Origin of the sequence: Tenacibaculum aiptasiae (genome assembly GCF_008806755.1) — a bacterium.
In the GTDB taxonomy this organism is placed as follows: domain Bacteria; phylum Bacteroidota; class Bacteroidia; order Flavobacteriales; family Flavobacteriaceae; genus Polaribacter; species Polaribacter aiptasiae.
The window spans coordinates 1-57,671 of the sequence record NZ_WAAU01000037.1 but is presented as its reverse complement, the minus strand read 5'-3'; the positions used below and the strand labels follow the sequence as shown (position 1 = coordinate 57,671).

Annotated in this window: 44 protein-coding genes and 1 pseudogene (1 of these 45 running past the window's edge); 29 read left to right on the top strand and 16 right to left on the bottom strand. The window is 30.6% G+C overall.

The window, feature by feature from the left end:
• The 6 genes from F7018_RS17690 to F7018_RS17665 form a co-directional block, all read left to right on the top strand.
• Positions 1 to 564, top strand: the 3' portion of a protein-coding gene (locus F7018_RS17690; protein ID WP_150901436.1) for a hypothetical protein. The gene continues 888 nt to the left of window position 1, outside the view; 564 of the gene's 1,452 nt are visible here — the last part of the coding sequence; its start codon lies beyond the left edge, outside the window; the stop codon is at positions 562 to 564.
• A gap of 110 nt (positions 565 to 674) precedes the next feature.
• Complete coding sequence (cysS, locus tag F7018_RS17685; protein ID WP_150901435.1) at positions 675 to 2,156, top strand: cysteine--tRNA ligase; 1,482 nt, start codon at positions 675 to 677, stop codon at positions 2,154 to 2,156.
• A gap of 5 nt (positions 2,157 to 2,161) precedes the next feature.
• Positions 2,162 to 2,677, top strand: a complete 516-nt coding sequence (locus tag F7018_RS17680; protein ID WP_150901434.1) for a GNAT family N-acetyltransferase — start codon at positions 2,162 to 2,164, stop codon at positions 2,675 to 2,677.
• A gap of 1 nt (position 2,678) precedes the next feature.
• Positions 2,679 to 2,939 (top strand): membrane protein insertion efficiency factor YidD, encoded by a 261-nt coding sequence (gene yidD / locus F7018_RS17675; protein ID WP_150901433.1) that lies wholly within the window; start codon positions 2,679 to 2,681, stop codon positions 2,937 to 2,939.
• Positions 2,940 to 2,960: 21 nt separating this feature from the next.
• Complete coding sequence (lgt, locus tag F7018_RS17670; protein WP_150901432.1) at positions 2,961 to 3,800, top strand: prolipoprotein diacylglyceryl transferase; 840 nt, start codon at positions 2,961 to 2,963, stop codon at positions 3,798 to 3,800.
• 165 nt (positions 3,801 to 3,965) lie between these two features.
• A complete protein-coding gene (locus F7018_RS17665) occupies positions 3,966 to 5,477 on the top strand; it encodes a hypothetical protein (RefSeq protein ID WP_150901431.1) in 1,512 nt (503 codons plus the stop codon).
• Positions 5,478 to 5,519: 42 nt separating this feature from the next.
• Here F7018_RS17665 and F7018_RS17660 read toward each other — a convergent pair whose 3' ends face one another.
• Both F7018_RS17660 and fumC read right to left on the bottom strand, forming a co-directional pair.
• The gene (locus tag F7018_RS17660; protein ID WP_150901430.1) at positions 5,520 to 5,993 is read right to left on the bottom strand and encodes a nucleoside deaminase; all 474 of its coding nucleotides are present in this window, start codon (positions 5,991 to 5,993) and stop codon (positions 5,520 to 5,522) included.
• An 87-nt stretch (positions 5,994 to 6,080) separates the two neighbouring features.
• Positions 6,081 to 7,481, bottom strand: coding sequence for a class II fumarate hydratase (gene fumC / locus F7018_RS17655; RefSeq protein WP_150901429.1), 1,401 nt, complete (start codon positions 7,479 to 7,481; stop codon positions 6,081 to 6,083).
• Between the two features lie 146 nt (positions 7,482 to 7,627).
• On the opposite strand from fumC, the gene F7018_RS18590 reads away from it, so the two are divergent.
• A complete protein-coding gene (locus tag F7018_RS18590; RefSeq protein ID WP_167850394.1) occupies positions 7,628 to 7,801 on the top strand; it encodes a hypothetical protein in 174 nt (57 codons plus the stop codon).
• Positions 7,802 to 7,853: 52 nt separating this feature from the next.
• On the opposite strand, the gene F7018_RS17650 is transcribed toward F7018_RS18590, so the two are convergent.
• Positions 7,854 to 8,246, bottom strand: a complete 393-nt coding sequence (locus F7018_RS17650; RefSeq protein WP_150901428.1) for a hypothetical protein — start codon at positions 8,244 to 8,246, stop codon at positions 7,854 to 7,856.
• A gap of 109 nt (positions 8,247 to 8,355) precedes the next feature.
• Positions 8,356 to 10,794 carry a TonB-dependent receptor domain-containing protein gene (locus F7018_RS17645; RefSeq protein ID WP_150901427.1) on the bottom strand — a complete coding sequence of 813 codons (2,439 nt, stop codon included), beginning with the start codon at positions 10,792 to 10,794 and terminating at the stop codon, positions 8,356 to 8,358.
• Positions 10,795 to 11,025: 231 nt separating this feature from the next.
• Between F7018_RS17645 and F7018_RS17640 the strand changes: the two genes are divergently transcribed.
• From F7018_RS17640 to F7018_RS17630, 3 genes are all read left to right on the top strand, one after another.
• The gene (locus F7018_RS17640) at positions 11,026 to 11,316 is read left to right on the top strand and encodes a S1 RNA-binding domain-containing protein (protein ID WP_150901426.1); all 291 of its coding nucleotides are present in this window, start codon (positions 11,026 to 11,028) and stop codon (positions 11,314 to 11,316) included.
• 140 nt (positions 11,317 to 11,456) lie between these two features.
• A complete protein-coding gene (locus tag F7018_RS17635) occupies positions 11,457 to 11,963 on the top strand; it encodes a hypothetical protein (protein ID WP_150901425.1) in 507 nt (168 codons plus the stop codon).
• Positions 11,964 to 12,206: 243 nt separating this feature from the next.
• Positions 12,207 to 12,563: a hypothetical protein gene (locus F7018_RS17630; RefSeq protein WP_150901424.1), complete on the top strand. Its 357-nt coding sequence runs from the start codon at positions 12,207 to 12,209 to the stop codon at positions 12,561 to 12,563.
• Between the two features lie 319 nt (positions 12,564 to 12,882).
• On the opposite strand, the gene yidC is transcribed toward F7018_RS17630, so the two are convergent.
• The gene (yidC, locus tag F7018_RS17625; protein WP_150901423.1) at positions 12,883 to 14,757 is read right to left on the bottom strand and encodes a membrane protein insertase YidC; all 1,875 of its coding nucleotides are present in this window, start codon (positions 14,755 to 14,757) and stop codon (positions 12,883 to 12,885) included.
• A gap of 191 nt (positions 14,758 to 14,948) precedes the next feature.
• A complete protein-coding gene (locus tag F7018_RS17620) occupies positions 14,949 to 16,562 on the bottom strand; it encodes a CTP synthase (protein ID WP_150901422.1) in 1,614 nt (537 codons plus the stop codon).
• Between the two features lie 229 nt (positions 16,563 to 16,791).
• Here F7018_RS17620 and rpmH point away from each other — a divergent pair, with 229 nt between their 5' ends.
• The 13 genes from rpmH (at position 16,792) to F7018_RS17555 (ending at position 33,909) form a co-directional block, all read left to right on the top strand.
• Positions 16,792 to 16,953: a 50S ribosomal protein L34 gene (gene rpmH / locus F7018_RS17615; RefSeq protein WP_093871631.1), complete on the top strand. Its 162-nt coding sequence runs from the start codon at positions 16,792 to 16,794 to the stop codon at positions 16,951 to 16,953.
• 106 nt (positions 16,954 to 17,059) lie between these two features.
• Positions 17,060 to 19,912, top strand: coding sequence for a carbamoyl-phosphate synthase large subunit (carB, locus tag F7018_RS17610; protein ID WP_150901421.1), 2,853 nt, complete (start codon positions 17,060 to 17,062; stop codon positions 19,910 to 19,912).
• 173 nt (positions 19,913 to 20,085) lie between these two features.
• Positions 20,086 to 20,994, top strand: coding sequence for a LytTR family DNA-binding domain-containing protein (locus F7018_RS17605; protein ID WP_150901420.1), 909 nt, complete (start codon positions 20,086 to 20,088; stop codon positions 20,992 to 20,994).
• A 162-nt stretch (positions 20,995 to 21,156) separates the two neighbouring features.
• Positions 21,157 to 23,526 carry a TonB-dependent receptor gene (locus tag F7018_RS17600; protein ID WP_150901419.1) on the top strand — a complete coding sequence of 790 codons (2,370 nt, stop codon included), beginning with the start codon at positions 21,157 to 21,159 and terminating at the stop codon, positions 23,524 to 23,526.
• Between the two features lie 4 nt (positions 23,527 to 23,530).
• A complete protein-coding gene (locus F7018_RS17595; protein WP_150901418.1) occupies positions 23,531 to 24,358 on the top strand; it encodes a DUF4249 domain-containing protein in 828 nt (275 codons plus the stop codon).
• Positions 24,359 to 24,592: 234 nt separating this feature from the next.
• Entirely contained in the window at positions 24,593 to 25,414 is an 822-nt protein-coding gene (locus tag F7018_RS17590) for a DUF6268 family outer membrane beta-barrel protein (protein ID WP_317132401.1), read from the top strand.
• Between the two features lie 31 nt (positions 25,415 to 25,445).
• Positions 25,446 to 26,465, top strand: coding sequence for a sensor histidine kinase (locus F7018_RS17585; protein ID WP_150901416.1), 1,020 nt, complete (start codon positions 25,446 to 25,448; stop codon positions 26,463 to 26,465).
• A gap of 47 nt (positions 26,466 to 26,512) precedes the next feature.
• Entirely contained in the window at positions 26,513 to 27,214 is a 702-nt protein-coding gene (locus tag F7018_RS17580) for a LytR/AlgR family response regulator transcription factor (protein ID WP_150901415.1), read from the top strand.
• 102 nt (positions 27,215 to 27,316) lie between these two features.
• Positions 27,317 to 27,709, top strand: a complete 393-nt coding sequence (locus tag F7018_RS17575) for a hypothetical protein (RefSeq protein WP_150901414.1) — start codon at positions 27,317 to 27,319, stop codon at positions 27,707 to 27,709.
• 100 nt (positions 27,710 to 27,809) lie between these two features.
• Entirely contained in the window at positions 27,810 to 28,265 is a 456-nt protein-coding gene (locus F7018_RS17570; RefSeq protein ID WP_150901413.1) for a MarR family winged helix-turn-helix transcriptional regulator, read from the top strand.
• 10 nt (positions 28,266 to 28,275) lie between these two features.
• Entirely contained in the window at positions 28,276 to 29,406 is a 1,131-nt protein-coding gene (locus F7018_RS17565) for an efflux RND transporter periplasmic adaptor subunit (RefSeq protein WP_150901412.1), read from the top strand.
• A 3-nt stretch (positions 29,407 to 29,409) separates the two neighbouring features.
• A complete protein-coding gene (locus F7018_RS17560) occupies positions 29,410 to 32,571 on the top strand; it encodes an efflux RND transporter permease subunit (RefSeq protein WP_150901411.1) in 3,162 nt (1,053 codons plus the stop codon).
• 12 nt (positions 32,572 to 32,583) lie between these two features.
• Positions 32,584 to 33,909, top strand: coding sequence for a TolC family protein (locus F7018_RS17555; protein ID WP_150901410.1), 1,326 nt, complete (start codon positions 32,584 to 32,586; stop codon positions 33,907 to 33,909).
• Positions 33,910 to 33,956: 47 nt separating this feature from the next.
• Here the strand turns inward: F7018_RS17555 and F7018_RS17550 are convergent, their stop codons facing one another.
• Both F7018_RS17550 and F7018_RS17545 read right to left on the bottom strand, forming a co-directional pair.
• Positions 33,957 to 34,502, bottom strand: a complete 546-nt coding sequence (locus F7018_RS17550) for an acyl-CoA thioesterase (protein ID WP_150901409.1) — start codon at positions 34,500 to 34,502, stop codon at positions 33,957 to 33,959.
• The gene (locus F7018_RS17545) at positions 34,492 to 34,878 is read right to left on the bottom strand and encodes a 6-phosphogluconate dehydrogenase (RefSeq protein ID WP_150901408.1); all 387 of its coding nucleotides are present in this window, start codon (positions 34,876 to 34,878) and stop codon (positions 34,492 to 34,494) included. The genes F7018_RS17550 and F7018_RS17545 overlap by 11 nt, the downstream gene beginning before the upstream one ends.
• Positions 34,879 to 34,993: 115 nt before the next feature.
• Between F7018_RS17545 and F7018_RS17540 the strand changes: the two genes are divergently transcribed.
• Positions 34,994 to 36,169 carry a GlmU family protein gene (locus F7018_RS17540; protein ID WP_150901407.1) on the top strand — a complete coding sequence of 392 codons (1,176 nt, stop codon included), beginning with the start codon at positions 34,994 to 34,996 and terminating at the stop codon, positions 36,167 to 36,169.
• A gap of 34 nt (positions 36,170 to 36,203) precedes the next feature.
• Here F7018_RS17540 and F7018_RS17535 read toward each other — a convergent pair whose 3' ends face one another.
• The 6 genes from F7018_RS17535 to F7018_RS17510 form a co-directional block, all read right to left on the bottom strand.
• Positions 36,204 to 38,540 carry a TonB-dependent receptor plug domain-containing protein gene (locus tag F7018_RS17535; protein ID WP_175578774.1) on the bottom strand — a complete coding sequence of 779 codons (2,337 nt, stop codon included), beginning with the start codon at positions 38,538 to 38,540 and terminating at the stop codon, positions 36,204 to 36,206.
• Positions 38,541 to 38,578: 38 nt separating this feature from the next.
• Positions 38,579 to 39,505, bottom strand: a complete 927-nt coding sequence (locus F7018_RS17530; protein ID WP_150901405.1) for a FecR family protein — start codon at positions 39,503 to 39,505, stop codon at positions 38,579 to 38,581.
• Between the two features lie 70 nt (positions 39,506 to 39,575).
• Positions 39,576 to 40,094 (bottom strand): RNA polymerase sigma factor, encoded by a 519-nt coding sequence (locus F7018_RS17525; protein ID WP_150901404.1) that lies wholly within the window; start codon positions 40,092 to 40,094, stop codon positions 39,576 to 39,578.
• Positions 40,095 to 40,162: 68 nt separating this feature from the next.
• Entirely contained in the window at positions 40,163 to 41,908 is a 1,746-nt protein-coding gene (locus F7018_RS17520) for a M14 family metallopeptidase (protein ID WP_150901403.1), read from the bottom strand.
• Between the two features lie 4 nt (positions 41,909 to 41,912).
• Complete coding sequence (coaD, locus tag F7018_RS17515; protein WP_150901402.1) at positions 41,913 to 42,365, bottom strand: pantetheine-phosphate adenylyltransferase; 453 nt, start codon at positions 42,363 to 42,365, stop codon at positions 41,913 to 41,915.
• Between the two features lie 4 nt (positions 42,366 to 42,369).
• On the bottom strand, positions 42,370 to 43,347 hold the full coding sequence (locus F7018_RS17510; RefSeq protein WP_150901401.1) for a D-alanine--D-alanine ligase: 978 nt from the start codon (positions 43,345 to 43,347) through the stop codon (positions 42,370 to 42,372).
• A 153-nt stretch (positions 43,348 to 43,500) separates the two neighbouring features.
• Between F7018_RS17510 and F7018_RS17505 the strand changes: the two genes are divergently transcribed.
• Together F7018_RS17505 and F7018_RS17500 are read left to right on the top strand one after the other, a co-directional pair.
• Complete coding sequence (locus tag F7018_RS17505; RefSeq protein ID WP_150901400.1) at positions 43,501 to 44,082, top strand: PASTA domain-containing protein; 582 nt, start codon at positions 43,501 to 43,503, stop codon at positions 44,080 to 44,082.
• Between the two features lie 16 nt (positions 44,083 to 44,098).
• Complete coding sequence (locus tag F7018_RS17500) at positions 44,099 to 45,136, top strand: RluA family pseudouridine synthase (protein WP_150901399.1); 1,038 nt, start codon at positions 44,099 to 44,101, stop codon at positions 45,134 to 45,136.
• A 65-nt stretch (positions 45,137 to 45,201) separates the two neighbouring features.
• On the opposite strand, the gene cmk is transcribed toward F7018_RS17500, so the two are convergent.
• Together cmk and F7018_RS17490 are read right to left on the bottom strand one after the other, a co-directional pair.
• Complete coding sequence (cmk, locus tag F7018_RS17495) at positions 45,202 to 45,891, bottom strand: (d)CMP kinase (protein WP_150901398.1); 690 nt, start codon at positions 45,889 to 45,891, stop codon at positions 45,202 to 45,204.
• Between the two features lie 138 nt (positions 45,892 to 46,029).
• Positions 46,030 to 48,099 (bottom strand): leucine-rich repeat domain-containing protein, encoded by a 2,070-nt coding sequence (locus F7018_RS17490; RefSeq protein ID WP_150901397.1) that lies wholly within the window; start codon positions 48,097 to 48,099, stop codon positions 46,030 to 46,032.
• Positions 48,100 to 48,386: 287 nt separating this feature from the next.
• Between F7018_RS17490 and F7018_RS17485 the strand changes: the two genes are divergently transcribed.
• The 3 genes and pseudogenes from F7018_RS17485 to F7018_RS17475 all read left to right on the top strand — a co-directional run.
• A complete protein-coding gene (locus F7018_RS17485; protein WP_150901396.1) occupies positions 48,387 to 50,681 on the top strand; it encodes a T9SS type B sorting domain-containing protein in 2,295 nt (764 codons plus the stop codon).
• 11 nt (positions 50,682 to 50,692) lie between these two features.
• The gene (locus F7018_RS17480) at positions 50,693 to 52,522 is read left to right on the top strand and encodes a PorP/SprF family type IX secretion system membrane protein (RefSeq protein ID WP_175578773.1); all 1,830 of its coding nucleotides are present in this window, start codon (positions 50,693 to 50,695) and stop codon (positions 52,520 to 52,522) included.
• Between the two features lie 49 nt (positions 52,523 to 52,571).
• Positions 52,572 to 57,671: pseudogene (locus F7018_RS17475) on the top strand (hypothetical protein); the annotation flags it as partial.

Sequence of the window (57,671 nt, the reverse complement as noted above, 5' to 3'; positions counted from 1 at the left end):
GTGACTAAAAAGATCGTTATCAAAGTACCAAAGAATGCTACTTTCGATTTAAATACACGTCATTGTAAAGTCAAATTACCAAAAACGAAAGCTTCAGGAAAAGTAAGTTATGGTACTTTCAAGGCAGATGTATTAAATGGAGGAAAGTTAAATGTATCTTATTCTCCAGTAAATATAAATTCATTAAACGCCTGTACGTTGTTCTTAAATAATGTAACCGATGCTCATGTAGCATCGGTTGCTAATACAACTTTAGATACAAATTCATCTGGAGTAATAGTAGATAATATCTATGATAATGTAGAGTTGATTAACAAATTTGGAGAGTTAACAATCAAGAAAATACATCCTAATCATAACAATTTTAAAGTGTTTTTAAATTATTCAAGTGCTGGGATAAATATATTAGATATGCAAGGAGAACTAAAATTTGATGTTAGCGATAATATGAGAACTTTAGAAAATGGAGATTTAAAATTTAATGGTGATTTTATAATTACTTCAAAAAATAAAACTGTAGAAATTAAAGGGAAATACAGTCAACTAACCTTAAAAAAACAATAATTTATAGTAAAAATAATTACTTTAAATTTTTATAAAATTGCTAACAAATTCTTTTTCATTATTCTTCATAAAGTGACTATCTTTAGCATCTGTTAATAGTCACTATTTCTATGAAATTATACGAAGAAAATCAACTAAAAATATATAACTCTTTAACAAAATCTAAAGAGCTTTTTAAACCAGTAACCGAAGGACGTGTAGGAATGTATGTATGTGGTCCAACCGTATACAGCAATGTACATTTAGGAAATGTAAGAACATTTATGTCTTTTGACATGGTGTTTCGTTATCTGTTACATTTAGGGTTTAAAGTTCGCTACGTTCGTAATATTACCGATGCAGGTCATTTAGAAAGTGATGCAGATGTAGGAGAAGATAAAATTGCGAAAAAAGCACGTTTAGAAGAGATTGAACCTATGGAGGTCGTACAACGTTATACGGTAGACTTTCATAAGGTAACTGCACTTTATAACTTTTTACCTCCAAGCATAGAGCCAACAGCAACAGGTCATATCGTAGAGCAAATAGAAATGATTAAAGAAATCATGGATAAAGGATTAGCTTACGAAGTAAATGGATCTGTGTATTTTGATGTTTTAAAATATAATGAAACAAGTCATTATGGAATTTTATCAGGGAGAACTGTTGAAGATGCAATTCACAATACAAGAGCATTAGACGGGCAATCGGATAAGAAAAATCCACAAGACTTTGCACTTTGGAAAAAAGCAGATGAACGTCATATTATGAGATGGCCTTCTCCATGGAGCGATGGTTTTCCAGGTTGGCATTTAGAATGTTCAGTGATGAGTTCAAAATATTTGGGAGAGCAAATAGATATTCATGGTGGAGGAATGGATTTAAAATTTCCGCATCATGAGTGTGAAATTGCTCAATCACATGCATGTTCAGGAGTACAACCAGTTAATTATTGGATGCATGCAAATATGCTGTTGTTAAATAGTCAAAAAATGGCTAAGTCATCTGGGAATTATATTCTACCAGAAGCTATTTTAACAGGTGAGAATGATATTCTTCCTAAAGCTTTTAGTGCTGGGGTAGTAAGGTTCTTTATTATGCAAGCGCACTATAGAAGTATTTTAGATTTCTCTGGAGAAGCAATGTTAGCTTCAGAAAAAGGATTTAATAAGTTAATGGAAGCTATTAAGAACTTAAAAGGAATTAATGCAGATAAAGTAACTTCTGAGTTTGATGTAAAGGCATGGAAACAGAAATGTTATGATGCCATGAATGACGATTTTAATACTCCAATTTTAATTGCGCATTTATTTGATGCTGTTAAATTTATAAACTTATTAAAAGATAAAAAAGCAACTATTTCTTCTGATGATTTAGAAGAATTAAAAAATACATTAAATGCTTTTTGTTTTGATGTTTTAGGATTAGTTTCAGAAACAAATCAGCAGGATACCAAAACATTAGATGGTACTGTAGAATTATTAATTAAGTTACGTAAAGAGGCAAGAGAAAATAAAGATTGGGCATTATCTGACCAGATTCGTGATGAGTTATTGGCTTTAGGTGTTCAATTAAAAGACGGAAGAGAAGGAACAACTTTTACAATTAATTAAGAGTTATGGTTTTTCAAACTGAAAGACTAGTAGTTAAAAAAATTGAAGAAATTCATAGAGATGAGTTTGTAGAACTTTTAACTGCTGAAGAAATAATAAGCGCAATTCCTCAAGAAAAGCCTTCGGAAGAAAATATTGAAATGAAATTTCAAATAGCACTTTCTTTTGATGGAGATATAGAAGGATATGAGATTAGTCTTTTGGGAGTTTTTGAAAAAAATAAAAATGAATTAATAGGTTTAGCAGGTTTTCTTACAAATGATGAAGAGGAGAGAGAATTAGGATATCGTTTTAGAAAAGATTTTTGGGGTAAAGGTTATGCCACAGAAATTACTAAAGAAATGATTAATCATTCTTTTTTATCATTAAAGTTTGAAAAAATAACAGCAGATGTTTGGGTGGAAAATATTCCATCTAATAAAGTGTTGAATAAGTTTTTAAAACCAGTTAAGGAATTTTATAATGAAAAAGATAATTGTACGGATAGACGATATGAATTATTAAAAAAGGATTGGCAGTAAGTTGAAAAAGATTTTAACATATCCGTTTATAATGTTGGTTCGATTTTATCAGACTGCAATTTCACCATTTACACCAGCAACATGTAGATATTCTCCAACATGTTCAAGTTATACAATACAAGCTTTACAAAAGCATGGATTGTTTTATGGAGGTTGGTTGGCATTAAAAAGAATATTCAGTTGTCATCCATGGGGAGGAAGTGGTTATGATCCTGTTCCAGAAAAAAAGAAGAATAAAAGTTGTTGTTCTAATGAGCAATAAAGACAAATTAAAATTATATAAATGAATTTTTTATCAATAGTATGGGATTTAGATCCTGAAATCATAAAAATTGGAAGTTTAGGAATACGCTGGTATAGCCTAATGTTTGTAGCAGCATTTGTATTAGGACTTCGTTTTATGAAGAAAATTTACATTAATGATAATATTCCAGTAGAAAAATTGGACCCGTTATTTATGTATGTATTCGTTTCTATGTTAATAGGAATGCGTTTAGGAGATGTTTTCTTTTACAGTTGGGATTATTATCAAAATCATTTAATAGAAATAATTTTACCTATTAAAAAATTAGCAGATGGTTCATGGGAATTTACTGGATTTACTGGATTTGCTAGTCATGGAGCAGCAATAGGTATTCCAATTGCTATGTACTTTTACGCTAAGAAACATTTACATAAACCTTGGTTATTTATTTTAGATAGATTAGGAATTATGGTAGCTTTATCTGGTTTCTTTATTAGACTAGGAAACTTCTTTAATTCAGAAATTTATGGAAAGCCAACTGGAAGTAGCTATGGAGTTATTTTTAAAAGGGCAGGTGAAACAGTACCGTGTCACCCAACTCAATTATATGAAGCATTTAGTTATTTAGGACTGTTTTTTGCACTTTGGTACTTCTATTGGAAAACAGATAAAAAGAATCAGTCAGGTTTCTTATTTGGATTGTTCATGGTAGTTTTATGGTCGTTGAGGTTCTTTATAGAGTTTTTAAAGAAACCACAAGTAGAAGGAAGAGAAGACTGGGTATTGAATTCTTTAAATACAGGACAGGTATTAAGTATTCCACTAATACTGATAGGGTTTTGGTTAATGTTTAGAAAAACAACTAAAACAGAAGCATAAAATAAAATTAAAGCCAGTCAAAAATGACTGGCTTTTTCGTTAGATTATTTTCTAAATCCTAATATTTCTTTTTTCACAACGTAAAATTAGGGTTTCATGACATTTTTTTAAGACGCTGTGTCAAAATTCAATAATTTGTTAGTAATTAACAAAAACTAACCAATTATGAAATTACTATTAAAACAAAATTTAATAGCAGTACTCATTTTGAGTGCTATTATTTTTACTTCATGTAAAAAAGAAGAAAAAGAGTTAAAGAAAGAGAAGGACAAAATAGCTTATAACGAGAAGTCAAATGCGAGTTTGTGTATGAGCGATTGGTTTCCTCATGAACAAACACCTCCACCAGAAGAAGGAAAAGGAAGTCCTTTTGATGTATCTAGTACTACAAATAGAATTTTTCATCAATGGTCTTGGCAAAAGTTTTTATGGTTAACAAAACCAACTATTGAAGTAGATTTAATTCCTATAATAATCAGAGGAGAGCCAGATCCAATAGTCATTACTAAAAAATTACCTTTATTCTTAAATCCTCAAAGAATGCATCAGGTAACTTCACATTTAGATGATGTTCCATTACAAAATGGAGTTGCAGTGATGTTGAGTGATACTAAACAAGCTGGATCTTCAGGAATATTAAAAACTAATCCAGTATATAATAAAAAGAATAATAAAGCAGAAACGGTTTACTATTCAATTCATGTAAGTCCAATATTTAAAAAAGCTGCAACTAAGTTTAAAGATTCTATTTTAAACGGGACATTATCGAAAGATAATTTATCGTCTTTTCCAGTTGGTTCATTAGAATTAAAAGTTTCTTGGGTAGCTAAATCAGCGATTCCAGAAGATAAAATAGACGATTATTATACAACAGTAGCAGGAATTAGTGAAAACGGAGTAGATTATGTTAATACAGAAGTAGCGTTATTAGGAATGCATGTTGTAGGAGTTGTAGAAAATCATCCAGAGTTTATTTGGGCAACTTTTGAACATACAGATATGGCTCCAAATTATGACAGAGGAGAGGATAAAGCAAGTTCTTCAACAGAGAAATTGTTATTTGAGAAAGGAGAAACCTCTGGTATAGCAGGTATAACTTGGGATACATTAACAAAACAACCTGTTTTAAAAAGTAAGGCTTTTGATTTATTTCAATATGGAGTTCCAAGAGATAGTACGGGAGCATTTATGAAGAATACGAGTCAAGAAGAGCCTTTAAACTTTGAAAACATCAGAGATATTAATGCTTGTGTAAAAGGGCATTTAGAAAAAGAAAAAGGACCTTGGAAAAACTATTTTTACAATGGTTCTATTTGGATAGATACTGATGGATTTACGCCAGAACAACAAGCACAAATATTAGTTGGATTAAGAGGAGAAGTATCTAGTGCTTATCCTGGAGCTTTCGCTAGAGGATCGTTAAATTGTGCAAATGTTACTATGGAAACATTCACTCAAACTTTTCAGGATAAATTGTCGGAAGTTAATGTAGGGAATTTAGCGAATTGCTTTAGTTGTCATAATGCAGTGAGCTATACTAAAAATAGCTCGCCTATTTATATGAGTCATATTTTTGATGCTTATATAAAACGAGCAGAAGGAAAAACATTTAATGAGGTAGAAGCAATGAAAGCGAAACAAGAAGTAGAGGAGTTTATTAGATTTCAATTAGAATAGAAGCTAAAAAAAATCCCTTGTACATATTACAAGGGATTTTTTTTAATATTCTATTTTGTCTTGCTTTTCAGTCCATTTTTGGAATGGCTCTAAAGCAATGTCACGTCCAATTTGCTCAAAAGGAATACTTCTTTTTTCGTATGGTAATGGAATTTCTTTGTAAATAAATTCATCATCAAAACCAATATTAGCAGCATCTACTTGATTACTTCCGTAATATACTTTATCAGGTCTAGCCCAGTAAATAGCACCTAAACACATTGGGCAAGGCTCACAAGAAGTGTATACTATACATCCATCTAATTGGAAAGAACCTAAGTTTTTACAAGCATCTCTAATAGCCGTAACTTCTGCATGTGCAGTAGGATCATTAGTAGAAGTAACTTTGTTATTTCCACGTCCAACAATTTCACCATCTTTTACAACGATACAACCAAAAGGTCCACCTTCGTTATTTTGCATTCCACGTAAAGCTGCTTTTACAGCTTCACTCATATATTCTTCGTGTTTGTTCATCTTCATTATCTTTTAATATGGTTAATTCTTTTCGCTAAAAAAAGCCGCAAAAATTGCAGCTTTTAAGTTTTGTACAAAAATACAGTTTTATTTTAAACTTCCAGTCATGTCTTCTGGTTTTACCCATTCGTCATATTGCTCGGCAGTTACATACCCTAAATTAATAGCTTCTTCTTTTAAAGTAGTACCATTAGCATGTGCTGTATTTGCTATTTCAGCTGCTTTATAATATCCTATTTTAGTATTTAAAGCAGTAACTAACATTAATGAGTTGTTTACTAATTCAGTAATTCTTCCATGATTAGGCTCAATACCAGCAGCACAATTAACATCGAAAGACACACAAGCGTCTCCAATTAATTGAGCAGATTGTAATACGTTAGCAGCCATCATTGGTTTAAATACGTTTAACTCGTAGTGCCCTTGAGTACCACCAACAGTTACGGCAACATCGTTACCCATAACTTGTGCACATACCATAGTAATAGCTTCTGCTTGTGTTGGGTTTACTTTTCCAGGCATAATTGAAGAACCAGGCTCATTTGCTGGAATAATAATTTCTCCAATTCCTGATCTAGGTCCTGAAGCCATTAAACGAATATCATTAGCAATTTTATTTAATGAAACAGCTAATTGTTTTAAAGCTCCGTGAGTTTCAACTAAAGCATCATGTGCAGCTAAAGCTTCAAATTTATTTTCTGCAGTAACAAACGGTAATCCCGTAAATTCAGCAATATATTTTGCTACTAATACATCATATCCAGCAGGAGTATTTAACCCAGTTCCCACAGCTGTTCCTCCTAAAGCTAACTGAGATAAGTGTTCTAAAGAATTTCTTAAGGCTTTTAAACCAAAGTTTAATTGTGCAACGTAACCAGAAAATTCTTGTCCTAAAGTTAAAGGAGTAGCATCCATTAAGTGTGTACGACCAATTTTTACAACATCTTTAAAAGCTTCAGATTTTGCTTGTAAAGTATCGCGTAATTGTTCAACTCCTGGAATTGTAGTTTCTACAATTTTCTTATATGCAGCAATGTGCATTCCAGTAGGGAAGGTATCGTTAGATGATTGTGATTTATTTACATCATCATTTGGTTGAATAGTTTTTTCACCTTCACCAATTACTTTTCCTGCAATCTCGTGTGCTCTATTAGCAATAACTTCGTTACAGTTCATGTTTGATTGAGTACCCGAACCAGTTTGCCAAATGACTAAAGGAAACTGATCATCATGCTTACCTTCTAAAATTTCATCACAAACTTGCGCAATTAAATCACGTTTTTCTTCTGCTAAAACACCTAATTCAGCATTGGTATAAGCAGCAGCTTTTTTAAGATATGCAAATCCGTATACAACTTCTAAAGGCATAGATCCAGCAGGACCAATTTTAAAATTATTACGAGAACGTTCTGTTTGTGCTCCCCAATATTTATCAGCAGGAACCTCTACTTGTCCCATGGTATCTTTTTCGATTCTATATTTTGTCATTATAAAATGATTTAAAAGGCTTTAAATTAACGAAATCCAAAATTACAAATTCTTATAGTTTTTAGTAATGATTTTTATCAGATTTTATTGGATGAAAAGAAAAATAGTTTTAATTTTGTCGCGTAACAAATTATTAATAGGAACAAATGTTAGATTTTTCAGAATTTTCAGGATTAGTATTATTCATGTTTATTTTTACAACTGGATTTTGGTTGTTAATTTTCTTATTAACATTCGTAGTTCCTTACTGGATTGGTGGAACTATCTGGGAGAATTTAAAATTAAAGAGAGAAGCTAAGAAGGCTGCTGAAGGTAAGTAAGCTTTCTAAATACTATAAACAAAAAGGTTCGCATATTGCGAACCTTTTTGTTTTAAAATTGATTTCTTCTATTTCCGTTTCTTTTTCCTCTAGGTCGCTCTTTTCTCTTTTTCTTTAATTGTTCTTTCATTATTTTTCTGAATTCAATTATTTGTTCTTCATTTAAAAACTGACTTAGTTCCTTTTCTTGTTTTAAATTAAGCTCTCTAATTTGAATTCTTTTTTCTTCTTTAGGCATTTCTTGGTTGTGCAAAGCTCTTTTTTGTTGACTGTATTTTACTACAACCTCTTTAACCATTAAAAGTTGAATATTATCTAGTTTTAATTTCTCTTGAACTTTTTCGAGTTGTTGGTCAATTCTTTTTGTTAGGTTTTCTTGTTGTTGTGAAAAAACATTAGCAAGAACTAAGAAAACAAATAGGCCAGTTAAAATGATTTTCTTCATAAATAAATCTTTAGTTTTTAATTAGACCTTTGGAATAGCTATGGGTTTATTTAATGAATGATAAAGTGTTGTTAAAAAAAAAGAGGAAACTAATTGTTTCCTCTTTTTTTTATCCACCAAATTCTTCACCACCACCATCGAAATTTCTTTGTGGTCGTTCTCTTTTTTTCTTTTGATTGAATCTATATGTAAAACTCAATGATATTTGACGTTCTCTCCATTGAAAATCTCCTTCAGAAATAGTACTAGGGTTTTCTCTACTTCCAAAATACGTAGTGCTTTGACGTTTACGAGAATTGAATAAATCGCTTACATTTAAAACTAAAGAAGCTTTGTCTTTAAAAATGTCTTTACTAAAAGATAAATTGGTAACAAATACACCATCTCTATCGGTTTGTGCAGTAGCTCTTGGTCCACGATACATTATACGAGTTTGCCATTGAATTTTAGCAGGTAAAGTTATTCTCGAATTAAAACGTGTAAACCAACTACTTTCATTTACTTCATCTAAAATGGTTGTTACTTGTTGTCCGTTGGAAGCTGTATATACATATGTAAAAGCATCTGTGTTAAATTTAAAATAATTAAAAGAAGCAGAAAAGCGAGCCCATTTTGCTGGAGAGTAATTGGTAGTAAACTCAAAACCATAACGCTGCTCATCATTTAAATTTACTGGCTGCCTAACAAATACATTAGTACCATTTCTTACTTCTACAATAGATACAGGTCTAATTAAATCTGTTGAATTTTGATAGTAAATAGAAGCACCTAAATTAAACTTGCTAATTTTTGTATTATAACCTAAATCATAAGAACTGGTAAAGGTTGGAGTTAAATCTGGATTTCCTCTAAATATATTAGTAGGAGAACTTCTACTTTCAAAAGGGTTTAAAAACCAGTGACGTGGCCTTCTTAGTCTTCTACTATAGCCTAATGTAATATTTTCGTTGTCGTTAAGCTCATATCCTAAGTTTACAGTAGGAAACCATTCAGTAAAATTTTTATCAGATGTTTGATTGGTAGTAATAACATCCAAATCAATATCAGTAATTTCAGTTCTTAAACCTAATAAGTATGAAAACTTATTTATTTTGCTACCAAACTGTGTATAAAAAGCATAAATGTTTTGTTTGAAGTTAATAGCATTAGATGGATCAAAATTATTAGTAGGATCTAAAATATTTACTTTAAAATCTGAATTTAAATCTTGTAACGTTGTTTTATGTCCAAATTCAAACTGACTGTTTTCTCCCATAGGTAAAACATAATCAATTTGTAAAAGTTTGTCTTTTGAAGTGGTTATTTGAGAGTTGTCTTCAATTAATATTCCATTTGATGTAATAGGAGATAGCTCAGTTTCATCGCTTTCACCATATTGCAAATCGATTGTTAACTTTTGTCCTTTACCATCAAAATTGTTGGTATAATTTATAGAATATTGTTTGTCTGTTCCTTTTTCATCTTCGTCTTCAATACGTAAAATTTTTCCAGGATTTTTAAACATTATCTGTTCAATATTGTTTGTAGCTACATCATCACCTTTTGAGTCTCTATAGAAAAAAGAACCAGTAATAGAGCTGTTTTTGGTTAGGTAATATTCTAAACCTAATGAAGCATTGAAATTTTTATTCTTTCTATCAAAAGTTCTGTCTTCAATTTGTATACTATCTATGATGTTATCGTCACCTAAATAAGAAAATTTAGAATAAGAATTCCCTGGACCTTTACGATAAGAATATCCAATGTTAGAAAATAAATTAATCTTTTTAGTACGATAGTTAAGATTCGGAGAAAGTCTGAATTGATCTGGGTTACCAACGGTAAGATTCACAGAACCATTAAACCCTGTAATTTTCCCTTTTCTAAGAATAATATTTAAAATTCCCGCAGTTCCTTCCGCATCATAACGAGCAGATGGAGCTGTAATTACTTCTACTTTTTCAATAGCTTCAGCAGGTAAGTTTCTTAAAGCATCGGTTCCAGTTAAGCCAACTAAAGCAGATGGTTTTCCATCAATAAGAATACGGACATTTTCATTTCCTCTTAAACTAACAGCTCCTTCAGCATCTACATTTACAGAAGGAACATTATCTAAAACATCAGAGGCATTTCCTCCTTTAACAGTCATGTCTTTACCTACGTTATAAATCTTCTTATCTAAACGAATTTCTACTGTAGATTTTTCTGCAATTACTTCTACTTCTTCTAAAGTCTCAGTATCTTCAGATAAAGTAATAGTTCCTAGATTGGTGTTTTGAGATAGTTTTTGGTTTGGAAGTGTTTTAGTTTTAAATCCAATGAATTCAATTTTTATAGCATATTCACCTTTTGGAACTTGAATGTCAAAATTTCCTTTAGGGTCTGTAATCCCTCCAGTTACTCGTTTGCTTTTTACATGGGTAAGTACAACAGTAGCGTATTCTAACGCTTGCTTTGATTGCGTTTCTATAACAGTTCCGGATAAAGAAACTTTTGGTCTTTTCTTTTTGGGAGCTTGGGCAAATAAACTTATTGAAAATAATAAGAATAAGTAAGTGAAATATTTCATGTTTGTATTTAATTAAGACCTATTAGACTGCGAAGTTCTTTAATGGTTTAAAGGGATTTAGTTAAAGGAATGTTAAATAAAAAGTAATGGGATTTCATACTAATATTTTGAAATGAACTTTTCTATTTTTAGAGTTGTATATTGGAATTAATTTAAACATTAAATAATGATATGTTTTATGTGTTAGATTTTAATGAATTTAATAAAATAAACTAGTTTTCAGCCTTTAGAATGACAAATAAGAGAACAATAGCAAATTGGGAGAAATTAAAACTTGAAATTCAAATAGGTGATATTCTTTATGGAGAAGTTTTTAAAGTTGAGCCTTATGGAGTATATGTTGATATAAATAAAGATTTTTATGGAATAGTTTTAGCTCCTTACATAGGAAAAAGAAACATTAGTCTAGATGAATTTCCTAAATTAGGTGAGAAATTAAAGGTAATGGTCATACATTTTTCTGAGTTTAATGGAGAGTTTACTTATGTAAGTCTTAGTATGAAAAAAGATGATATTCATTAGTTAATATATGAGTGAATTGGAGAGAAAACCGTGTGTTTACTTTGTTATTATTATATCTACTTATACTTTTAGTGGTTGAAGTAGTAAGTCTATTATCTATAAGGTAATTATGAATATGAAAACTGTTATAAGTTATAAATATGAATAAAAAATGTTTTTATTATTTAATGTTTTTAGTGCTTTTTTTAGGTTGCAAAAAAGGCGTGCTTTCAAAAGAGAAAAAACATTTTCTAAGTAATCTTTCAGATAGCGTTTTTATTAAAGATGAGATTAAGTTTTATAAGTTTCACTTTAATAACAATTTTGATAATTTATTTTTTAGTTTGAAAAATGATACATTATTCTGCTATGATTCAAACAAGGACTTCTACGACATTTTTATTATTTTAAATGATAAGGAAAAAAGATATCTATCTTGGATAGGAAATGATTATAAATGTGAGTTGATTGGAACACAAAAAAACAAAAGTGAAGATTTGTATTTTTTTAAATTTGATACAATTAATGATGATTATATAGATGTCGTTAGTAGAAGAAAATATCCTAGGAAAATATTCAAGAGTATTAAATTTTCAAAAATTAATGGTTTTATTGAGTTTAATATTTATGATAAAATTAAAGATTCAGTGCACTTAACATTGGAGTAATATTGATAGAGGAAAGTATTTGTAAGAAATATTTTAAATGAGAAAGGAATATAGTATAAAATAAGTAAAAATTGTAAGATAACGTAAACTGCTTTACGTTTCTTTCTAAGAAAGTTTTTGTGTTTTAATATGGCTTACAAAGTATAATATTATAAAATTTAATAAATGAGAAGATTTTTATATGCTTTTTTAGGGGTGATTTTTCTTTACCTTACTAGTTATTTTTTTTGGGGTAAAAAAAATATGGCGTTTGATATAATAAATAATGAAGAAATTGAGTATTTAGGGAATAGAGATTCTATAAATGTCTTTCTTTTTATGAAGAATATTAATAAAGATTTTAATAATGAAATAGATAATTTGTTTAAGAATAAAGGCTTTACAACAATAAATATATATCATAATCAATTTGTTAAAGACGAAGAGAGTTTAAACTATATTATAGGTTTAAACTTAAATAAAAAGATTACTCCTTTTATAATGTTAACTCATAGAAAAATAAGAAAAGCACCAATTATTACAAATCATTGGGAATGTGTTTATATCTGGTTTTTTTATAAGTGGATAAGGGTATATAGACATGATGTTTTATTGTTGTAGCTTCACTTATATCTAGTTAGTTTGTAATTAAAGGCAATTAAAACTAGAATCAAACTACCTTAATGTTAATTAAGGTAGTTTTTTATTTCAGCGAAGTTCGCATGAAGGTTCGGCAAAGTTTTTATTGCATTAGCGAAGTCCGCTGATGATATCAAATAGATTTTGGTTTCACTCAGTATGATTATGGAGTGTAGCCTAAAAATTGATAAACTAAGTTTTACATAAGATTGATATTATGCTTCACTTGCCAGTTTATTAAATAAATAAACCCCGTTTAAATTCAATTTAAACGGGGTTTTTATAAAACTTAATAGTTTGTTTATTTCTTACCTTTAGCACGTTGTTGAGCTGCTTGTTGCTCTTGTGCTTGCTTCATAGCATCATCTAAACGTTGTCTAAATTTACTTTTAGCTTTCTCAGGTCTCTTTTTGTTTTCTTCAATCTGAGCGTGAATCTTCTTTTCGTCAATTACATAGTTTTTAATTACTAACATAATTGCAATGGTTAACAAGTTAGAGATAAAGTAATATAAACTTAATCCACTTGCATAGTTGTTAAAGAAGAATAACATCATAATAGGAGAGAAGTAAATCATATACTTCATCATCTTACTCATATCAGGCATACCTTCTTGTGGTGGAGCTTGCATATTTGCTTGTTGACTTTGGTTCATTCTCATGTAAAAGAAAATAGCAACAGAAGCTAATATTGGGAATAAACTTACGTGATCTCCATAAAAAGGAATACTAAATGGTAATTGGAAAACAATATCATAAGAAGATAAATCATTAGCCCATAAGAAACTTTTTTGTCTGAAATCTATATTCGTAGGGAAAAATCTAAATAAAGCAAAGAACACAGGCATTTGAAGTAATGCAGGAATACAACCAGACATCATACTTACTCCAGCTTTTCGTTGAATCGCCATAATTTCTTGTTGACGCTTCATTGCATTTTCTTTTCCTGGATATTTTTTATTGATTTCCTCCATCTCTGGACGAATCACTTTCATCTTAGCACTTGATAAATATGATTTATAAAGTACAGGAGACATGATAATACGAACTACAATTGTCATTAAAATGATAATTAATCCGAAGTTACCAATAAACCCTTTTAGCATATTAAATACAGGATAGAATATAGTACGGTTTAAGAAACCAAAAATTCCCCAACCTAAATCTGTAATTTCATCTAAGTTAGTACCTTTATATGTACTTAATAAGTTATAATCAGTAGGTCCGTAAAACCACTGCATGTCATAGTTTAATTCCCCGTTAGTTAAAGCTAAAGGAGTTTTTAAACTATATGTTTTTGTAAATACACTATCTTTTTCTTCTCCTGCAAAATCAACAGATTTTAAACTAGCACTGTTAAAAGGAGTTTTTGAAGATAATATAGAAGAGAAAAAGTGTTGCTTGTAGGCTACCCAATCAATATCACTTACAGTTTCATCATCGTTCATCTGTAAGTATTCAACTTCATCATCAGCTTTGTAATAATAGTATGAATACATGTTTTCGGTTTTTAAACTTTTTTCATGTCTAAAACCTTTTAAGCTCCAATCTAAATTAATGGCTTGTGAACTATTAATTACATTACTTAATCCTTGAGAACGTACAGCAAAACCAACGCGGTAATCACCTTCTTTCATTTCATAACGGTATTCTAAAAACTGAGTTTCAGAAACCTTTAATTTCATAGAAAGAACTTGAGTATCTCCGTTTTTAGTTAAAGTAGGAGTAAATAATAAGTCTTTTGTGTTTAAAATACGATTGTCAGTAGTACCAAAATTAATATTGAATGAAGCATTCTTGTCTTTAACTAAGTACAAAGGAAGAGAATCGTATGTTTTGAAGTTTTTAATTAAAGCTTCTGTAATTTGTCCACCTTTATTATCAATCGTTAATTTAACAAGTTTATTTTCTATAGAAGTAGTACCTTCTTTAGTTGTAGAGGCACCATAGGCAAAAGCTCCTAATTTATTTTTTAAAGCAATTTGTCTTAACGAATCGTTTAAGATAGCAGTGTCAGCTACATTATTTTGCGCTGAAGATACTTGCGTAGTTTGTTCGGTTTGAGCAGTTGTTTCAGGTGTAACTTCAGGCTTGCGGCTATTCATCCACCAAAGCATGATTCCTCCTAATAAAAGCATTCCTATAAAGGAATTAAAATCAAATTTTTTTTGTTCCATTGATTATGTGTTATAATGTCAACTTGTCATTTTTTGTTTTTCTGATAATTGAAAAACCCGACAAATGTAGTAAAACCCTACAGATTTTATGATGTTTTACTGTGATTAATTTTGATATACGTTATAGTTCAAACAGTGTTCCAATTTATTTCAAAAAAAATCCTGCAATTAAAAATTACAGGATTTAAAATTTATTTTTTCGATTGTTGTAAAGAAGCTTTAATAAAGCTTACGAATAATGGATGTGGGTTTAAAACCGTACTCTTATATTCAGGGTGGTATTGTACACCAACAAACCAAGGATGTGTAGGTATCTCAACAATCTCTACCAATCCAGTTTTTGGATTTATACCTGTAGCTTTCATACCAGCTGCTTCTAATTGTTCTTTATAATCATTATTATACTCATATCTGTGACGGTGACGCTCGCTTATTAATTCAGATTTATAAGCTTCAAATACTTTAGAATCCTTTGTAATTTCACAATCCCAAGCACCTAAACGCATTGTACCACCTTTTTCAGTAACGTCTTTTTGCTCTTCCATTAAATTAATAACAGGATGCGCTACTTTTTCGTTCATTTCTGTTGAATTGGCATCTTGCAATCCTAAGATATTACGAGAATATTCAATAACAGCCATTTGCATACCTAAACAAATACCTAAAAAAGGAATGTTGTTTTCACGAACATATTGTACAGCAGCAATTTTACCTTCAATACCTCTATCACCAAAACCAGGAGCTACTAAAACACCGTTTAAACCTTCTAGTTTACTAGCAGCATTTTCTGGAGTTAATTCTTCAGAGTGAATCCAACGAACTTTAATCTTAGCTTTGTTAGCAGCACCAGCGTGAATAAAAGCTTCTGTAATTGATTTATAAGAATCGTGTAATTCAACATACTTACCAACTAGACCAATCTCAAGAGTTGCAGTTGGATTTTTATGACGCTCAATAAACTGATTCCAAGCTTTTAATTTCGGTTGTTTACGAGTAGATAAGTTTAATTTATCTAAAACAACATAATCTAAACCTTCTTTAAACATTAAGTTTGGAACATCATAAATAGTTTCTGCATCTAAAGATTGAATTACATCTTGCTTTTTAACATTACAGAATAGTGCTAATTTACGTTTAATGTTGTCGTTTATTTCATGCTCAGAACGACAAACTAATATGTTAGGACTAACACCACTTTGCATTAACATTTTTACAGAGTGTTGCGTAGGTTTTGTTTTTAACTCACCAGCAGCAGCCAAATATGGAACTAAAGTTAAGTGAATAACAATAGCATTGTCTTCACCTAATTCCCATTGTAATTGACGCACAGCCTCTACATATGGAAGTGATTCAATATCACCTACCGTACCTCCAATTTCAGTAATAACAATGTCATAATCGCCAGTATTCCCTAAAATTTGAATTCTGTGTTTAATTTCATCAGTAATATGAGGAATAACCTGTACTGTTTTTCCTAAAAACTCTCCTTTACGTTCTTTGTTTATTACCGATTGGTAAATTCGTCCAGTAGTCACATTATTAGCCTGTGATGTAGGAATATTTAAAAAACGCTCATAATGCCCCAAATCTAAGTCGGTTTCAGCTCCGTCGTCCGTAACATAGCATTCACCATGTTCGTATGGATTTAATGTTCCTGGGTCAATATTTATATATGGATCAAGCTTTTGGATGGTTACAGAATAGCCTCTTTCTTGTAGTAACTTAGCTAAAGAAGCAGCTATAATTCCTTTTCCTAGTGATGAAGTTACGCCTCCTGTTACAAAAACGTATTTAGTGTTGTTCATGGTATTGTTAGGTTTGGGCAAAAGTAAGAAGTCTAACAATTCGAACAAATAAAAAAGATAAAAAACATCTGTAAAAATTACTTAATTTAGCAAATTGAAAATATTTTTTAAAAAAATAATAATAGGGTTTGCCAGTCAAAAAAACTGTTGTATATTTGCCCACGCTTTTAGCAGACGGAATTTCAAAAAGCAAAATATAATTTAAAGAAGATTTTTAAAAATATAAATAATGCCAAAAAGAACGTACCAACCATCGAAGAGAAAAAGAAGAAACAAACACGGTTTCAGAGAAAGAATGGCATCTGCTAATGGACGTAAAGTATTAGCTAGAAGAAGGGCTAAAGGAAGAAAGAGTTTGACTGTATCTTCAGCTCCAAGACCAAAGAAATAATGATTAACTATTGTTAATTAGATAAGGTGTTACTATTTTTTAGTAACACCTTTTTTTATACCTAAACAATTTTTACTTTTACCAATACAACACAATAAACAACAAAATGCCTAAAAGACAAGACCTTAAATCTATTTTAATCATCGGTTCTGGACCGATCGTTATTGGACAAGCCTGTGAATTTGACTACTCAGGTTCTCAATCCTTAAGATCTTTAAGAGAGGATGGAATTGAAACAATTTTAATCAACTCTAACCCTGCAACAATTATGACAGATCCTTCAATGGCTGATCATGTATACTTGTTGCCTTTAACAACAAAATCAATAATTCAAATTTTAAAAGAGCATCCGCAAATTGATGCAGTTTTACCAACAATGGGAGGTCAAACAGCATTAAATTTATGTATCGAAGCTGATGATAAAGGAATTTGGGAAGATTTTGGTGTAAAATTAATAGGTGTAGACATTGATGCTATTAATATTACTGAAGATAGAGAGAAGTTTAGAGAATTGATGCTACAAATTGATGTACCAATGGCACCACAAGCTACAGCTACATCATTTTTAAAAGGTAAAGAAATAGCACAAGAATTTGGTTTCCCATTAGTAATTCGTTCTTCTTATACATTAGGTGGAGCAGGAGCTTCTATTGTATATGATCCAAATGACTTTGATAAATTATTACGTAGAGGATTGGAAGCATCTCCAATTCATGAGGTAATGATTGATAAAGCAATGATGGGATGGAAAGAGTATGAGTTAGAGTTATTACGTGATAAAAATGATAACGTAGTTATTATTTGTTCTATCGAAAATATGGACCCAATGGGAATTCATACAGGGGATTCAATTACAGTAGCTCCAGCAATGACGCTTTCTGATAAGACATTCCAGAAAATGCGTGACATGGCTATTAAAATGATGCGTTCTATTGGTGATTTTGAAGGTGGATGTAATGTACAGTTCGCAGTTTCTCCAGATGAAAAAGAAGAAATTATTGCCATTGAAATTAATCCACGTGTATCTCGTTCTTCTGCTTTAGCAAGTAAGGCAACAGGATATCCTATTGCAAAAATAGCTACGAAGTTAGCAATTGGTTATAGCTTAGATGAGTTAGATAATCAAATTACAAAATCTACATCGGCATTATTTGAGCCAACATTAGACTATGTAATTGTAAAAATTCCACGTTGGAACTTTGATAAATTTGAAGGTTCAGACAGAACTTTAGGTTTACAAATGAAAGCTGTTGGAGAGGTAATGGGAATTGGACGTTCTTTCCAAGAAGCATTACACAAAGCAACACAGTCGTTAGAAATTAAGCGTAATGGTTTAGGAGCTGACGGTAAAGGATATAAAGATTATAATCAGATTATAGATAAATTAACCAACGCAAGTTGGGATAGAGTTTTTGCTATTTATGATGCAATAGCAATGGGAATTCCTCTAAGTAAAATTTACGATATCACTAAAATTGATATGTGGTATTTAAAACAATATGAGGAATTATACCACTTAGAAAAAGAAATTTCTACATATACAGTTGACACTTTAGATAGAGAGTTATTATTAGAAGCTAAACAAAAAGGATATGGAGATCGTCAGATTGCACATATGTTAGGATGTTTAGAAAGCCAGGTTTATAAATTACGTGAGGAATTAAAAATTAAACGTGTTTATAAATTGGTAGATACTTGTGCTGCTGAATTTAAAGCACAAACTCCATATTATTATTCAACTTTTGAGAATGAGGTTGAAACGGCTGATGGTGAGAAGTTACCAGCAAACGAAAGTGTAGTTTCAGATAAGAAAAAAGTAATTGTTTTAGGATCAGGACCAAACAGAATTGGACAAGGAATTGAGTTTGATTATTGTTGTGTACACGGAGTTTTAGCTGCTGCTGAATGTGGGTATGAAACAATTATGATTAACTGTAATCCAGAAACAGTTTCTACAGACTTTGATACGGCAGATAAATTATATTTCGAACCAGTTTTCTGGGAGCACATATACGATATTATTAAGCACGAAAAGCCAGAAGGAGTTATCGTACAGTTAGGAGGTCAAACTGCATTAAAATTAGCAGAGAAACTTACGAAGTATGGAATCAAAATATTAGGAACTAGTTTTGAAGCTTTAGATTTAGCAGAAGATAGAGGAAGTTTCTCAGAGTTATTAAAAGATAATAAAATTCCTTATCCAGAATTTGGTGTAGCTGAAACAGCTGATGAAGCTTTAGCTTTGGCTGATGAATTAGATTTCCCAATTTTAGTTCGCCCATCTTATGTATTAGGAGGACAAGGAATGAAGATTGTAATTAATAAAGAGGAGTTATTAGAGCACGTAGTAGATTTATTACGTAAAATTCCTAATAATAAATTATTGTTAGATCATTATTTAGAAGGAGCAATAGAAGCAGAGGCAGATGCTATTTGTGATGGAGAAAATGTATATATCATAGGAATCATGGAGCATATTGAGCCTTGTGGAGTGCACTCTGGAGATTCTAACGCAACCTTACCAGCGTTTAACTTAGGAGAGTTAGTGTTAGAGCAAATTAGAGAGTATACCAAAACAATCGCTTTAGCTTTAAAAACAAAAGGACTAATCAATATTCAGTTTGCAATTAAAGACGATAAAGTATACATCATTGAGGCAAACCCAAGAGCATCTCGTACGGTACCATTTATAGCGAAAGCTTATAAAGAGCCTTATGTAAACTATGCAACAAAAGTGATGTTAGGAGAGAAGAAGGTAACTGATTTTAAATTCAATCCACAACTAGAAGGATTTGCAATTAAACAACCAGTATTCTCGTTTAACAAATTCCCGAATGTAAATAAGAAGTTAGGACCAGAAATGAAGTCTACAGGAGAAAGTATTTTATTCATAGATTCATTAAGAGATGATACTTTCTATGATTTATATTCAAGACGTAAAATGTATTTAAGTAAATAGACTATACAAATACAATATATTAAAAAGAGGTGATTTTTATAATGAAAATCACCTCTTTTTCATTATAATTAATTGAAAAAATATGTTTAGGCTTTCATATAAAAAAGTAAAGCTTGTATACTATTTTTGAATAGAAACTGTTTTAAGTATGATCAAACTTTTAAAATACAGAAATGAAAATACGACAGTTTCTAAATATACCTTTCCAGTTTTTTAATACTAATAAAGAAAAGTGGTTTTATGTATCAAGTAGCTCTATATTTTTAATGCTTTTTGTGTTGATTTATCAACCTTTTGGAATTTATGAAGTATTGAAAAATAGTCGTTATAATATTGTAGAGCTTTTGTTGTTGTTGTTATTCTTTTCATGTGTTATATTTTTAGTTTTAGCATTCAGTCAATTTGTTTTACGAAAACAGTTTTTGGTTAAAAATTATACTATCAAATATTTCTTGAAGTGGTTTTTTATTGATGTATTATTAATAGTGTGTGTTACTACAATTATTGATTATTTTATTTTCGAAGAAGATGTTATTACTATTGATAATATTATGAGAGAAATGTTTTTTTACTCGTTTTTAACATATTTTAGTTTATGTATAGTGCTATTGTATCCTGTAATGGGAATACTAGTATACACGTATTTAAAGCAGTTGTTAAGTGATAAGGTTACTTTAGAAAAAGATTTGACAGTTATTAAGGAACACTATAAAATAGCTTCTGGAAATGAAGACTTAATAAAGGTATTAGATGAAAATGATGTTTGTAAATTAACAGTAGCCATTAATACTATTTATGCAATAGAATCTCAAAACCAATATATTTTAATAAAGTATTTGAAAAATGGAAGATTGATAGAACAAAGTGTAAGAACACGTTTTTCTAAAGTTTTAAATGAATTAAAAGATTTTCCATCTCTAATAAAGTGTCATCGATCTTACGCGGTAAATTTGATGAATATAGAAAGTTTAAAATACTTAAATCAAAAACCAAATTTGATATTGGGGAGTCCAGAAATGATTAAAATACCAGTTTCAAAAACTTATTTAAAGGATATAAAAACAAAAATTTCATTGTATTAAAAAGAGGTTTAGTAATTCTAGTATTCTTAAAGAAAAGTTAATCTAAATCTTTTCACTCCTAAAACCAGTATTTCGCTCCAAAGCCAGTTATACGGGCAAATACAAACAATTTCTTCTCGTTATGTTTGATGATTTTAAACCAATAAAAACATTTAAACTTTTATGAAGAAATTCATTTTTTGTGTAATATTTTTTACATCTTTTTTAAGCTTTGCTCAAGAAAAAATAACAATCAGCGGAACGTTAAAATCTGAAACAAACGGAGAAACATTAACAGGAGCTACTGTTCTTTTAAAAGGAACCAATTTAGGGGTTTCAGCAAACGAATATGGTTTTTATTCGTTAACGGTTCCCAAAGGAAATTATACTTTGATAATTTCTTATTTAGGATTTACGACGGTTGAAAAAGAAGTATCACTAAATAGTAATTTAAAACTCAATTTTGAATTACAAGAAGATACTTCACAGTTAGACGAGGTTGTGATTAATTCGGAAGGGTTAAAGAAAACGAATATACGAACACCTCAAATGAGCGTTACAAAATTATCTACTAAAACAATTAAGCAGATCCCCGCTGTAATGGGAGAAGTAGATATTATTAAATCAATTCAGCTTTTACCAGGAGTAACAAATTCAGGAGAAGGAGCTTCAGGATTTAATGTGCGTGGTGGTGCAGAAGACCAAAATTTAGTGCTGTTAGATGAAGCAATTATTTACAATTCATCGCATTTATTTGGATTCTTTTCGGTGTTTAATAGTGATGCTATTAAGGATATAAAACTATACAAAGGTGGGATTCCAGCGCAGTTTGGAGGCCGTGTTTCTTCAGTGTTAGATATCCGTCAAAAAGAAGGGAATAGCAAGCGATTTGCGCTTACAGGAGGTATTGGAGCAATATCGAGTAGGTTAACAGCAGAGGGTCCTACATTTAAAGATAAAGGTTCGTTTTTGTTATCAGGTAGAGCATCATACGCACATTTATTTTTAAAACTGGCAAATAATAGTAATAGTGCTAGTTTTTACGATCTTAATTTTAAAACAAACTATAAGATTGATAGCAAGAATAGAATGTTTTTGTCAGGATATTTAGGGCAAGACGATTTTAGTTTAGCTAAGAGGTTTTCTAATTCATATGGAAACATTTCAGGAAACTTACGATGGAACCATATTTTTAATGATAAGTTATTTTCAAATTTATCAGTAATCTACAGTAGATATAATTATGCTTTGAAGCTTGATATGCAAGGCTTAGATTGGAAGTCGAATATTAATAACTATAATTTGAAATACGATGTTGGCTATTATGCGAGTGATAAAATGAAGTTCAATTTTGGGCTTAGCGGAATTTATTACCAATTTAATCCCGGAGAGTTAAATCCATTAAACGAAGCTTCTGGTATAAATTCTAGAAAATTAGATGATAAAAGTGCTTTTGAAGGCGGGGTTTATGCAAGTTTAGAGCATAAAATTACAGATAAGTTAACCACTATGTATGGATTACGTTATAGTACTTTTTATCGTTTAGGAGCCCAAACATTAAATGAGTATCAAAATGATTTGCCAGTAGTGTATAATTCAGAATTAGGTATTTATGAGCGAGCAGAAGCTATTGGAGAAATTAATTATTCAAGTGGAAAAACAATAGCCTCATTTGGTAATTTTGAACCAAGATTTGCCTTATCGTATCAACTAAATAATAAATCTTCGTTAAAAGCAAGTTATAACCGTACAGCACAATATTTACATTTAATATCCAATACAACTTCGGCAACACCTTTAGATGTATGGGCGCCAAGTGGTAAATTTTTAAAACCACAGTTAGCAGATCAATATGCTTTGGGGTATTTCAGGAATTTTAAAAATAATATGTACTCTATAGAAACAGAGGTGTATTATAAAACAGTAAATAACCGAGTAGATTATATCGATGGAGCAGATTTAATAGCGCAAAACAATATAGAACGTGAGATTTTAATTGGTGAAATGCGTTCTTACGGATTAGAAATGTTATTGAGAAAAAACCAAGGGAATTTTACAGGATGGCTATCATATACCTTGTCAAAAGCACAGCAAAGAGCACCTGGGAATGCTTCTGGTGGATTAGGAATTAATAATGGTAACTGGTATAACACAGCTTATGATAGAACTCATGATGTTTCGTTTACAGGAAACTATAAATTGAATGAAAAATGGAGCTTTGGATCTAATTTTATTTTTCAAACGGGTAGACCAGTAACATATCCTAATGGTCAATTTAATTATCAAGGATTATCCATACCTACGTATAGCGAAAGAAATGCAAGTAGATTACCTGCTTATCATCGATTAGATGTTTCTGCAACATTAACTCCAAGAAAAAACAAGAATAGGAAATGGAAAGGAGAATGGGTATTTAGTATTTATAATATTTATAATCGTAATAATGCGGCTTCCATAAGTTTTGGACAAAATGCTACAACAGGAGCTAATGAAGCTACGCAGACTACCATTTTTGGTATTATTCCTTCAGTGAGTTATAATTTTAAATTTTAAGAAAATGAAAAAGTTAATTATAAAATCAGTTGTAATCATTCTTATTATTAATTTGTTTTATGCTTGTACAGAAGTAGTAAATGTTAGTGTTCCAAATGGAGGAGAACGTTTGGTAATAGAAGCTTCTATTTTATGGGAAAAAGGAACATCGGGAGTAAATCAGACTATTAAATTGAGTACATCAACTGAATATTTTTCAAACGAACCCAATAAGCCAGTTTTAAATGCTCAAGTTCAAGTAACGAATACTAATACTGGAGAGGTCTTTACATTTACAAATCAAAATAATGGAAATTATACCATAGGAACATTTAATCCAGTATTGAATGACGAATACGAATTAGAAGTACTTTACGACGGAAAAACTTATAGAGCCACAGAAACATTAATTTCAGTTGTAGGTATTAAGAATATAGAACAAGAAGCAGTTCCATCGATAGGAGGAGATGATGAAATTAAATTAAAAGTATATTTTGATGATCCTAAAGATATCGCTAACTATTATCTTGGAGTATTTCAAGCATCAAATTTAGCAATTCCTGATTTAGAAACTTTAAAAGATGAATTTACAGATGGTAATCAGAATTTTATCGAATATGAAGATGAGGATTTAGTTAAAGGAGGAACAGTTACTTTAAGTCTTCAAGGAATTTCAAGACGATATTATAACTACATAGATTTATTAATAGAACAACTTGGGCAAGGAGGACCATTTCAAACCACACCAGCTCGCGTAAAAGGGAATTGTATTAATATAAATGATAGTAATGAAGAGGTGTTTGGATATTTCAGATTGAGTGAAACAGTCAATGATGTCTACACAATTAATTAAAAAATGATAAAATAAACCCGAAGATTAAGTTCTTCGGGTTTTTTGTAGATAAAAAATGATGGTTCATCTATTGAAAAATTAAGCCAGTATAATTTTTTTCATTATGCTGTATAGTAATTATAGGTTTGAGGCTTAATTTTTAAGTAGCCATCAATGAGAAAAGTAATAAACGCTGTGTTTTTTCTAAGTGTAATAGGATCTTGTTATAGTTAGCAGCAACCAGATTTATTTAGTATTGAGCATAAATACTCGCCAAGTAGTAAAGATTTCGATTTTAATAGTACAGAAATTCGTGCTAATATTCCAGTAAAAGTAGGAAAGGGATTTATAACCAATTCTATTGGACTTGATTATTCAGTACTGAATTATAATAAGAGTTATCCATTTGATACAAAAGAGATAGAAACTTTTTATAATCTATCATATGCATTGTCTTATAGTTACCCATTGAAAAAACAATGGCTTTTAACAGCAAGAGTAAATCCAACTATTTCTTCAAATCTTAAAGGAAGTTTAAGTTCAGAAGATTTATTACTAAATGGAGCTTTATTAGCAACAAAACGATGGGGGAATTTTAAGAAAGGAAGTGTTATGATTTTTGGGGTGGCCTATGCTACTTTATCAGGAAAACCGGGTGTGATTCCATTTATAAGTTTTAGACAAATATTAAATGAAAGATTTTCATATGGAATTGGTTTTCCTAGTACTTTTTTCAATTATAATTTAAATAAGAAAAATAGTTTTAGGATAGAAGCAAGACAGCAAGGTTTTTATTCGAATTTATCGGGAAGTAACAGTCCAATTTTTAATGGAGAAGAAGCTCAAAAAATTCAGTTTAGAAATTTCTTAGCAAATATTAGTTATAGCTATAAGTTTGCAAAAGGATGGAGAGCTACTGCTAATGCAGGTTATTCGTTTAGTAATACGTATTCTTTATTAGATGTAGACAAAGATGAATTATACGATTTTGATATAGATAACAGACCTTTCTTTTCAATAGGAGTTGCCTATGATTTATCAGAGTTGATAAAAAAGAGACGAAGTAAAAATAAATAGGTTAAATTTATCTAGATAATTTTTAAAAGAAATGGATAAAGCAAACAAACGCTTATTAATACATAGTTCTATATGGCTAACATTTATTTTGTTTGTAGGAACTCAACTTTATTTAGATAAAGGAAAAGTTCCATTGCCGTTTTTTGTAAGAATATCTTTAGGTGTTGTATTCTTTTATATCAATTATTTAGTTCTAGTTCCAAAGTTATTATTTAAAAAGAAGGTTTTCTTATATGCAATTACAGTATTGTTAGTAGTTTACCTAGGAGCTTTCATATATAGGTCTTTTAATTTTTCAAGTTATTTTGAATCATTACCGCAGAATATAAATTTAGAGGCTTATAAGAATTTTTCTATTAAGAGTTTTGCAATAAGTGTAATGTTTAATATTATTCTGGTAATTCTTGGAGCAGTAATTAAAACATATTTGGCTTGGACTAAAAATGAAACAGATAAAAAAGATATAGAGAGTCAGAAAAGAATAACTGAGTTAGAGGTTTTAAAATCTCAAATAAATCCACATTTTTTATTTAATTCATTAAATAGTATTTATTCCTTAACAGTAAAAAAAGCAGACGAAGCTCCTGAAGCAGTTATTATGTTATCAGAGTTAATGCGATATATGTTGTATCAGGCAAATGATGATTTTGTATTGTTAGAAAAGGAAATTAGCTACATAGAAAATTATGTTAACCTACAAAAGTTACGATTAATAGATAAAGAGGGAATTTCTTTAAATGTTTCAGGAGAAATTACCAATCAAAAAATACCACCATTATTGTTAATTTCATTTATTGAAAATGCTTTTAAGTACGGTATTGACCCAATAAAAAACTCAAAAATAATTGTAACTATTGATATAGATGATACTCTCTTTAAATTTGAGTGTGTAAACGTAAAGAATAGAAAACAAATAGATGATATAAATTCAGGTATAGGTTTAAAGAATACAAAAGAACGTTTAAAATTGTTGTATCCAAATAAGCATAAATTAGAAATTTCAGATAAGGATAATTTATACAAGGTAAGTTTGCAATTACGTATAGGTTAATAAAGAAAAATTTAAAGTTTGTGTAAAACTTAAAAGAAGTAAAATAGATGAGATGTATTATAGTTGATGACGAACCTTTAGCAGTAGATATTATTGAAACCTATGTTCAACGTGTTGGAAATATTGAAATTGTAGCTAAAACCAATAATTCTTTAGAGGCTTTATCTTTACTGCAAAAACACGATTTAGATTTGGTTTTTTTAGATATTGAAATGCCAAATTTAACAGGTTTAGAATTAGTGAAATCTATATCTAATTTGCCTCAGTTTATTTTTACTACAGCCTATCCTCAGTATGCTTTAGATGGTTTTGAATTGAATGCTACCGATTATTTAGTAAAACCAATACCGTTTCCAAGATTTATAAAAGCTATAACAAAGGCAAGAGAGCTTTATGAGTTAAAGCAAAGAAAAGATATTACGAATGAAACTCAAAACGATTTCATTTTTGTAAAATCTGAATATGAAAATGTAAAAATAGAAACTAAAAATATTATTTATATTGAGGGTTTAAAAGACTATATAAAGATAAAAACAATCGATTCAAGCTCATCCATACTTACCTTAATGAGTTTTAAAGCTATTTTAGAAAAACTATCTTCAGTAAAATTTTTTCGAATTCACCGTTCATATATTGTAAATATAGATTACGTGTCTTCACATCAAAAAAACAAACTTATTGTAAATAATGAGCGTCTACCAATAGGTGAAACATACAAGGCTGCTATTTTAAAAAGATTAGGAGTTTAAAACCAGTTTGTCTATACATTTTAAGAGTTGGTATAACAGATTCTTCTTTATTTATGCCTCTAAAATACTTTTGCTTGATAATTATGATAAATAACGAACAAGATGAAAGTATTAAAGAAAATAACGATTGTAATTGTATTGATGATTTCAACTATAGGTTTTAGTCAGTCGAAATTGGAAAAGTTTAAAGCAATTCCAGCAGAAGAAATGGCTAAAAAGAAAACAGATTTAATGAAGGATAAGTTAAGTCTGTCTGAAGAACAAACAAAAGAAATTTTTAGAATCAATTTAGATGCTTTTAAAGCAAGGAAGAAAGTTATAGAGAATTCATCAATGTTTAGTATTCGAAATAAAATGAAAGCAGTAGGGAAGGAAGAGTATTTAAAGTTAGAGGAAGTTTTATCAGGAATTCAATTAAAAAAATATAATTCAAAAATTAAAAAAGAATTGAAAGAAGCAATGAGTAATTGGATGGAGCAATGGAATAAAGAGTAGTATTTTTAAAGTTAACAATTTTAACAGAAAGTTAACTAGTTGCATATGCAACTAAATTAATCTTTTAATTTAACTTTGCGTCTAATAAAGGAACGGGAATATGGATTTAGAGAAAACACTAGCGCCTTGGTTAGGAAAGACAATGAAAATGATAGATAATCATATTCAAGATATGTTTTATGAAAGGAAAATAAATTTAACCAAAATACAATGGGTTCTTTTAAAAAAGTTAGAAGAAAAGAATGGAGTGCCACAACAGGAGCTAGCTTTTTTAACAGGTAGAGACAAGACCTCTTTGACTAGGCTGATAAATACTATGGAAAAGAAAAGTTTGGTAGCGAGAATCCCATCGAAATCGGATAGAAGAATAAATCATATTCATTTAACAAAAAAAGGTGAGCAGTTACTTAAAGAAACAATACCAATAATGGAAGACTTTGTAACATCCTTGCAAGAAAATATTTCAAAAAAAGAAATAACAGATACAATTAATGTAATAAAGAAAGTACAAGAAAATTTAATACAAATATCAGCTAAAAGTTGTAGTGACAACTAAAATATAAAACATGAGGAAAGTAATTATTGTAGTGGCAGGAATAGTGGTGTTAGGATTAGCATTTTTAATATCAAACTATTTAAAAAACAGTAAAAAAGTACCAGAACAAAAAGTAACAAAAGTAGAAAAAACTGTTTTTGTAAAAGAGGTAAAAAATGGAGATGTAGCGATTGATATTTCAGCAAATGGAAATTTAGTAGCTAAAAATAAAGTAGATATTTACTCTGAAGTACAAGGAGTTTTACAAACTACTGGAAAAGATTTTAGAGTAGGAGTATCTTATAAAAAAGGACAAACACTTTTAAAAATTAATAATCAAGAGTTTTATGCATCTATTCAATCTCAAAGAAGTTCGTTGCAAAATTTAATAGCTTCAATAATGCCAGACATGCGTTTAGACTACCCAGACTCATTTGAAAGCTGGAATACTTACTTGAAAAACTTTGATATTAATAAAACAGTACAACCACTTCCAATACCAAAGTCAGATAAAGAGAAGTATTTTATAACAGGAAGAAATATTTATACCACATTTTATACTATCAAAAATCTAGAAGCAAGATTAGGAAAGTACAACATTAGAGCTCCTTTTAATGGAGTTTTAACAGAGGCTTTGGTAACCAACGGAACTTTGGTAAGATCAGGACAAAAAATGGGAGAGTTCATTGATAATTCTGTATTTGAATTAGCATTATCGGTAAATGGAGGATTGGTAGATGTTTTAGAAGTAGGTAAGCTAGTAGCGTTACATAACTTAGAAAAAACAAAGGTTTGGAAAGGAAAAGTTTCTAGAATTAATGGAAAAATAGATCAAGCTTCACAAACAGTTCAAGTATTTATAGAAGTAAAAGGAAAGGATTTAAGAGAAGGAATGTACTTAGAAGCAAATGTACCTGTTAAATCAGAAAAAGAAGCGATAGAGATAAATAGAAAATTGTTAGTTGAAAATAAAGCAGTGTATGTGGTAAGGAATAATGTTTTAGACTTAATTGAAATTAACCCAGTTCACTTTAATGAAAATACAGTAGTGATAAAAGGGTTAGCAAATGGAGAAGAATTAGTGAATAAACCAGTTGCAGGGGCTTATGCAGGAATGCCAGTCAAAATATTTTCAGAAAATAAAAGCACAGCAAAAAAATAAGATATGAAAAAAGTAATAGCATATTTTATAAAATATCCCGTAGCAGTAAACATTATTATTATAGCTTTTGTGATATTAGGATTTTTTGGGTATTCAACACTAAAATCATCCTTCTTTCCATTGACAAATGCAAAATTTATTAATATTAATGTTGCATATCCAGGGGCTTCACCTCAAGAAATTGAAGAAGGAGTTGTTTTAAAAATAGAAGATAATTTAAAAGGATTAGTAGGAGTAGATAGAGTAACATCGACATCCTCAGAAAATGCAGCAACTATTTCAGTAGAAACTTTAAAAGGTTATGATATAAATGTAGTTTTAGCAGATGTTAAAAATGCAGTAGATAAAGTTCCAAACTTTCCAACAGGAATGGAACCAGCAGTGGTTGCTAAAATAGAGAACATAGCAGAAACCATAAGTTTTGTAGTTACCGGAGATGATATTTCGCTAAAATCATTAAAAAATATAGCCAGAGAAATAGAAAACGACATCAGAAGAATAGATGGAATTTCACAAATTTCAATTTCAGGATATCCAGAAGAAGAAATAGAAATAGCCGTAAGAGAAAATGATTTATTAGCATATGAATTAACATTTAATCAAGTAGCAAATGCAGTTTCTACAGCAAATATTTTAACAACAGGAGGATCTGTTAAAACAGATGCAGAAGAGTATTTAATACGTGCTAATAATAGGTCATACTACGGAGATGAACTAGATAATTTAGTAGTAAAAGCAGATGCTTCAGGAAGAATAATTAGATTAAAAGATGTTGCAACAGTAAGAGATATTTGGAATGAAACACCTAATAGAAATTTTTATAATGGAAATTTAGCTGTAAGAATGCAGGTGAGTAATACAAATAGTGAAGATTTACTTACGTCAGCAGAAAAAATAAACGAATACATTGAAAAGTTTAATGCAGAACATGATAATGTAAAAATAGAGGTAACAAGAGACTCTTCAATAACACTAAACCAGCGTACTGAATTATTATTCAAAAATGCATGGCAAGGAATGTTATTGGTAATGCTATTTTTATCATTATTTCTACGTCCTCGATTAGCTTTTTGGGTGGCAGCTGGATTGCCAGTAGCATTCTTCGGAATGTTTATGTTGGCAGGATATTTTAATATTACAATAAATGTATTATCACTATTTGGAATGATCATCGTAATTGGTATTCTGGTAGATGATGGAATTGTAATATCAGAAAATATTTACCATCATTATGAGAAAGGGAAAAATCCAATTAGAGCAGCAATAGATGGTACAATGGAAGTAGTGCCGCCAATTATATCAGCCATAAGTACTACCGTTTTAGCATTCTCATTATTTTTCTTTTTAGATGGAAATATAGGGGAGTTCTTTGGAGAAGTAGCAACAGTGGTAGCATTAACATTAATTCTTTCATTAGTAGAAGCGTTAATTATTTTACCAGCTCACGTAGCGCATTCAAAAGCACTAGATAGAAATCAAAAGTTATACAAATTTAATAAATACGCAGAAGAGTTAATGGATTTTATGCGTGATAAATTATATGCTCCTGCATTAAAATTTGTATTAGAAAATAAGTTTTTTGGTATAATAATCCCAATATCATTATTAGTATTAACAAAAGGAGCTTTTGAAGGAGGAATTATTAAAGGAACTTTTTTTCCATCTATAGCAAGTGATAGAGTTTCAGTTAACTTAACAATGCCACAAGGAACCAATGAGAAAATTACAGATAGTATCATATCGGTAATAGAAGCAAAAACTTGGGAGGTAGAAAAAGAATTTACTAAAAAGTACGGAGTAGAAGGTGAACCAGTAGTAGAAAATATTTTAAAACAAATAGGACCAGGTTCAGCTAAAGCATCTTTACGAATTAATTTATTGCCTGGAGAAACACGTTCTTTTAGTTCAAGAGAAATTACCAATGCAATTAGAGAAAGAGTAGGAGAAGTATATGGAGTAGAGACGCTAACCTTTGGTTCGGGAGGTAATTTTGGAGGAAGTCCAGTATCAGTTTCTTTATTAAGTAATAATATAACTGAGCTAAAAGCGGCTAAGACAGAGTTAAAAGAAGAGTTAAAAAAGAATCAAGATTTAAAAGATGTTACCGATAACGATCCGCAAGGGATTAAAGAAATTAAAATTCAATTAAAAGAGAATGCTTATTTATTAGGATTGAATTTGAACGAGGTAATGTCGCAAATAAGAAGTGGTTTTTTTGGTAGACAAGCACAGCGTTTTCAAAGAGGACAAGACGAAATAAAAGTGTGGGTTAGATATAATAAAGAAGAGCGATCGTCAATTAAAAATTTAGATGACATGCGAATCGTAACTCCTACAGGAAGTAGAATTCCACTTTCAGAAATAGCAAGTTATCAAATTGAAAGAGGTGAAATATCAATTAGTCACTTAGATGGACAAAGAGAAATAAAGGTAGAAGCAGATTTAAAAACCACTCAAGGAAGTGCTACAGATATCCTTACAGATATTCAAGAGAGAATAATGCCAGAGATTTCGGCAAAGTATCCATCAGTGACTGCTTTATATGAAGGACAAAATAGAGAAGCTTCAAAAGTATCTAGTTCAGCAAAAATAGTAGGGCCAGTAATTTTATTGTTAATCTATATTGTTATTGTATTTACGTTTAGATCATATGGGCAACCATTTATGCTATTAATTATGGTGCCATTTAGTTTAATAGGAGTTGCTTGGGGTCACTGGATTCATGGGTTTGCTGTAAATATTTTATCACTTTTGGGAATTATTGCTTTAATAGGAATTATGGTTAATGATGGACTTGTCCTCATTAGCAAATTCAATAGTTATCTAAAAGAAGGAATGGAATATGAAGATGCTTTGTTTGCAGCAGGTAAATCAAGATTTAGAGCAATATTTTTAACAACAATAACTACAGTAGCTGGATTAGCACCTTTAATTTTTGAAACAAGTAGGCAAGCTCAGTTCCTAATTCCAATGGCAATATCTATTGCTTATGGAATTGTGATAGCGACATTTTTAACACTTTTAACGCTACCAATATTATTGTCTATATCTAATTACTCAAAAGTATATACCAAGTGGTTATGGACAGGAAAAAAGCCAAAAAGAGAAGAAGTAGAAAGGGCTATTAAAGAATTAGAAGCAGAAAACGAAGAATTAGAAGAGTAAAAGAAAACAAGAATGAAAAAAATACATTTAATCATAGGGTGTTTATTCACTAGTATTTCTTTTTACGGACAAGAAGTATTAAGTAAGGAGAAGGCAGTAGAAATAACACTAGCGAATAATTACGATATTAGAGTAACAAAGAATAATTTAGAAACTGCTAAAAACAATAAAAGTATTTATAACAGTGGATACCTACCAACTGTTACTGGAAATGCCGGAGCTAATTATAGTAACAATAATTCTGAGCTTACGTTTCAAAATATACCGCCAGCAAATGTTAAAGGCATTATATCAAAGTCATACAATGCGTCAGTAGGGTTAAATTATACTATTTTCAATGGGTTTAATAGGCAAAATACTTTTAAACGATTAAAAGAAAATTATAATTTAACAGAGTTGCAAGCAAGACAAGTAATGGAAAATACGTTAACCACATTGTTTTTAGCGTATTATGAAGTAGGAAGATTAACAGAAAATGAAAAGACCCAAAAAGAAACATTAGAAATTTCAAAGAAGAGGTTAGAAAGAGCTAAATATAATTTTGATTATGGTCAGAATACTAAGTTAGAAGTATTGAATGCAGAAGTAGATGTTAATAATGATAGTATTACATATATAGATTTAAAACGTCAATTATCGAACGCAAAAAGAGATTTAAACGTGGTGTTGGGTAGAAGTGTAAATACTCCAGTAAAAGTAGATACCAATGTAACCTACGCAATTGATTTAAATTTGATAGATGTTTTACAAAAGGCTAAAACAAATAACGCAACTATATTACAGGCAAAAAAGAACATTGATTTAAGGCACTTAGATGTAAAAATTAATAGAGCAGGATGGATGCCCAACGTGAGTTTAACAAGTTCTTATGCTTGGAATAAAAATGATAATGGACTTGGAGGTAATCCAAATAATCCAATAACTAATACACAAACGGGGTTAAATGCTGGTTTAAGTTTGTCTTGGAATATTTTTGATGGAGGAAGAACTAAAACTAATGTTGCGAATGCAAAAATAGCTTTAGAAACACAAGAAATTCAAAAACAACAACAAGAGGAACAATTAGAGAGAGATGTGAATAATGCTTGGGAGACTTATCAAAATGCATTGTTTTCGTTACAAGCCCAAGAAAAAAATGTAACAACGAATAAACATAATTTTGAACGAACTAATGAGCGATACAAATTAGGACAAATTACCTCAATAGATTTCCGCCAAGCTCAAATTAATTTAATTAATGCAGAGTTAAGTGTAAGTAGGGCAAAATATACTGCTAAAAATGCAGAACTGCAGTTGTTGCAGTTAGCAGGAATGTTATTAGATAACAAGAATTTTTAAATTTATCTACAGATAAAAAAAAACCGAAGCTTTAAGCTTCGGTTTTTTTATAATTCTATTTTGATATTATATTTTTCTAAATCTTTTGCGTGCTCTTGTACCGAGAAGTTTTCACTATCAAATTCTTCGAGTCTATTTTTTCTAGTTTCATTTCTATGAATAGCCTCTAAAAATCTACGCATTTCATTATCGTTACTAATTATAATACCAGGTACTTTAGAGTTGCTTCCTTGCTCATTTTTAGCAACCATAGTAAAATAAGAAGAATTACAGTGTTTTACATTACCTGTTTGGATGTTTTGAGATTCTACACGAATTCCAACTACCATAGAGGTGTTTCCAACATAATTAATAGAAGCTCTCATGGTAACTAACTCGCCAACCTCAATAGGATTAATAAAATTAACTGTATCTACAGAGGCAGTCACACAATAAGTTCCAGAATGTTTTGAAGCACAAGCAAAGGCAATTTGATCCATTAGGTTCAAGATGTAACCACCATGAATTTTACCACTAAAATTTGCATGTGAAGGAAGCATTAGCTCAGAAATCGTAATGCAAGTATCTTCTATTTTTTTATAATTATTGTTCATTTTCTTTAGTAACTCCTCTAAAATGTGGAGAAGCTTCTTCTTCCACTTTAGTAATAAAATATTTAGTATCTCCTAACCAAAAGAAAGTTCCAAAACGTTCTTTATAAGTAACTTTTACATATCTACCTTGGTATTTTTTTAAATTATCAATAACAGCAGTTTCTTTATCTTCTACTGAAAAAGAGAATATTTGAGCACCAGAAATTCCTTGACTAATTTCTCCTTCCCAAGTTTTAACAAATACGCCTTTGTGACTAATTTTAATTAGTTCTCCAGATCGAACCCCTTCACTATAAGGAACGTAGTAGATAAATGCGTAGTAAATACCTGCAATTAATAAAATAACACCAATAATAAGGGCTAAAATCTTTTTCATTCTTTAAAAATTAAAAACCAATTAGGTTTTGTTACAACAAAAGTAATATTAAAATTTTAGACTTAAAAAATCAAAGGAAAGTAGTAAGTTTGTGTATCTACAAAAAGAAATAGAAATGAATTATATTTTATTTGATGGCGATGTGCGTACAGCATTATTACCATTTACATATACAAAACCAGTAGCCGATTTAAGAGTAGGTATTTTAACAATTAGAGAAAAGTGGGAGAAGTTCCTTGGTTTAACAACTACTACAATTACTGAAGAATATTTAGAAGAAAAATATCCAATGGTTGAGATGGAAGAGAATGTGTTGTTAAATGCGTCTTTTTTACCAAACAAATCATTGGTTGAGGTTGTAAAAGGGTTAAAAGAGAATCAAGCGGTTTTTAGAGGAGATGATGTTATTGCTTTTTATACAGCAGATACACAAGAAGAAGTAGATTTTTCTAAGTATGAACAAATAGAGTTTGAAGATGATATTATACAAATAAAAAATACGTGGGATATTTTTTCTTTAAATGATGCAGCAATTCGTGCCGATTTCGATTTAATTACAGAAGGAAGACAATCAGAACCTATCCCAGAAACGGTTAATTGCATTAATAGAGCTGATATCTTTGTAGAGAAAGGGGCTAAGTTAACTTATGCAGTTTTAAATGCTTCTACAGGGCCAATTTATATTGGTAAGGATGCAGAAGTAATGGAAGGAGTTGTAGTAAGAGGAGCTTTGGCTATGTGTGAAAAGTCAGTTTTAAAATTAGGAGCAAAGATTTATGGAGCTACTACATTAGGGCCTTATTGTAAAGTAGGAGGAGAGGTGAATAATTCTGTTTTAATGGGGTATTCGAATAAAGGACATGATGGATTCTTAGGAAATTCGGTTTTAGGAGAATGGTGTAATTTAGGAGCAGATACTAACAATTCAAACCTTAAAAATAATTATGCTGAGGTAAAATTATGGAACTATGAAACAGGTAGGTTTGCAAAAACAGGATTACAATTTTGTGGTTTAATGATGGGAGATCATTCTAAATGTGGAATAAATACAATGTTTAATACGGGAACTGTTATAGGAGTTTCAGCAAACATTTTTGGAAGTGGGTTTCCAAGAAATTTTGTGCCATCATTTAGTTGGGGAGGAGCTTCTGGATTTACAGAGTATAAAACAAATAAAGTATTTGAAGTAGCAGATGTGGTAATGAAAAGACGTAATATAGAATTTGATGATAAAGAGAAAAAAATTCTTGAACATGTTTTTGATGAAACTAAAAAATATAGAAATTATTAAAAATATAAACCTCGCTATTAAGTGAGGTTTTTTATTAAAAACTTATTCTAAGAACTAAATTAGGAGTGGTTCCTAACGACAGTTTATCAATTTTACCTAGCTGATACACTACTTGATTATTACTATTAACTACAGGTACCGCAGTAAAAGTTCTCCTTAAAATATTTTTTTGATTGTATATGTTCAAAATAGAAAAGCCTAGTTTAGCTTTCCATCTATCAGAAAAATTAAAAGAATAAGTAACAGAAGCGTCTAATCGATGATATTTCGGTAAACGTTTAGCATTTATATTATCAGTATCTAGTACAATAGTTGGGGATCCGGTATTTGGATTAATTCGAAATTCACGAACATCTGTAAAAGGGTTTCCTGTTCTATGTTTCCAACCTAAAGAAAGTTCAAAGTCATTAAAAGTAAAAGCATGAGACCAAGAAAAGTAATTGGTAATATCATGGTTTGCTGGAAAGAATTTATTTTCAAGATCTATAAATTTAAACTTGTTTTTAGTGTACGAGTAATTAATCCATGTTCTATAATTTCCAATTTTTTTGTTGATAAGAAAATCAATACCAAAAATTTCACCTTTTCCATTAGAAAAATCTGTAGTTTGATCATTATACCCTCTGGTTTGTGAAGTCATCCCACTAATATATTTTAGGTATGGTTCGAAATCAATTTTCCACCCATTTTTATTAAAAACTGTACCAGCTGAAAATTGAAAACTCTTTTGAAGAGGTATGTTACTGTCATTAACTTGAGCCCAAACTTGATTTTCTAAATCGAAACCTAAGCTAGATGTCTGAAATTCGATTATTTGACTTAGCGGTTGATGTTTTTGTTCTAAAGAAGTTTTAAAACTAAATTCGTCATTAATTTTCTTTTCTATATATATTCTAGGTTCAACTACTGTTTTATTAATTTTATCAAAGTGATTTATTCTTATTCCTGAATTGATTCTCCAATTATCATTGTCGTATAAATATTCAGTGAAAAAAGAGTGTGTATTATTTGTTCCTGAATCTTCTTGTAAAGAGTATATAACATTATTTGAGTTAATACTAGCAATATATTTTAATTCATATGAAGTTTCATTTGAAAGAAAATCATAACCAAAAAGAAAATTTGTTTTAGAGTTAGCCTTATAATTCATGCTATAAGAAAAACCTAAATCTCTCACAGAATTGGTTTTTATTGAATTACGAACAAGATAGTTGTTAATATAATTGTAGTTACCTGTATAGTTTAACTTAAAGTTAGAGTAAAAAGTTTTGAAATCATGAGTTAAGTTATCTGATAATTTTTTATTCCAAAGAAAGCTTAGACCTCTATTGGTTATATTTAAATCATCTAGATAATTGTCTTGATATAATGGAATTTTAAAGTTATTTATTAATTTGTTTTTTGTGTATAGAAAATTGAATGATAAAGATTCATTTTCAGAAGGTTTAACAGCCAGTTTAGCCGTGAAATCTGCAAAATAAAATCGGTTATCTCTTTCGAAAGGAACACTTTTGTTAATTATTCTTCTCTCATGATTGGCATCAAACGTTTGAAATACTCGTTTAGATAATTTATCAAAAGTAAAGGTGTTTACTACATCCGTAAAAGAGCGTCTAAAAGAGGTTGTTAAAGCTACTTTTTTAGAAAGAGGGATTTTTAGAAAAGCATCAAAGTGAGTCATGTTAAATCCAAAACCACCAGTTACTCTTGAAGGAATATTTTCTTGAGTTTTAATATCTATAACTCCAGAAATTCTATTTCCGTAGCGAGCTTGCGTTCCGCTTTTAGATAAGGTTATTTTTTTGGTAGTATAAGGGTTAAAGGCAGAAAGTGTACCAAAAAAATGCCCTGAATAATACATTTTTATACCATCCCAAAAAATCAAGTTCTGATCGGGAGTTCCTCCTCTTATATAAATGCCTGATGCAGTTTCATTAGGACTTTGAACTCCTGGGATAATCTTTAGGCTTTCTAAAACATCAGGTTCTGTTAAACCTGGTAAAACGCCTAGTTGTTGAGGTAAAATTGAAATAGAACCGTTTTTATTTTTATTAATACCTAGAGTTACATAATTACTTATTTGAACCTCTTTTAATAAATTATAATTATTAAAGGTAGACTCTTTTAAAACGGATATATAGTAGTATCTGTCATCAACTCGATTAAATTTTAAGGAGACTTGATTTTCTATTTCGTTAAGTAATTCTTCTAATAGGCAGTTCTTTTTGTTAAAAGTAAAATATACTTCTTTGGTTATGTTTGGATCAAAAGAAAACTTCACCTTATAATTAGATTCTACTTGTTTTATAACATCTAATATAGGCGTGTCTAAAAAAGCAATGTCTATTTTTTCTTGAGAAAAAATAGACATTGTCAAGCACATCAAAAGTATACTTATTTTTTGCTTCATTAATTATATCTCAATACAATCGGACTATTTTTTGCTAATGTAAAAGAAATTTTCATTGGAGCAAAAACTGTTTTTAAAGCAACATTCATATTCTTGTGAGTAAATGTACCTGTAAAACGTTTGTTTAGATCAATTTTACTTGTGTCAAACTTAATTTTATATTGCTTTTCTAAAGCTGTAATTACTTGACTAATAGGTGTGTTATTGAAGCTGCTTTCACCATGTATCCATGAAGGAGAATCTTGGTCAAAATTCCAACTTTCACTATCATTATTAAATATTCTATGAGCCTTACCTTTAGTTAAGATAACCTCATTATTATTTTTTGGAGTAACCTTAACTTTTCCTTCAAAGCACTGAGTTTCAAAAAAGTTTTTTGAAGAGTTAACAGTAAACTTAGTTCCTAAAACAGTAACATTCCCCTCTGTTGTATTAACTGTAAAAGTTTTACCTTTTTCAACTTCAAAATAAGCTTCTCCTTCTAATGACAAGCTTCTATTAGTATTCCAATCTTTCTCAACATATTCTAGTTTAGAATTTGGAGAAAGGTGAACTTTAGAGTTGTCAGGTAACGAAATAGTAATTTGTTCCCCGAAACTAGTGGAAATACTATTAGTATTGTTTGCATTAAAATAAAAAAAGCTAACTATCAAAGCTATAGAGGCTACAGCACCATACAACCATGCTGGAGTTAATCTCCTTACTTTAGTAGTAGTTTCTTTCTTTTTCTCTAATGTTTCCCCTATTAGATTATTTAAAGCAGCAGCTTTATCGTAAGCTGGTGCTTTCAGTTGCTGTGAAGCATCATTTATAGCTTTAAAATGATGGTAATCTTCAGAGCTTTGAAATTGTTTTAGCTCCTCTGGAGTCAGTTCATTGGCTATCCAACGAGCTAAAAAAGTTTCATCTTTATATTCTTGTTCCATTTCCTGTGTATTCTTGCTATTTGTATTAGAACATTTAAAATATTATTTACCCTACTATAAATATAGTTTTTTAAACTTTACCAATTTGTTCTTTTAATGTCAGTAAAGCTTTGCTCATTCTTTTTTCAACCGCTTTTACAGAAATCCCTACTATTTCCGCTATTTCGGAGTACTTTTTTTTATCAATTCTACTTAGTAAAAAAACTTCCCGTTGTTTTTCTGGTAAGTTAGCAATTACTCTTTTTAGTTTTATATAAAATTCTTCTTCTTCTATAAGAAATTCAGGAGTCTCATTAGTTCTATCTGGAGCAATATTTTTCTTTTGGTGTTCTAGAACTACTTTTTTATGAGCAACTTCATTTAAAAACTTATTATTGGCAACAGTGTATAAAAAAGATTTAGCTTTTTCAAATACAACTTTTGCACAATTATCCCAGAGTTTTATATAGGCCTCTTGAACGATATCTTCTGCTTGCTGAGTATCTCCACATTTGTAATAAATGTAGTTTCGTAAAGATTGTGAATGTTGATTAAAAATTTTCTCGAAATTTTTCTGTTCACAAACTGATTTTAAGGGTGGATTATTCATTAGTCTATTCTAATTTTCCAAAAATATGAAAATGAAACTAAGAATTCTATAAAAAATTTAACATTAGTTTAATATTTTTTAAAAATAGGAAGTGTCATGTGTGATTTTTCATAATGAGGAGTTGCTTTGTATACGTATAATAACTGGGCATACGTGCTTTTAGCAAATTCTTCATCTGTTTTAATTTTTTTCTCAAATTTTTGTTTAAAATCAGGATTGTTTTTCAAATATTCAGCAGCAATATCTTCAAAAACATAAGAAGAAAAACCTTCTTTTTGTTGTAAAATAGTGTCGAAAAAATTCCAATTAAAGAAAGAATCAGTTGCTTCGGCTTCTAAAGTTTCAATTAAATAACGAATGCCTTTTTGCTTTGTAGGAATATATAAATCACCTTTTTTAAACATTACTGGTTTTAAAGTCTTTTTAGTTTGCGTGTTGTAATGTAAGTAATGCCCTTCGTATGGTTGTTTTCTAGATTCGAAATCAGTTATATGCTGTATTTCTACGATTAAAGTTGTATCGTTTTTAAAACGAGTAAACTCAATGTTGTTATTAGTTAATCGATCAATTATTTTATGCCAACCTTGTTGTAAAATATAGGCTTCGGGTATTTTAATTTCTTTAGTAGCAAGGAAATTATTGTAATAAGTAATGTTTTTAGTATAAGGTTTAGTTCTGTCGTAAAATAAACGTTTACCATTGGTAACTTCACTATCAATATAAGTTCCTTCGTACCCCATAAAGTTAAATTCACTAGGGTTTGTTTTATCTACCTTAAATGAAATTGGATATGTTTTTTGGGACATTACTTCTTCAAAAGCTTTATTTCGTAAATCTTTAATTTCTGAAGAATATTTTTCTGAAAAATCTAAACTAGAAAATAACAAGTCATAAGTTTGATTTACTCTAATTTTATATGGCTTAAGCATATGAGTTTCTACCATTAACCCGAGTGTGTTGAATAGGGTAGTGTAACCTGTAGAATACCTTGGAGAATCAAAAAACTGAGACCATCCTTTATCTGGAGTACTTCCCCAAACATTTACATAAGGTGTAATAGCAACTTCTTTTTGAGCTAAAGACTTTTCTACATATGGACGCATTTCATTTTCTAAAAAGTGTCCTAACTTACCCCCTAACTTGTTATGTTGTGTGAATAAGTGTGTAATAGCATATTGGTAGTCGGCTCCGTTACTTACATGATTGTCAATAAAAATGTCTGGATCAACTTTGTGAAAAATTTCAGCAAAAGCAGCAGCATTCTTGGTATCCTGTTTTATAAAATCACGATTTAAGTCATAATTACGAGCATTACCTCTAAAACCGTATTCTTTAGGACCGTTTTGATTTGCTCTTGTATGAGAATTTCTATTTAAAGCGCCTCCAATGTTATAAACAGGAATAACGCATATTAATGAGTTTGCATAAGCTTTTTTTAATGAATCGTTTTGAACAATATCACGTAAAAGTAGCATGGAAGCATCAATACCATCTGATTCTCCTGGATGAATTCCATTATTAATTAAAATTCTATTTTTTGAAGAATCTTTAATTTTAGTTAGGTCAGTTTTTCCATTAGCATTAAAAACAGCCAAATGTAAAGGGTTGCCAGAATCTGTTTCACCAATTTCAAATAGTGATATCTCATTATATGTATTGGCTAAATCTTCATAAAAAGAAATTACCTCTTTATATTCAGGGGTTTCTGTTCCGTTTGATTTTTCGAAAAGAGTTGTAAAATCGTTAGCTGTTTTTGTAGAATTTTGTTTGCAAGCTAGAAAGCTAAGCAGGAATATAAAGTATAATTTTTTCATTTTATTAAATTCTTACAGCATCTGGAACTAAACCAGTATAATCTCCATTATTTCTAATTACATCACGAACTATTGAAGATGAGATATAACTTTTTCCAGAAGATGTTAATAAGAATACAGTTTCAATTTCTGAAAGTTTTCGGTTGGTATGTGCAATTGCTTTTTCAAATTCAAAATCGGCAGGATTTCTCAAACCTCTAAGAATAAATTGAGCGTTCTGTTCTTTACAGAAATTTACAGTTAAACCACTGTAAGTAACTACTTTTATTTTAGGTTCGTGCTTAAAAGTTTCTTCAATAAAACGTTTACGTTCTTCTAAAGAAAACATATATTTTTTGTCGGAATTAATACCAATAGCAATTACTAATTCGTCAAATAAAGTAACACCACGTTCAATAATATCTAAATGACCTAGGGTAATAGGATCGAAAGATCCAGGAAATATTGCTTTTTTCATTGTGTTAATTGTTTAGTGCCATTTCAATAGCGTTTCCAAATAATTCAGTTAACGAAATACCTGCACAATTTGCTTGTTGTGGTAAAATACTTGCTTCAGTAATACCAGGTACAGTATTCATTTCTAAGAAATGAGGTTCGTTATTCACAAATATATATTCAGAACGAGAAAAACCACTCATATTTAAAATTTGGTATACACGTTTAGCAACTTCTGAAACTCTTTTTTCTTGTTCTTTAGTTAAACGAGCAGGTGTAATTTCTTGCGATTTCCCTTCGTATTTAGCTTCGTAATCAAAAAAGTCATTTTCAGAAACTATTTCAGTAATAGGTAATACTGTAACTTTTCCTTTATATTCAATAACACCAACAGAAACTTCAGTTCCATCAAGGAAGCTTTCTATTAATATTTCTGAATCTTCTTTGTATGCCTTTTCTAAAGCAGGAATTAATTCTTCTTCAGTATGTACTTTAGAAATACCAAAACTAGAACCAGCATTGTTTGGTTTTACAAAACAAGGTAAGCCTACTTTTTCAATAATTTGAGTTGTGCTTATTTCATCTCCTTGATTCAAATATACAGATGTAGCTGTTGGAATTCCATATTCTTTAACTACGCTTAAAGTGTCTCTTTTATTAAAAGTTAAAGCCATTTGGTAAAAAGGAGCAGAGGTGTGCTTTAATTCAATTAAATCAAAATAAGCCAAAATAATTCCGTTTTCACCCGGGGTTCCATGAATAGCATTGAAAACACAATCGAATGAAATTTTTTCATTGTTTATTACAGCTGAAAAATCGTGTTTATTAATAGGGTATTCAATATCGTTATCATCAACTAAAACCCATTTATCTTTTAAAATATGAACTTTATAAGGATTGTATTTTTCCTTGTTAAGATGCTTGTAAACTACGTTTCCACTTTTTATAGAAATTTCTACTTCAGAGGAATAACCTCCCATAATTACAGCTATATTTTTTTTCACTTTTTTGTATTTGAATTATTTTTTGATTGCTTATTTGTAAAATAGATTACAGCATAATTATACAAACTTACCAAAAAAACTCGTTTAAGAGTTAATGAATTAAAAATAGTAATATTTTTACTGTAAATTTGTGCCACTTTACAAAAAATCGATATGAGTAAATTTTCAGAAAATTTTAAAAATTTGTTTCAGTTTATAAAGAGCAAAAGTTTCTTTATACAAATAGGAATAGCTGTGGTTTCTATTTTAGTATTTGTTTTTGTGTTACAATGGTGGTTGGGAGTAACAACAAATCATAATCAGAAAATACAAGTACCTAACTTGCATAAAATGTCTTTAGACGCTGTTGAGAAAAAATTAGATGAACTTAATTTAGAGTTTATAGTAATAGACAGTGCTAGTTATAATCCAGACTACCCAAAAAAATCGGTTATAGAGCAAAATCCTGAAACTGGTGATTTTGTAAAAGAAAAACGTAAAATTTATTTGACGTTAAATCCATCAAAATATAGAGATGTTGAAATTCCAGATTTAAATGGAAGAACTCAAAGGCAAGCATCAACACATTTACGTTCTATAGGATTTAATGTAGGGAAAGATATTACTTGGGTAAGAGACATAGGAAAGAATGTAGTAAGAGGTTTAATATATAAAGGAAATAAAATTGAACCAGGAACAAAATTACCAAAGAAATCTACCATCGAACTTATTTTAGGAGACGGTAACGGTAACTAATATTTATTATTGATTTATGCAGGAAGATACAACTCCAGGAATGGAAAGTGACGATTTATACGAACACCATAGATTTGTAGCAACAGACGGGCAGGAGCCTTTAAGAGTAGATAAGTTTTTAATGAATTTTATTGAAAATGCTACTCGAAATAAAATTCAACAAGCAGCTAAAGCAGGAAATGTTTTGGTAAACGATGTAGTGGTAAAACCAAATTATAAGGTTAAGCCTAAAGATGTAGTTCGTATCGTTTTATCATACCCGCCAGCAGAAAATTTATTAGTAGCTGAAGATATTCCTATTGATATTGTTTATGAAGATGATGAAGTTATTGTTGTAAACAAACCAGCAGGAATGGTGGTGCATCCAGGTCATGGGAATTATTCAGGAACTTTAGTAAATGGATTAATACACCATGTAGAAAATTTACCAACAAATTCTAATGAGCGTCCAGGTTTAGTGCATCGTATTGATAAAGATACGAGTGGATTATTAGTAGTTGCGAAAACAGAATTTGCTATGGCGCATTTATCAAAACAATTTTTTGATAGAACTACAGAGCGTTTGTATTATGCATTAGTTTGGGGACATATTGAAGAAGATGAAGGTACTATAGAAGGGAACATTGGACGTAGTTTTAAAAATCGTTTGCAAATGGATGTTTTTCCTGATGGAGAGCACGGAAAGCATGCGGTAACACATTTTAAAGTTTTAGAACGTTTAACCTATGTAACATTAGTACAATGTAAATTAGAAACAGGAAGAACGCATCAAATTAGAGCGCACTTTAAACATATTGGGCATACACTTTTTAATGACGAACGTTATGGAGGTGATGCAATATTAAAAGGAACAACATTTACAAAATACAAGCAGTTTGTAGATAATTGTTTTAAAGTATTGCCAAGACAAGCATTGCATGCTAAGACATTAGGATTTACACATCCTAAAACAGGAGAGTTTATGCAGTTTGATTCTGAAGTTCCAGCTGATATAGAAGCATGTTTAGCAAAATGGCGTACCTACTCTGAGAATTCAAAATTTGAAGAAAATTAAAAATATTTTTGAAATACTAAAAAACCAGCTCTTAGAGCTGGTTTTTTATTTTATATAGTGAAGAGTTATTGTAAGTTTCTATTTACTAAACTCATAATGCGTTCAAATTGTTCTTCAAGTCCCATATCAGAATTGTCAAATTCTACAGCATCATCAGCCATTATTAAAGGAGAATCTTCTCGTGTTGAATCAATTCGATCACGTTCTTGAACATTGTGTAAAATTTCTTCATAATTTACATCATCACCGCGATCTAATAATTCTTTATAACGTCTCGTTGCACGTTTGTCAGCAGAAGCAGTCATAAATAATTTTAATTCAGCGTCAGGAAAAACAACAGTACCAATGTCTCTACCATCCATTACAATACCTTTGTTTTTACCCATTTCTTGTTGCTCGCTCACTAATTTTTTACGAACCTCAGAAATTGTAGCAATTTTACTTACTAGTCTAGAAACTTCAATAGTTCTAATGTCTTTTTCAACATTAGTATTATTTAATATCATTTCAGCAAAACCTAAATCTTTATTAAAAGAAAAAGAGAGTGAAATTTTGTCAAGATTAGCAATTAAATCTTCTGGGTTAAAATGCGTATCAGAGATATAATTTTGTTGCATAGCATATAATGTAACTGCTCTGTACATAGCGCCAGTATCTACATATATATATCCTAATTCTTTAGCTAATTGCTTAGCAATGGTACTTTTTCCGGTTGATGAAAAACCGTCTATGGCAATGGTGATTTTTTCTGTCATGAATACTTAAAAATGGATCACAAATATACGGCAGAATTCTAGAATAAATTTTATCAGAGTAAAAATTATATACAAAATAAAAAAGCATGGTAATTTAAAGTTACCATGCTTTTACAAGTTATTAGAAGTAAATAATTATTATCTAATTGCTTGAGTTGACTTTATAAAAGTGGTAGAAAAAGTACCCACATTAGTCTGTACTCTTAAAATATAGGTTCCTCTTTGTAAATCGTTAGCGTCAATTTTAGCAGAACCAAATGCAACAGGTCCATTTTTAATAGGTGTGTTAAAATTAATATCTATTTTGTCGGTAAGTCCTTTGTTAGGAGAAAGTTCACCATTATCAAAATGTAAAACCACATTTTTAATAAATGCTCCCGTTTGCGAATTGTAAACACTAGCACTTGTGGCAGTTACTGTTCCAGGGTCTAACATAGTTAAGAACAAGTAGCTGTCTGTAGGGTTTGGTGATAATATAAAGTAAGTTTCAAAGTTAGTGGTCGGAGCGTTGCAATTAGTAGTAACTGTACAACTACTGTATCCTAAAGTATTTTTTATATAATTAGATGTTTGAGATAAGTATAATGGATTTACACAGGCAAAGGTCAAATTTGGGGTTTCTTTTATATTAAAATATGCTGAATTTGTAAGATATTGGTAAAATTCGTGATTTCCTGTTAGGTAAAGTCTTTTTAAATGGAAGTTATATCCTGCGTGAAATATTCTTAATGAATTACAATTTCTGATGTCTAATTCATTAATTATGGTTGCAGAAACATTTAAGTGTTTTAAATTAACATTTTTAGAAATATCTAATTCTTTTATAGGGTTGAAACCAAGGTTAAGAATTCTTAATTTAGTGTTAACTTTTAAATCTACTGATTTTATATCATTTTCATAAGCGTCAAAAACTTCTAAATTTAAATTATTGCTAAGGTTTATGTGAGCTATTTTTTTATTCCATTCTATCTGTAATGAGGTTAAATTGCTATTTTTAGAAACGTCAATTTGCGTTAATTTATTATGGCCAATCAGAAAGCTTTTTAATTCTGTGTTTTTTGAAATATCAATTTGATTTAATTCATTATGAGATAACCATAGACTGCTTAGCTTCGTGTTATTACTAACATCTATTTGAGATAGCTTATTGTAATGTAAAGTAGCACCAATTAATAGTTTGTTATTTCTTATATTAATATTGGTTAAATTATTTTGAGATATTAATAAATATTTTAAATTAATATTATTGCTTAGGTCAATTGTTGTTAATTTATTTTCGCTCAAACTTAAGTTTGTAAGTTTGGAGTTATTGTTAAGATTGATAGATGAAATTAAGTTTTTTTCTAAATTTATATGTGTTAATTTAGGATTATTACTAAAATTAGCATCAGTTATTGAATTTTCGTCACCGTAAAAAGTAGTTATGTTTTTAAAATACTCAATACCAGATATATTAGAAACATTACTTTTTTCTATGTCTATTATAATAGCTTTCTCAGCTTCTTCGATACAAATTTCTCCATCTCCATCTTGATCTACTGGAATAGCATTTCCGTTAGATAGCAGTGCTTGTTTAAAATTAGGATCAGGGAAATTAATAATTTGGCACCCAGTTGGTGGAGTTTGAATAGTGCATTCTCCAATATGTAAAGCGCTACCTATCTGATCCCAAAAACCTCTGTGGTCTACATTGTTAGGTTGTACATCATATTGAGCTTGACTAATACAAACATATTTTATTTTATCAAGTTTAAACCAAACACCATAGGTTCCTTCTATTTGAAAAGTACTATTACCTGTTAAATAGGCATATTCAAGAGGGTTGTCGTAAAGTCTAAGTCCCCAAATAATACAGTTTCTAACATCTATAGTTTTAATTTGGTTTCTTTCAGCAACAATAAATCGTAATTTAGTTAAAGTTTCTGTCTTAATTTCTTTGATATTATTATCGCTACATTTCAATATTTCTAGGTTTGTAAAATATTGAATACCTTCTAAGTTGGATATGTTTTTGTTGTCTAATTCCAATCTCACAACAGCTAAAGCCTCATTTACATCAATTTGATTGTTGTTATCAGTATCGATAGCAGGTGAGTGATTTAATAAAGCGTTTTTAAAGTTATTATCAGTAAAGTTGATAATTTGAGCAAACGAGTTTACAAACAAGCATAGAAACAGGCTTGTAAAAAAGAGTTGTTTTTTTTTCATAATACATAAGGGAACGTCCATGCTTTTTGAACGCAAGTTTTTGGGGGTTAAAAGTTTAAATTAAATTTTGCCGTTTATAGCTTCACGACACTTCGCAATTATTTGACACAAATATGCTTATAATTTTTGAATAAAAAAAGAACGGAAAATAAAATTTTAGAGGAGCTAATGTATTGTTTATTTGTGTGTTTAACTTATATTTTATATATTTCTTAATAATATTATAGCGTGTTAATACCTTTGTATAAAAAAAAGTGTATTTTTATCGTCCCTTAGGATCCCTTTAAATGAACAAAATAACCAGAAGCATACAAATACTTTTAGGTGTATTTCTCTTTTGTATTCACTACACTACGGTTGCACAAACCCTAAATCAGCCTGTGGTTTCAAGTGGAGCTACCAGTATTTGTGATAATACTGGTACTACAGATTTTCCAGTGGATATTTCTTATACAACTGCAGTTTTTAATAATGATAACCAATTTATTATAGAGTTATCAGATGCTAGTGGAAGTTTTGCGAATCCATCGACAGTAAAAAATTTAGCCACATTAATTAGTACTCCAGTTAATAATTATAATCAACTATTTAACTTTACTTACAATATCCAATTACCTCCTGGTACTTTTGGGAAAAACTATAAGATACGTGTTCGTACTACGTCTCCTGAAAGAAGTACAGAGTCTGCGTCTTTTGAAGCATATCATGATATGGTTCAGAATTCGGAATTAGGGATTGCAGATGCTAATAATAAAGAAGAATTTACTTTGTGTCCAGGTGAAAGTAGGGAGGTTTTCTTAAGTACTACTGTAATTGGTGAGTATTTATGGTATAAGGAAAATGGAGCTGTAGATATACTTTTAGCTACAACTACTGAACCCAAATTTACAATAACAGAAGCAGGAAGATATTATGTTTTAATTGATTATGGTGGGTGTGGAACTCGTTCTTCTAGATTGCTAATAGTTTCAGGAATTAGTACAGCAGATGCACAAATAGATAGTCCTTCTATAGTTGAAATATGTAGTACAGATACTTATACTTTTAAGTCTAAAATCAATAACCCATCATATACTTATGAATGGTATTTAGATGGAGTTTTAAAACAATCTTCAAACTCAAATGAATATACAACACCAGATGCAGGTCAGTTTGGAAAATATACATTAAAAATTATAACAGGAACCGCTTCAGATGATTGTACTACAACATCTAATGAGGTTGAATTAAAACAGAAAACAACTGCGAGTTTTACAATAAATACAGTGAATCCGGGAGAGAGTGTGTGGTTAGAATGTGAAACTCGTCAAATTGAAATTACAGATGCTCCCTCTGGTACCACAATTCAATGGTACAGAAATGATACAGCTATACCAGGAGCAGATCAATTTATTTTATCCATAGGTGAGCCAGGAGAGTATTATGCGGTTGTAACAGATCCATCATCTTCATCATCATGTCCTGCTACAGTGAAATCAGAAGTTTTTTCTATCTATTCATTAAAAGAATTTAAAGCAGAAATAAGAATTCAAGATGCTAATCATAAAGAATGTGAATCTACAACTGCAAAATTAGTCATTGTAGGAGTGAAGGCTTTAGTTAATGAGAATTCAAATGAATACGATTTAACTGCAGAGCAACTTAGTGCAAGTAGCCCTCAGCTGGTTCAGTATCAGTGGTACAAAGATGGAGTGGCTATTCCTACAGGAGGAACTGCAAATGAATATGATGTGAATTCCTATTTAGATAATGGCGAATATGATTTAGAAGTTAGTACTTGCGGTTCAGGTACGATAAAAACTAAATTGCCAGATCCTAATAGAATAACAGTAAAATTAGGAGCTCCATTACCAAAAATAAAATCAAAGCCTAATTCTAATTCTTTATGTCCAAAAGGTACCATAACTTATAGTATAGAAGATGGTTTAGTGCCTGGATTTACCTATGAGTGGTTTAAAGATGGAGGTACAACAGCAGTAGCTACCAATGTAGTAGATTTTGATGTAGATTCTATAGGTGAATATGTATTAAAAATGACAGGTTTTGGTTGTGAAAGGTCTATAGATCCTATTAATGTAGTATTGTTTGATGAATCAGTTGTAGAAGTCACACCATCTGTAAAAGTAGTATTAAATCAAGGGCAAACAGTAACAGTAACAGCATCTGGAGGGGAAAGTTATGTATGGCATGAAGGGCAAGATGACTCGGGAACTGTATTGTCAACAAACGAAACATTAGATGTAAATGCCTTAGGGTTTTATACTGTAGTAGTAAGTGTAGGAAGTTGTAGCGTTGTTAAAACAATAGAAGTTGTAGAACAAGACGATCAAATTATAGTGCCAAATATTGTAACACCAAATCAAGATGGAATTAATGATACTTGGCAAATATCAAATAGATATGCATTTCAACCAACTGTAACCATACAGTTGTATAATTCAAACGGGAAAGAAATTTTAAATACAACCGATTACCAAAATAATTGGCCGACTGAAAGTTTGGGGAATCAGCGCGTTTTTTATTACAAAATAATTAGAGATGATATTCTAATTAAAGCAGGTACAATATCGGTATTAGATTAAAGTATATGGGGATGATTAAAAAATATATAGTATACACGTTAATATTAGTAACTACGTTTTCGTTAGAAGCGCAGATGTCTAATAGTGCGCAACAATACAATAGTTTTACTTCAAGAAATTTTATGAAGTTTAATCGTTTTTTAACAGTTCCTACTTTTTCAGCTTTAAGAGAAAATAAAACATCAATTACAGCTATAGTACGTAATAGTAATGTGGCTTTTGAAGATAATCCAAGATTATATTTAGGAACTTATTCTGGTAAAATGCGTGAGAACGTTGGAGCTGGATTGGCTATTTATCAACAAGAAGTAGGAGTTTTTAAAGATTTTGGAGCCTTAGCAAATTATGCACATCGTTTACAGTTAAACGATAATATGGATTTAACTTTTGGGTTTAACTTTTTATACAGCCGTAGAAGTGCTGATGCTTTAAAAGTAAATTCAACAGTACCCGATCCACAAGTAGCAAATTTTCAAGACATTCCAATTATTAATTTTCAGCCCGCAGTAACTCTATCGTTTGGTAAGTTTGACGTAGGAGTGTTTTTTGAAAATTTAGTGGATTTTAATTTGAAAAGTAGCGAGATGGCTACTTCTTTTGGTGAAAAAACATACTCAGCTCATGCAATGTATTCGCATGAATTTACCTATGCTTCAGGAATTTTTGAAGGAGCAGATTTAAGAGTGTTAGCAATCGCAAGAAAACCAGGAGAAGGAACATTTAGCGCAGGTGGTAACGCTATTTTAGATTTGCCAAAGGTAGGATGGATTAAAGCTGGTTATGATAAAACATATGGTATCTCTGCAGGAGTTGGAGTAAATATTTCAGAGAGTCTAGCTATTGGATTTACTTATGAAAAGAGTGATTTTGCTGCAACCAATGAGATTGGATTGATATACAACTTTGGTAAAAAATATTTTAGAAGAGATCGTCCAACAAGAAGAGGAGGTAATGTTAAAGTTACTTTACCTACAAGAGGACCTAAGAGACAGGAATATGATAATCCTGAGCATAACGATTTATCAGATGAAATTCAAAAAGCACAAGATTCTATAGATATTTTAAATAAAAAAGTAGATCAAATTTTACGTTTGTTAAAGAATCAGCCTGAACCTGTGAAAGTTAATACACCAACTCAAGCTAATAAAACAGATGAAAAGGACACTTCTTTAAGAAGAAGGTCTAACAAACCATGGAGGCAAAGCACAATAACCCATGTAGGTGGAGGTGGAACGATGTATTACATTATTGCAGATAGGTATAAAAATGAAGAACGAGTGCAACCATTAATAGATAAGTGGGCTAGGTTAGGATATGAAGCCAAATCTATTTTTGATCCAAAATCAAAAATATATTGGGTCTACTTAGATCGATTTGCGAAAGAAGAAGATGCAGAAGAGAAATTAGAAAAGGAGTTTGGTGGAGGAACAAGATTCTTTGAGAAAAACAATGATAAGAATGACGAGTCGTCAATTAAAGTAAAAAAGAATAGTAAAGACGGTGTATATATTAGGAAATTAACTATTGGAAAAGAAGGAGATAGTTATAAAGAACCTAAAAAACAACCACCAGCAAGAGTACGTACAATGGCAAAAATGCAAGGAGTAGAACCAGGTTATTATATTGTTGTGTACGTAAATTCTAAAAAATCGTTGGCAGATAGAAACGTAGACGAATTAAGAAATGATAATATAGACGCTGGATATTTTATAAACCCAGCAACAGGATATATGCATATATATATAGCGAAGACACAAGATCGAAAAGAAGCAATACGATTGTACGAAAGCAATTTAGATGGCGCTTTTTATGATAGAAAATCTATAATAAACGTAAAATAGTTAAAGTTTAGGTACACTAATTATCCCCAATAATTAAATTCCCCCTATTATGATGAAAAGATTACTATTATTATTATTATTAGTATTATTTAATATAATACATATTCAGGCACAAAAGCAAGTACAGAAGTACCCTAAGCCTGTTAGAGAAATAGTTAAAGAAAAGACAAGTCAACGACCAGATCGACCTTTTACAAATCGTTTAGGTGCTGGAGGTGTCAATTTAAGAGGAGACATTACTTTTATAGCTAATAATATAATTAGTAGGTCTTCTGGTTCAGATACACCAGATGTTCCTTATAACGGAAATTCTACTAATGGAAGTTTCAATATGCAGTACATTGATATTGATGGAGATCCTTCCACAGAGTCTTCATCAAGAGCAGGATTAACATTACCGGCATGTTCAAGAGTTTCATATGCAGGATTATATTGGGGGGCGGTATATCCTTATGCGAATTGGTCAAATACAGATTCTTCAACAAGAGACCCAAATAAAGATCAAATTAAATTTAAAATACCAGGGGATATAAATTATCGAAATATTACGGGAACAGTAATATACGATTCACCTGACCAGCCTTCATTGAGACCTTACTTATATTATAGTGATGTAACTGCTTTATTAGCTGGTTTAGGAACTAATGCAAATGGAGATTATTATGTTGCAGACATTAAAGCCACAGTTGGAGTAGATAATATAAATGGAGTAGGTGGAGCTGGAGGTTGGACTCTTGTTGTGATTTACGAAAATGAAAATTTATCAAGTAAAAATATTTCTATTTTTGATGGTTTTACTTCAATTGACCCAAATATAAATAGTAGTGAAACAATATCATATTCAGGGTTTAAAACTATTCCTGTAGGCCCAGTAAGAGCAAAACTTTTAGTTGGTGTTTTAGAGGGAGATAAAGGAATTGGTGGTGATAGTTTTCAAATACAAGATACTAACGGAGATTATATAGACCAAGAAACACCAAATGTAAATCCAGCTCAATTTGGCTGGGTTTGGGATCCCGCTATTGGTTGGGTCTGGAGAAGGAATTATAACTTTTTTAATGGCTCTATAAGTGAGAACGATGCATTTTTAACAGATAGAACTCCTAATAGCGAAAATACATTAGGTTTTGATATTGATTTGTATCAATTAAATAATAATGGAAATGGTATTATAGCTAATGATCAAACAAGTGCTAGTTTGAGATTTACTACAAGTGGAGATGTATACTGGGCTTTTTTAAATGCTTTGTCAGTTGAGATTATAGAACCTAAAATACAGTTAATTAAAACTATTGAAGACGCAGCAGGAAATGACATTTCTGGTGCCCCAGTAGGTTTAGGTAATGAACTATTTTATACGGTTAGATTTCAAAATGTAGGTACAGATAATGCATTAAATACAGAAATTGTTGACTTATTACCTAAGAATGTTGATTTAATAGAGTCAGATTTAATTTTACCAGCTGGATTAACTGCAGCGAATTATACATATACACCTCCTGCAGCAGGAAACGGATTTAGAGGCGAATTACGTTTTAATATACCAGATAGTATGGTTGAAGAAGGTGATCCAGCTTATGAAATAAAAATAAAAGTTCAAGTAGTTTCGAGTTGTAACGATTTAAGAGATGTATGTTCTAATAGGATTGAAAATCAAGCTTTTGCAAATTATGATAGTGATGAAGGAGGAACTCCAAGAGTTATAAATGAGCCAAGTTTTGCAGGAATAGATGCCTGTAATTTTGGTATTGTAGGAACTTCAAATTTCTTAGTTGACACTTCTGGTTGTACCTTTGAAAGAGATCAAATATTATGTGGTGCTGATACAGATTTAGTGGCAGGTAACGGTTTTACTTCCTATTCATGGGTAAATGCTAATAACCCAGGAGTAGTAATTGGTACGAGTCAAACACTTACTGTTACTCAAGGAGGGACGTATATTGTAACAAAAACAGCTCCAGTAGGCTGTATTGATAGTACGGAGACAATTAATGTAATCGCATTTAATAATCAGCCTAATCCATTAGCGGCTTCAGCCGATCAAATATTGACATCATGTCCTAGTAATGGAGAGGCTTTAGCTGAAATTTATTTATGTGGAGATGGTAGTACACGACAAATAAACTTACCCTTTGCAGCAGGTTCAGCAACTACCGTACAATGGTTTCAATTAGATGAATCTTCTTGTCCAGATCAAACAGTGGCTGGATGTGCAAATGTAAATTCAGCATGTACTTGGAATAGCTTAGGAACTGAATTATCAAGAACGTTTAGTGATGCAGGAGAATATAGATTAGATGTATTATATGATGGACAATGTCCTGAACAATATTATTTTAATGTATATAAAGCAACCTTGAATCCAAATATTGTAAAAGAGGATATTCTTTGTGGAAGTTCTGCCGATATTACGATTAATAATATTCCTGTAGGATACGAATACAGTTTAACAGGACCAGGAGGTTTTAATGCTCCTTTTCAAACTGGTAATACGTTTACAGTAACACAACCAGGAGATTATGATTTATCAATTCGTTTAGCAGGTTCTTCTGCTGCTGCATGTACCTATACTTTTCCTTCAATAAATATTCAAGAGGAGACTATAGATTTAGATGTAATTACAACAAACATGCAGTGTGCTAATGAACAGGCACAAATAAGAATTCAAGCAAATAATGTACCCGGTGACTATACCTATACCTTAACACAAGGAGGAGCAACAGTGGCAACTTTTGGGCCTGTAGCTACCAATGATCACACTTTTAATGTAACTGATGGAGGGGTTTATACAGTTACTGTTTCAACAGCCGATTGTACCGCTACACAAATGGTAACAATCGTAGAACCAGCAGAACTTAATTTAAATGCTGTTGCTACCAAAGATATTTCATGTCTAAATGGTGCATCTAATGGAATTATAACATTAAATGCTACAGGAGGAACTTTAAATACAGGAGATAGTTATTCATTTGCAGTTTGGTCTAAAGACGGGGTAAATTTACATGCAAGTATTGCTGCAATTCCTCCTTCAGATTATTTTACAAATACTACTTATAATGTTGTAAACGGACAGGAAGGTACCTATACTTTCGTAGTAGTAGATAGTAATAACTGTTCTACAATATCTGGACCAGTAACCATAAATGTAGAACCACCGTTACAATTTACACATACTGCAACAGACATTTCTTGTAATGGTTTAACAGATGGTAGAATAGAGGTAAATGTTGTAGGAAGTGACTTAGGTTTTGCTCCAATTGAATATAGTTTAGACGGAGGTACTAATTGGAATACAACAGGTGTTTTCAATAATTTAGCAGCAAATGCTAATTATACAGTAACTATAAGAGCTTCAAAAACAGGTTATCAATGTAATTATGAAATTACTAATATTGCTATTAATGAGCCGACAGCTTTAGCAGGTGGTAGTGTTGCTGCGACAGATCTTTCATGTAATGCAGCTGGAGCTACAATATTAGGTACTTTAACATTTACAGCTCCAACAGGAGGTACGGGAGCTTATACATATTATTATAGATTAACTGGAGCGGCTACTTTTAGTGTAGCAGCAGGAACTACAGTTTCTAATTTACCAGCAGGAACATATAATACAAGAGTAGAAGATGCAAATGGTTGTTCAAGAGATTTAAATGATGTAACAATAGGGGCATTACCAGCTGCACCTACCTTAGGAAGTTCTATTGTTTATAATTGTGATGGAACAGCCAATGTAACAATAACACCAAATGTAGGAACGTATACCTATAGTTTAGATGGAGCAGCAGCTCAATCAAGTAACGTATTTAATAATGTAGCCGTAGGAGCACATACATTTACTGTAACTTATGGAAGTGCTTGTACAGAAGATATCGTTGTGAATGTTGCTTCAGGTCAGGCATTTACAGGAAGTGTAGTTGGAAGTACTGATAGTGAGTGTAATGGTTCTGATAATGGAACAATAACAATTTCAGCAAATAATTTTACAGGAGGTAGTTATGAATATTCTACAGATGGAGGAACAACTTGGTCGTCTACTTCAGATAACCCATATAGAATTGTTGGATTAGCAGCTGGAAGTTATCATGTATTTGTGAGAGAAACTTCTGGAGCATTAAACTGTGATGTTGATTTAGGTACAGTTACAATTTCTGAACCGCCAGAATTAATATTGTCTGCATCAGTAACACAAGCAGCAGTTTGTACAGGAGCAAGCACAGGAGCAACAATTACGGCTGTAACAAACGGAGGAGGTACACCACCATACACATTTAGTATAGATGGAGGGGCAACTTGGCAAACGTCACCAGTATTTACTAATGTAGCACCTAGCGCAACAGATTATATTGTAATGGTACGTGATAGTAGAAGTTGTAATGAGTGTGGTTGTACTGCAAACTTATTTGAAAATGGTAGTTTTGAATCACCAGCATTAGCTTCTACAGGTTTCCGTCAAAGAAATGAAGATGATGTACCGGGATGGGATACTACAGATCCTTCAAATAGAATTGAAATTTGGTATAATAATTTCTTAGGAGTAACACCACATGATGGAGTTGCTTTAGCAGAATTAAATGCTAGAAATGCAGGAGCTTTATATCAAGAGTATTGTACTGAACCAGGAGATGTAATTAATTGGTCAGTTGCACATAGAGGTAGAATAGGAGAAGATGAAGCTTCAGTTAGAATTGGAGGAGATTTAGCTACAGCACCAGTTGTTGAAACAATGAAAGATGGTACTTCTGCATGGGGAGTATACTCTGGAACATATGTAGTACCAGCTGGGCAATCTACTACAATTATTGCTTTTGAAGCAGTATCTACAGCAACAGGAAATTTAAGTGTAGGTAACTTAATTGATAATGTACAAATAACAATAGCAAAAAACAGTTGTGTACCAGTAAGCGTAACAGTAGATCCACCACAAACAGTAACTCATACAGGTACTGTAACACAATGTTATGATGGAAGTAACGGAGAAATTGTAGTAAATGTTACACAAGGAAATGGAGATTATCAATTTAGTTTAAATGGAGGACCATGGCAAACGCCAACTCCATCAACAGGAACAACTTATACATTCTCAGGATTAACACCAAATACATATACAGTAGATGTACGAGATGGATCAGGATGTTTATCAACTCAAACA

Bases quoted from the DNA above. Each gene is read 5' to 3' on its own strand.
- F7018_RS17635 (WP_150901425.1), top strand. From the start codon at position 11,457: ATGAATAAAAAATGTTTTTATTATTTAATGTTTTTAGTGCTTTTTTTA.
- F7018_RS17505 (WP_150901400.1), top strand. From the start codon at position 43,501: ATGAGTAAATTTTCAGAAAATTTTAAAAATTTGTTTCAGTTTATAAAG.
- F7018_RS17520 (WP_150901403.1), bottom strand. From the start codon at position 41,908: ATGAAAAAATTATACTTTATATTCCTGCTTAGCTTTCTAGCTTGCAAA.
- F7018_RS17595 (WP_150901418.1), top strand. From the start codon at position 23,531: ATGAAAAAGTTAATTATAAAATCAGTTGTAATCATTCTTATTATTAAT.
- F7018_RS17575 (WP_150901414.1), top strand. From the start codon at position 27,317: ATGAAAGTATTAAAGAAAATAACGATTGTAATTGTATTGATGATTTCA.
- F7018_RS17665 (WP_150901431.1), top strand. From the start codon at position 3,966: ATGAAATTACTATTAAAACAAAATTTAATAGCAGTACTCATTTTGAGT.
- coaD (WP_150901402.1), bottom strand. From the start codon at position 42,365: ATGAAAAAAGCAATATTTCCTGGATCTTTCGATCCTATTACCCTAGGT.
- cmk (WP_150901398.1), bottom strand. From the start codon at position 45,891: ATGACAGAAAAAATCACCATTGCCATAGACGGTTTTTCATCAACCGGA.
- rpmH (WP_093871631.1), top strand. From the start codon at position 16,792: ATGCCAAAAAGAACGTACCAACCATCGAAGAGAAAAAGAAGAAACAAA.
- F7018_RS17605 (WP_150901420.1), top strand. From the start codon at position 20,086: ATGAAAATACGACAGTTTCTAAATATACCTTTCCAGTTTTTTAATACT.
- fumC (WP_150901429.1), bottom strand. From the start codon at position 7,481: ATGACAAAATATAGAATCGAAAAAGATACCATGGGACAAGTAGAGGTT.
- F7018_RS17480 (WP_175578773.1), top strand. From the start codon at position 50,693: ATGATTAAAAAATATATAGTATACACGTTAATATTAGTAACTACGTTT.
- F7018_RS17560 (WP_150901411.1), top strand. From the start codon at position 29,410: ATGAAAAAAGTAATAGCATATTTTATAAAATATCCCGTAGCAGTAAAC.
- F7018_RS18590 (WP_167850394.1), top strand. From the start codon at position 7,628: ATGTTAGATTTTTCAGAATTTTCAGGATTAGTATTATTCATGTTTATT.
- F7018_RS17645 (WP_150901427.1), bottom strand. From the start codon at position 10,794: ATGAAATATTTCACTTACTTATTCTTATTATTTTCAATAAGTTTATTT.
- carB (WP_150901421.1), top strand. From the start codon at position 17,060: ATGCCTAAAAGACAAGACCTTAAATCTATTTTAATCATCGGTTCTGGA.
- F7018_RS17500 (WP_150901399.1), top strand. From the start codon at position 44,099: ATGCAGGAAGATACAACTCCAGGAATGGAAAGTGACGATTTATACGAA.
- F7018_RS17650 (WP_150901428.1), bottom strand. From the start codon at position 8,246: ATGAAGAAAATCATTTTAACTGGCCTATTTGTTTTCTTAGTTCTTGCT.
- cysS (WP_150901435.1), top strand. From the start codon at position 675: ATGAAATTATACGAAGAAAATCAACTAAAAATATATAACTCTTTAACA.
- F7018_RS17585 (WP_150901416.1), top strand. From the start codon at position 25,446: ATGGATAAAGCAAACAAACGCTTATTAATACATAGTTCTATATGGCTA.
- yidC (WP_150901423.1), bottom strand. From the start codon at position 14,757: ATGGAACAAAAAAAATTTGATTTTAATTCCTTTATAGGAATGCTTTTA.
- F7018_RS17550 (WP_150901409.1), bottom strand. From the start codon at position 34,502: ATGAACAATAATTATAAAAAAATAGAAGATACTTGCATTACGATTTCT.
- F7018_RS17580 (WP_150901415.1), top strand. From the start codon at position 26,513: ATGAGATGTATTATAGTTGATGACGAACCTTTAGCAGTAGATATTATT.
- F7018_RS17525 (WP_150901404.1), bottom strand. From the start codon at position 40,094: ATGAATAATCCACCCTTAAAATCAGTTTGTGAACAGAAAAATTTCGAG.
- F7018_RS17630 (WP_150901424.1), top strand. From the start codon at position 12,207: ATGGCGTTTGATATAATAAATAATGAAGAAATTGAGTATTTAGGGAAT.
- lgt (WP_150901432.1), top strand. From the start codon at position 2,961: ATGAATTTTTTATCAATAGTATGGGATTTAGATCCTGAAATCATAAAA.
- F7018_RS17640 (WP_150901426.1), top strand. From the start codon at position 11,026: ATGACAAATAAGAGAACAATAGCAAATTGGGAGAAATTAAAACTTGAA.
- F7018_RS17600 (WP_150901419.1), top strand. From the start codon at position 21,157: ATGAAGAAATTCATTTTTTGTGTAATATTTTTTACATCTTTTTTAAGC.
- F7018_RS17530 (WP_150901405.1), bottom strand. From the start codon at position 39,505: ATGGAACAAGAATATAAAGATGAAACTTTTTTAGCTCGTTGGATAGCC.
- F7018_RS17660 (WP_150901430.1), bottom strand. From the start codon at position 5,993: ATGAACAAACACGAAGAATATATGAGTGAAGCTGTAAAAGCAGCTTTA.
- F7018_RS17485 (WP_150901396.1), top strand. From the start codon at position 48,387: ATGAACAAAATAACCAGAAGCATACAAATACTTTTAGGTGTATTTCTC.
- F7018_RS17620 (WP_150901422.1), bottom strand. From the start codon at position 16,562: ATGAACAACACTAAATACGTTTTTGTAACAGGAGGCGTAACTTCATCA.
- F7018_RS17535 (WP_175578774.1), bottom strand. From the start codon at position 38,540: ATGTCTATTTTTTCTCAAGAAAAAATAGACATTGCTTTTTTAGACACG.
- F7018_RS17545 (WP_150901408.1), bottom strand. From the start codon at position 34,878: ATGAAAAAGATTTTAGCCCTTATTATTGGTGTTATTTTATTAATTGCA.
- F7018_RS17680 (WP_150901434.1), top strand. From the start codon at position 2,162: ATGGTTTTTCAAACTGAAAGACTAGTAGTTAAAAAAATTGAAGAAATT.
- F7018_RS17555 (WP_150901410.1), top strand. From the start codon at position 32,584: ATGAAAAAAATACATTTAATCATAGGGTGTTTATTCACTAGTATTTCT.
- F7018_RS17565 (WP_150901412.1), top strand. From the start codon at position 28,276: ATGAGGAAAGTAATTATTGTAGTGGCAGGAATAGTGGTGTTAGGATTA.
- F7018_RS17490 (WP_150901397.1), bottom strand. From the start codon at position 48,099: ATGAAAAAAAAACAACTCTTTTTTACAAGCCTGTTTCTATGCTTGTTT.
- F7018_RS17540 (WP_150901407.1), top strand. From the start codon at position 34,994: ATGAATTATATTTTATTTGATGGCGATGTGCGTACAGCATTATTACCA.
- F7018_RS17570 (WP_150901413.1), top strand. From the start codon at position 27,810: ATGGATTTAGAGAAAACACTAGCGCCTTGGTTAGGAAAGACAATGAAA.